This window comes from Micromonospora sp. NPDC002296 (assembly GCF_040296145.1).
Classification (GTDB): Bacteria; Actinomycetota; Actinomycetes; order Mycobacteriales; family Micromonosporaceae; genus Micromonospora.
This window is the reverse complement of sequence record NZ_JBEOWQ010000005.1, coordinates 113,156-170,352: the sequence shown is the minus strand read 5'-3', so window position 1 is coordinate 170,352 and position 57,197 is coordinate 113,156. Positions and strand designations below refer to the sequence as shown.

The window sequence follows — 57,197 nt, the reverse complement described above, 5'->3', positions numbered from 1 at the left end:
ATTGTAGCCACCGGAATCGATCTATATGATCGATGGACTCCGATTCATTTCATCGGCACCCGTGATCCGGAGGCCACCATGAACCCTGTTCGACGCGTCCTGGCCACCCTGGCCGCCGCCACCGTCCTCGTCCCGCTCGGCGCCACCGCCGCCCACGCCGACGCCGGCCCGGCGCCCGCCTCGATGGCCAGTCTCGGCGACTCGATCACCCGCGGCTTCAACGCCTGCGGCTGGTTCGTCGACTGCACCTCCCGCTCGTTCAGCACCGGCGACACGTCCTCGGTGAACAGTCACTACCTGCGCATCCGGGCGGTCAACCCGGCGATCGCCGGGAACAACCACAACGACGCGAAGACCGGCGCGAAGTCCGCCGACATGCCCGGCCAGGCGGCCACCGCGGTCAGCCAGGGCGTCGGGTACGTGACGATGCTGATCGGCGCCAACGACGCGTGCACCAGTTCGGAGTCGACGATGACGCCGGCGGCCACCTACCGGGCCAACGTCGACGCCGCGCTCGGCCGGATCAGGGCGGGCCTGCCCGACGCCCGGGTGCTCCTGGTCAGCGTTCCGGACATCCACCGGCTCTGGTCGGTCGGCAAGGACAGCGGCAGCGCCCGCACAGCCTGGTCGCTGTTCAGCATCTGCCAGTCCATGCTGGCCAACCCCACGTCCACGGCCCAGGCCGACGTGGACCGGCGGGCCCGGGTCCGCCAGCGGGTGGTCGACTACAACACCCAGCTCGCCCAGGCGTGCGCCGCGTACGGCCCGAACTGCGACTTCGACGACAACGCCGTGTTCGGCTATCCGTTCACCCTGGGTCAGCTCTCCGGCTGGGACTACTTCCACCCGAACAGCACCGGCCAACAGGTGCTCGCCGACGTCTCGTACGCCGCCGGCTTCGGCTGGTGACCAGAGGCCCGGTCGCCAGCGGCACCCTGCGCTGCGAGGGAGAGGAGGGCGGGGTGGGGTTAGCGGGCGGCGGCGAGGCGGGCGGCGCGGGCGTCGCGCTTCTCCTCGAAGCGGGACGCGTGGGTCTCGAGAGTGTCCAGGTGGGCGGCGATCTCATCACGAGCCGCCTCGCCGTCGGCGTCCAGGCCGGAGACGTTGAACACGTCCCACTGACGCAGCACCGGGACGACCACCTCGTCGCGGTGCTGGCGCAGGTCGTAGATGCCGGCGAGGGCGATCGCCACCGACTTGCGGGCGAAGCCCTCGATGCCCACGCCGGGCATCTGGAAGTCCGCCAGCACCTCGGCGATCGCCCGCATCGTCTGGCTCGGGTCGAGGTCCAGGGCGGCGGCGAGCAGGTTGCGGTAGAAGACCATGTGCAGGTTCTCGTCGGCCGCGACGCGGGCCAGCAGCGCCTCGCAGGCCGGGTCGCCGGTGACCCGGCCGGTGTTGCGGTGCGAGATCCGGGTGGCCAGCTCCTGGAACGACACGTACGCCAGCGAGCGCAGCATCGAGTCGTCGTGGGAGTTGGAGTACCCGGCCGTCATGTGCACCATCCGGGCCCGCTCCAGGGCCACCGGGTCGACCGCCCGGGTCACGGTCAGGTAGTCCCGGATGGCGGTGCCGTGCCGCCCCTCCTCCGCCGTCCACCGGCCCACCCAGGTCCCCCACGCCCCGTCCGGGCCGAAGAGGGTGGCGATCTGGTGGTGGTACGAGGGGAGGTTGTCCTCGGTGAGCAGGTTCACGATCAGCGCGGTGCGCGCCACCTCGGGGATCGTCGAGTCCGACGCCGACCACGCCTCGCCGCCGAGCGGGCCGTCGAAGGTGCGACCCTCGCTCCACGGCACGTACTCGTGCGGGAACCACTCCTTGGCCATCGAGAGGTGCCGGTCGAGGTTCTTCTCCACGACGGGCTCGAGCTCGACGAGCAGGGCGGTCTGGCTCAGTGCGGTCACGACGATCTCCCTACGGTTCCGTAACTTACGCAACCGTAGGTGCTCGTCGGCGTACGCGCCAGTAACGCCAGCTCGTGGGCGTTGCCGGCGGCCCTCAGCCCTGCCCGATCAGCGGGCGCAGGTCCGCCCGGGGCGGGGTCCACTCCCCCGCCGCCGCGGCCACCTGCTCGCCGGAGCGGATGTCCTTCACCTCGTCCGCCGCGCCCTCGGCCCCCGGGAACCACACGTACGGGATGCCGCGTCGCTCGGCGTAGCGGATCTGCTTGCCGAACTTCGCCGCGCTCGGCGACACCTCGGTGGGCACGCCCCGGCTGCGCAGCGCGTCGGCCACGGCGTTGCTGGCCGCCCGCTGTTCCTCGGCGATGACCGCGACCAGCACGCAGGTCGGCACGCTGCGGGACACCGACAGGGCGTCGGCGCCGAAGAGCAGGCCGAGCAGCCGGGTCACCCCGATCGAGATGCCCACCCCCGGGAACCGGGCGGCCCCCGAGCTGGCCAGGTTGTCGTACCGGCCGCCGGAACAGACCGAGCCGAACCGCTCGTAGCCCACCAACTGCGTCTCGTAGACCGTGCCCGTGTAGTAGTCCAGGCCACGGGCGATGCGCAGGTCTGCCACGCACAGCCCCGGCGAGTGCGCGGCGGCGGTCTCCACCACCGCGACCAGCTCGTCGACGCCCTCGTCGAGCAACGGGTGACTCACCCCGAGGGCCCGCACCGCGTCGGCGAAGGAGGCGTCCGGGGCGGAGATCTCGGCCAGGGACAGGCATGCCTTGGCCTGCGCCTCGCTCGCCCCGGCCGTCTCGGCCAGCAGCTCGACCACCTTCGCCGGGCCGATCTTGTCGAGCTTGTCGACCGCGCGCAGGGCGGACTCCGGGTCGGTCAGCCCGATGCCCCGGTAGAAGCCCTCGCAGATCTTGCGGTTGTTGACCTGGATCCGCACCGGCGGAATCGGCAGCGACCGCAGCGCGTCGCCGATGACCAGCGGCATCTCGGCCTCGAAGTGGGCGGGCAGGGTGTCCCGGTCGACGATGTCGATGTCGGCCTGGAGGAACTCCCGGTAGCGGCCCTCCTGCGGGCGCTCGCCCCGCCACACCTTCTGGATCTGGTAGCGGCGGAACGGGAACTGGAGCTTTCCGGCGTTCTCCAACACGTAGCGGGCGAACGGGACGGTCAGGTCGAAGTGCAGGCCGAGCGCGTCGTCCCCGGCCGGGCCCTCGGCGTCGGCCTGGAGCCGGCGCAGCAGGTAGACCTCCTTCGAGGTCTCCCCCTTGCGCAGGAGCTGGTCCAGCGGCTCCACCGAGCGGGTCTCCAGGGGGGCGAAGCCGTACAGCTCGAAGGTGTCGCGGATCCGGTCGAGGACGAACTGCTCGATCATCCGCTGCGCCGGCGTCCACTCGGGGAAGCCGGAGATGGGCGTGGGCTTGCTCATGGCGTACTCCTTGCAGCTCCGCGCCGCCGGGCGCGGTGAGGTCGTGGCCCGCGCGGCGCGGGCGGAGGATCTAGAGGCCGCGGATGGGTGCGGCGGGGCGCGCGCCGCCGGAGCCCGCCACCTCGACGAGGTACGGGTTGCTCACGCGCTCACGACCGATGGTGGTCGCGGGGCCGTGGCCGGGCAGCACCACGGTGTCGTCGGCCAGTGGGAGGATCTTGTCCCGCAGGCTGGCGAGCATCCGGGGCATGCTGCCGCCCCACAGGTCGGTGCGGCCGATCGAGCCGGCGAAGAGCACGTCGCCGGAGAGGCAGACCTGCTCGGCCTCCCAGGGCGAGCCGGCGCCGGGCAGCCGGAACAGCACCGACCCGCCGGTGTGGCCCGGGGCGTGGTCGACGGTGATCTCCAGGCCGGCCAGGGCGAGGGTGGCCCCGTCGGTCAGCTCGGCGACGTCGTCGGGCTCGGTGTAGGGCAGCCGGCCGCCGAAGAGCTGGGTGAGGTCCATCGACAGCGCCTTGCCCGGGTCGGCCAGCAACTCCCGGTCGTCGGGGTGGACGTACGCGGTGATGCCCCGGGCGCCGCAGACCGGCGCGACGGAGAAGGTGTGGTCGAGGTGGCCGTGGGTGAGCAGCACGGCGGCCGGGTGCAGGCGATGCTCGGCGAGCACGGCGTCGAGCCGGTCGAGCACCCCGATGCCCGGGTCGACCACCACGCACTGCTCCCCCGGCGCGGTCGCCACCACGTAGCAGTTGGTGCCGAAGGCGTCCGCGGGAAAGCCGGCCACGAGCACGTCCGCTCCCCTTCCGTCGAGCTGTCGTCCCTGCACTCGCAGCCTAGCCGCAACGACGGGCGGATTCCGTCGGCCCACCCGCCCCGTGGGCCCCCGGAGGCACAGTGACACCCCCCGATAAACCTGGCGAGGACCTGGTACACCACATTCCCAGTCGGTACCCGTACACTCTGGCGGGCGTGTGGCGTGGCGCACGTGCCGCCAGACAGGGCGCGACGCCCGACCCGCCGGTGACCGTCAGGGTAGAGGAGGGGGAGCACGGGTGGCTTCCAGCAGGGACCGGCAGCGCAAAATGGCGCGGGCCAAGCTCGACCGACAGTTGGCGCGACGGGCCTCCCGGATCAGGCGCCGTCGGCAGATCCAGGCCGGCGTCGGCGCCGCCGTGGTGCTCGTGCTGATCGTGGCCGGCTCGGCGTGGGCGCTGGGCGCCTTCGACGACGGCCCGGAGAAGAACACGGCCGCCGAGGACGTCTGCATCTGGACCCCGCAGGACGCCACAGCGAACACCAACCTCAAGGACGTCGGTACCCCGGCCACCACCGGCCTGCCGACCTCCGGCACCCGGGCGATGACCGTCACCACCAACCAGGGCGCGCCGGTCACCGCGGAGCTGGACCTCGCCTCGGCCCCCTGCGCCGGGGCGAGCATCGCCCACCTGGCCAGCCGGGGCTTCTACGACAACGCCAAGTGCCACGAGATCACCGCCGAGGGCGCGCTGCGCTGCGGTGACCCGAGCGGCACCGGCATCGGCGGCCCGGCCTACTCGTTCTACGACGAGAACGTCCCCGTGCAGCCCGAGGCGAGCCCGTCGGCCAGCCCCGCCCCCGGCCAGCCCCCGGCGTACCCGAAGGGCACGGTCGCGATGATGGCCAACCCGCCGGGCACCAACGGCAGCCAGTTCCTCGTCTTCTTCAAGGACTTCAATCCGACCAAGCCGGTCTACCCGGTGATCGGCAGGGTCACCGGCGGGCTCGACGTGATCACGAAGATCGGTGCCCTCCCGACCGTGGACAATGGGAGCGGGGCAAAGGTCAAGCCGAAGACCGACGTGGTGATCCAGAGTCTCACCGTCGGCGAGCCGACGACGGCGCCGGCCGCGACCGCTCCGGCGTCGGGCGCTCCGGCGGCCAGCCCGAGCGCCGGCTGACCGGGCCCCGCCCCACACACTGCGGCACTGACCGCGCCAGAGACACAGTCCAGGAGGATCGACCGTGACGTCCACGAAAGAGCGGCAGCGCGCGGCGGCGAAGGCCCGACTTCAGCGGAACATGGCCGCGCAGGCAACCAAGGCCCGCAAGCGCCGGCAGACGCAGGCGGTCGTCGGCGCCGGGGCGGCCCTGTTGCTCGTGGTCGCCGGCACCGTGTGGCTGGCCACCACCGTCGTCGGTGACGACGACGACAAGCAGGAAACCAGCGGGGCGAGCGGTCTCGTGCAGTGCGCGTTCACCGAGATCCCCAAGGAGAACCGCACCAAGGAGATCAAGGACGTCGGGCTGCCGCCGGGCCAGCAGGCGAACACCGGCGTCCAGACCCTGACGATGGACACCAACCTGGGCCCGATCACCGCCAAGGTCGACCGGGCCGCCTCGCCGTGCACCGCGGCCAGCTTCACCCACCTCGCGAGCAAGAACTTCTTCGACAACAGCAAGTGCCACCGCCTGGTCACCGAGGGCATCCAGGTGCTCCAGTGCGGTGACCCGAGCGCGACCGGCAAGGGCTGGCGGGACACCGACGGCACCGGTGGCCCGGCGTACAAGCTGACCGAGGAGAACCTGCCCACCGACAAGCGCCCCGCCTACCCGAAGGGGGTCATCGCGATGGCCAACTCGGGGCAGCCCGGCAGCACCGGCAGCCAGTTCTTCATCGTCTACGGCGACTCGCAGCTCGACCCGAACTACACCGTCCTGGGCACGATCACCGGCGGCATGGACATCGTCGAGGCCGTCGCCAAGGCCGGCGACGACAAGGCGTTCGCCAAGCAGGCCGGCGGTGGCCACCCCAAGAAGGAGGTCGTCATCAAGAAGCTGACGATGAGCGAGCCGCAGGGCTGAGCCCTCCGCCACGACGAAGCGCCCGCCGGCTGTGAGCCGGCGGGCGCTGTCGTGTGCGGATCAGGACCCCGAGGTGACCCGGTACGCGTCGAAGACGCCGTCGACCTTGCGGACCGCGGCCAGCAGGTGGCCCAGGTGCTTCGGGTCGGCCATCTCGAAGCTGAACCGGCTGACCGCCACCCTGTCCCGGGTGGTGGTGACCGTGGCGGACAGGATGTTCACCCGCTCCTCGGAGAGCACCCGGGTCACGTCCGCCAGCAGCTTGTGCCGGTCCAGGGCCTCCACCTGGATGGCCACCAGGAACGTCGAGGCGGAGGTGAGCTTCCAGCTGACCTCGACCACCCGCTCGTCCTGGGCCAGCAGGTCCTCGGCGTTGGCGCAGTCGTCGCGGTGCACGCTGACCCCGCCCGAGCGGGTGACGAAACCGAAGACCGCATCCGGTGGTACCGGGGTGCAGCACCGGGCCAGCTTGATCCAGACGTCGCTGACGCCGCGCACCACCACGCCCGGATCGGCGCTGCTCTGCCGGCTGCGCGGCGGCCGGGTGGCGACGGCGGTCTCGGCGATGTCCTCCGCCGCGCCCTCCTCGCCGCCGTACGCGGCCATCAGCTTCTGCACCACCGACTGGGCGGAGACCTGACTGTCGCCGACCGCCGCGTACAGCGAGGCGACGTCGGCCAGGTGCAGGTCCCGGGCGATCGTCATCAACGCGTCGGAGGTGAGCATCCGCTGCAACGGCATGCCCTGCTTGCGCATCGCCTTGACGATCGAGTCCTTGCCGGCCTCGATCGCCTCCTCGCGCCGCTCCTTGTTGAAGTACTGGCGGATCTTCGTGCGCGCCCGGGGGCTCTTCACGAAGCCCAGCCAGTCCTGCGTCGGCCCCGCCGTCTCGGACTTCGACGTGAAGATCTCGATCACGTCGCCGTTGGACAGCGTCGACTCCAGCGGCACCAGCTTGCCGTTGACCCGCGCCCCGATGCACTTGTGCCCCACCTCGGTGTGCACCGCGTACGCGAAGTCCACCGGCGTCGACCCGGTCGGCAGCGGGATGACGTCACCCTTCGGGGTGAAGACGTACACCTCCTGGCTGGACAGGTCGAAGCGCAGCGCGTCCAGGAACTCGCTCGGGTCGGCCGCCTCCCGCTGCCAGTCCAGCAACTGCCGCAGCCAGGTCATCTCGTCGATGTGCGCCGGCGGGCCGACGATCTGGGTGCCCTTGTGCTCCTTGTACTTCCAGTGCGCGGCAATGCCGAACTCGGCGGTGCGGTGCATCGCGTACGTGCGGATCTGCATCTCCACCGGCTTGCCGGTGGGCCCGATGACCGTCGTGTGCAACGACTGGTACATGTTGAACTTGGGCATCGCGATGTAGTCCTTGAAACGGCCCGGCACCGGCTGCCAGTTCGCGTGGATCACACCCAGCGCGGCGTAGCAGTCCCGCACCGTGTCGACCAGGATCCGCACCCCCACCAGGTCGTAGATGTCGTTGAAGTCGCGACCCCGCACGATCATCTTCTGGTAGATCGAGTACAGGTGCTTCGGCCGTCCCGTCGTCTCCGCCTTGATCTTGGCGGCCTTCAGGTCGGTCTGCACCTTCTGGGTGACCTGGCGCAGCAGCACCTCCCGCTGCGGCTGGTGCTCCCCGATCAGCCGGAGGATCTCCTCGTACCGCTTCGGGAACAGCGTGCCGAAGGCCAGGTCCTCCAGCTCCCACTTGATCGTGTTCATGCCCAGCCGGTGGGCCAGGGGCGCCAGGATCTCCAGCGTCTCCTTCGCCTTCTGCTCCTGCTTCGGGCGGGGCAGGAAGGTCAGGGTGCGCATGTTGTGCAGCCGGTCGGCCAGCTTGATCACCAGGACCCGGGGGTCCTTGGCCATCGCCACGACCATCTTGCGGATGGTCTCCGCCTTGGCGGCGTCGCCGAGCTTGACCTTGTCGAGCTTCGTCACCCCGTCGACGAGCAGCGCGACCTCGCCGCCGAAGTCCACCTTCATCTGGTCGAGGGTGTACTCGGTGTCCTCGATCGTGTCGTGCAGCAGCGCGGCGACCAGGGTGGTGGTGTCCATCCCCAGGTTCGCCAGGATGGTGGCCACCGCCAGGGGGTGGGTGATGTACGGGTCACCGGACTTGCGGTACTGGCCCGAGTGCCAGCGGGCCGCCGTGTCGAACGCCCGCTGGAGCAGCCGGGCGTCGGCCTTGGGGTGATTCACCCGATGGGAGGAGATCAGCGGCTCCAGCACCTCGCTGACCTGCGAGGTCTGCCAGGGCGCGTTGAACCGGGCCAGCCGGGCCCGCACCCGCCGGCCGGTGGGCGCGTTGGAGAGGGCGAAGCCGCCGCTCGGCGACGGGTCGTCGGAGTCGTCGGCCGACAGCGCCTCCAGGACGCCGGCCGCCGGGGTGTCGCCGTCGGCGTGGGGGGAACCGGCCTCGTTCCCGAGGGCCGCGTCCCGCGGCTCAGCTCCCTTGTCGGTCACCGAACCGTCAGCGTCGCCTGTCGGGTGCACCGTGCCCTCCACCGGAGGAACGACATCGTGGGACACCGGCCTCCTCACCGCTCGCCGGGGTACGCCGACCGTGCGCCGGCCGGCCTGGTCTCCGCCGCCCGGACGGTCTCCCGGCCGGTCAGCAAAGGGCAATGCTACCCGTACGCACCGTGCCCCGCCGCTCGGCCGGACGGACCGCACCGGGTCCGCCCGGCAGCCATCACGACCAATCGGTCAGCAGGACACGGACCGGACGCCAACCTGCTGCGGGCAGCCTGGGCGGGGTCACCGGCCGGTCCACCGGGCCCGCCCAGGCAGGCCACCGACCGCTGGGGGCGCTCAGACCTCGAGCAGGGCGTGCACCGGGCGCGGGGCGAGCCGCTCGCGGCCACCGAGGAAACCGAGCTCCAGCAGCACGGTGAACCCGGCGACCGTGCCGCCGGCCCGCTCCACCAGATCCAGGGTGGCCTCGGCGGTCCCCCCGGTGGCGAGCACGTCGTCGACCACCAGCACCCGCCGCCCGGCGGTGAACGCGTCCTCGTGCAGCTCCAGCGTCGCCTCGCCGTACTCCAGCGCGTACGAGGCCGAGTAGGCGGGGCGGGGCAGCTTTCCGGCCTTGCGCACCGGCACCACGCCGACCCCGGTGGCGTACGCGACGGCCGCCGCGATCACGAAGCCCCGGGCCTCGATCCCGACCACGGCGTCGAACGAGTCCCGCCCGTGGTAGGCCACGATGCCGTCGATCACCTCGCGGAACACCGCGCCGTCGGCGAAGAGCGGCATCAGGTCCTTGAACATGACGCCCGGCTTCGGGAAGTCCGGCACGTCCAGCACGCGGCTGGCGACCAGCTCGGCGACCTGCGGGCCGCTGTCTCCCCGTACCCCGGCGCTGTGCGTCTCCGTCACGGCGGCCCGTCTCCCTTCGTACGACGACGGCGTCCTCCACGCCGCTCGCACAGCATGAAGGACGCCGTCGTCACCGTCTCCAGCGGGTGTCTCCCCGGTCGCGTCAGCGGCGCTTGGCGCCGCCCGGCCGGTTGCCGCCGGCGCCGGCGGGGCGACCGCCCCGGGCGCCGCTCGGACGCTTGCCGGCGGGGCGGGCGCCCACCTTCGGCGCGGCCCCGGCCAGGGCCCCCTCCTCCTGGTCGACGGGCTCGTCGTCCTCCCCGGCCGGGCGCGGCGCGCCCTTCGGGGTGATCTCGCCCCGGGCCAGGGCGCCCCGCCGGGCCAGCACCCGCTTGTTGTGCGCCTGGATCCGCGGCTCGTAGTTCTTCAGCAGCACCAACAGCGGGGTGGCCAGCAGGATCGAGGTCAGGAACGCGATCGCCATACCGACGAAGAGCACCAGGCCGAGGTCCTTCAGGGTGCCCGCGCCCAGCAGGCCCGCGCCGATGAAGAGCAGACCGCCGACCGGGAGCAGGGCGACCACTGACGTGTTCAGCGACCGCATGAGGCTCTGGTTGATCGCCAGGTTGGCTGCCTCGCCGTACGTCTGGTTGTTGTTCGCGGTGATGCCCCGGGTGTTCTCCTGAACCTTGTCGAAGACCACCACCACGTCGTAGAGCGCGAAGCCCAGGATCGTGAGGAACCCGATGATCGTCGACGGGGTCACCTCGAAACCGACCAACGAGTAGATGCCGGCGGTGAGGATCAGGTTCATGAACAGCGAGGAGACGGCCGCCACCGCCATCCGCCACTCGAAGCGCAGGATCAGGTAGACCATCACCAGCGCGACGAAGATCACCAGGCCCAGCATGGCCCGGGAGGTGACCTGGCTGCCCCACGCCTCGCTGACCTGGTTGCCGCTGATCTGGTCCGGCTGGATGCCGAACTCCCGGGCCATCTCCGCCTTGGCCGCGTTGGCCTGCTCGGCGGTGAGCTGCGAGGTGCGCATCTCGTAGTAGTCGCCGCCGGTGCCGCCGACCTTCTGCGCGGTGACCACCTCGGCGCCGCCCGCGGCGACCCCCAGTGCCGCGTCGACCTTCCCCTCGGCCTGCTCCAGCGTCCCGACGCTGGCCGGCACCTGGAACGAGTTGCCGCCGGCGAACTCGATGCCGAGGCTGAACTTCTGGATCCCGAAGCTGAGCACCGAGATGAGGATCAGCACCCCGGCGACGGCAAACCACAGCTTGCGCCGGCCGATGATGTCAACGCCGGCCTCGCCCCGGTAGAGGCGGCTCGCCAACCCAGTCTTAGCCATCTCAGGCCTCCTTGACGCGCGAGGTGCGGGTGGCCTGCTCGGTCCGCGCGGGAAGGGCGCGGCCAAGACCGCTGACCCGCGGGGAAAGGAACGCCCGGGTCCGGGCGAACATCGTCATGATCGGGTGACGGAAGAGGAAGACCACGACCAGGTCGAGCACCGTGGCCAGGCCGAGCGCGAAGGCGAAGCCCTTCACCGCGCCGACCGAGACGACGTAGAGCACCACGGCCGACATGAGGGTGATCGCGTTGGCCGAGATGATCGTCCGGCGGGCCCGGATCCAGGCCCGCGGCACCGCGCTGCGCGGGCTGCGTCCCTCGCGGATCTCGTCCTTGAGCCGCTCGAAGTAGATGACGAACGAGTCCGCCGCCACACCGAGCGAGACGATCATGCCGGCGATGCCGGCGAGGGTGAGCGTGAAGCCGATCTGCCGGCCGAGCACCACCAGCGCGCCGAAGACCAGCAGCGCCGACAGCACCAGGCTCAGGAAGATGACCGAGCCGAGCAGGCGGTAGTAGAAGAACGAGTAGATGATGACCAGCAGCATGCCGATGCCTGCGGCGAGCAGGCCCGCGCGCAGGTGGCTGGCGCCGAGGGTGGCGGTGACGTTCTGCTGCTCCTGCGCCTCGAAGGTCACCGGCAGGGCGCCGTAGCGCAGCTGGCTGGCCAGGGCGCTGGCCGTTTTGTTGTCGAAGCTGCCCGTGATCTGCGAGTCACCGGTGAGCACGCCCTGGATCTCCGGCGAGGAGACCACCTTGTTGTCGAGGACGACGGCGACCCGGCACTTGCCGTCCTGACCCAGCGCGGTCTGGTCGCACGCCTGGCCCTCGTTGGTGAACGCCTCTCGGGTCAGGCTGGTCCACTTCTCCTGACCCTTGCCCTTGAAGTCGAGGCTGACCACCCAGGAGCTGGTCTGGTCGAGCACCGCGTTGGCGTCGCCGACGTCGGTGCCGAGCACCTTCGCCACGTCGAGGAGGTATTTCTGGGTGCCGTCCTCGCAGGCGATCGCCTTCTGCTTCTCGTCCTTGATCGACGCCGCCGGGCGCTGGTCGAGCTGGGCGCACCCGATCGTCGGGACGTTGAACTGCATCTCCACCGGCAGCACCGCGACCTCGCGCGGGGAGAGCGTGCCGAACGGCTTGAGGGTCTCGCCCAGCGACGGGTCGGTGGTCAGGTCCGCCGGGGCCTGCAGGCCGCTGGCGGCCTGCCAGGCGGCGGCCCCGACCTTCTGCTGGACGGCCTTGCGCTGCTCCTCGACGCCCTGCGGCACCGGCTCGGCGCTGGCGCTCGGCGACGGCGCGGCGGCGCTCGGCGAGGCCGGCGGGGTGGCGCTGGCGCTCGGGGCCGCGGCCCCGCCGCCCTGACCGCCGGCGCTCGGCGACGCGGTCGCCTTCGCGCTGCCCGACGGCTTGGGGCTGGCGCTGCCCGACGGCTTGGGGCTGGCGCTGCCTGACGGGGCCGGGGTCGGCGTGGCCGCCGGGGGGGCCACCGCACCGGTGCCGTCGGCGGCCTTCAGCACCTTGCGGAAGCGCAGCTCAGCGGCGCTTCCGACGTCGGTGAGGTCGCGGTTCTCGCCGGGCAGGGAGATGACGATGTTCCGGTTGCCCTCGGTGACCACCTCGGCCTCGGCCACGCCGTACGCGTTGACCCGGTTCTCGATGATCTGGCGGGCCTCTTCGAGGTTCTCCGTCGTCGGGGGCTTGCCGTCGATGCTGTTCGTCGCCTCGAGCGTCAGCCGGGTGCCGCCGATCAGGTCCAGACCGAGCCGAGGCTCGAGCCGATCCTTCAAGCCACCACTGGCGCCGCCCGAGAAGAACACCATGAGATAGAGGACGACGAAGATGAGGCCGAGCACGGCAAGCTGCCGTCCGGGCCGCATCTGTCCCTGAGGTGGTGCCACGGCTGTCTGTCTCCCTGTTACGGTCGCGCCGCCGACACGGCGGCGCGAATGTCGGGCCGGGGGTCCCGGCGACGGCTGTCCGGGGCCGGCAACCCGACGCCGACACGGCTGACCACGGCCGACGCGGGGGCGTCGACCGGCAACCTTCGGGTGTCGGCGTCAGGTGTCGACCCAACTATCCAGTTTTAACGGCGTCTCCGCTGCCCCGTCGGGGAGGCGGTCACTCCTTGACGGTTTCGGCGTCCTCGCTGACCAGCTCGGTCGACTCCACCCGCTCGGCACGGTTGACCACCCGGGCGATGGCCGGGCGGGCGAACCGGGTCTGCACGCCGGGCGCGACCTCGAGCAGGACGGTGTCGTCGTCCACGTCGGTGACCGTGCCGTAGAGACCGCCGATGGTGACCACCTCGTCGCCGGAGCCGAGGGCGGACTGCATCTGCTCCGCCTCGCGGCGGCGCTTCTGCTGGGGGCGGATCATCATGAAGTACATGACGCCGAAGAGCAGGGCGATCATGAGGATCGGCGTCAGGCCGCCGGCTCCCCCTCCGCCCGCTGCTGCGTAGACCACGGTTACTGACCTTCCGATTGGCCTCCGGCTCGGCGCGAGAGGCACCGGAGCGGAGGCGGAGTCTCACGTCCTGTACAAACCGCGGCGAAGTCTAGTCCCTGCACCTGGGAACGCCGAATGCGGCACAGATCACGTTCGGATCACGGCTGATCCGGCGCGGCCGAGAACAGATCGGGCGCGACAGGAACATCGGTGACAAATATACCATTTGGCGGAGTACGGCCCAGGTGCCGCCAGGCCGCCTCCGTCGCCACCCGGCCCCGCGGCGTGCGGGCGAGCAGCCCCGCCCGGACCAGGAACGGCTCGCAGACCTCCTCGACCGTGTCCGGCTGCTCCCCCACGGCCACCGCCAGGGTGGACAACCCGACGGGCCCGCCCCGGAACGAGTCGATCAGCGCGGTGATCACGGCCCGGTCCAGCCGGTCCAGCCCGAGCGCGTCGACGTCGTACACCGTGAGGGCCGCCCGGGCGGTCTCCAGGGTGACCACGCCGTCGGCGCGGACCTCGGCGAAGTCCCGCACCCGGCGCAGCAGCCGATTGGCGATGCGGGGGGTGCCCCGGGACCGGCCGGCGATCTCGACGGCGCCGTCGTCGGTGATCGGCACACCCAGGATCCGCGCCGAGCGGCGCAGCAGCACCTCCAGGTCGGCCGGGGAGTAGAAGTCCAGGTGCGCGACGAAGCCGAACCGGTCCCGCATCGGCCCGGTCAGCAGGCCGGACCGGGTGGTCGCGCCCACCAGGGTGAACGGCTCCACGTCCAGCGGGATGGCGGTGGCCCCCGGCCCCTTGCCGACCACCACGTCGACCCGGAAGTCCTCCATCGCGCTGTAGAGCAGTTCCTCGGCCGGCTTGGCGATCCGGTGGATCTCGTCGATGAACAGCACGTCGCCCTCGACGAGGCTGGTCAGGATCGCCGCCAGGTCCCCGGAGCGCTCGATCACCGGGCCGCTGGTCACCCGGAGGCCGCCGCCCAACTCGGCCGCCACGATGTTGGCCAGGGTGGTCTTGCCCAAGCCGGGCGGGCCTGACAGGAGGATGTGGTCCGGCGGGGAGCCGCGCCGCATCGCGCCCTGCAGCAGCAGGTCGAGCTGGTCGCGGACCCGGTGCTGGGCGATGAACTCCGCCAGCCGCTTCGGCCGGACACTGGCCTCGGCGTCCAGCTCGGCGTCGTGGACGTACGCCGAGACGAGGTTGCCGTCCGGGCCCGTCATCGGGTCCGGCCGAGGAGGCGGATGGCCTGCTTGAGCAGCACCGGCACGGGCGGGGGCGGCCCGTCGACGGTCTCCGCCACGGCTGCGACCGCCTGGTCGGCCTGGCCGGCCGTCCACCCGAGCCCGACCAGGGCCTGGCGGACCTGCTCGGGCCAGGCGCCCCCGGTCACCCCGGCCGCGCCGTCGGCGCCCACCGGCACCGGGCCGATCCGGTCGCGCAACTCCAGCACCAGGCGCTCGGCGCCCTTCTTGCCGATGCCCGGCACCCGGGTCAGCGCCGCCGTGTCGGCGTTGGCGACCGCTCTGCGGACCGCGTCCGGGGTGTGCACGGCGAGCACCGCCTGGGCCAACCGGGGGCCCACCCCGCTGGCGGTCTGGAGCAGCTCGAACAGCTGCTTCGCGTCGTCGTCGGCGAAGCCGTAGAGGGTGAGCGAATCCTCCCGGACCACCAGGCTGGTGGCCAGCCGGGCGGGCTGGCCGACCCGCAGGTCGGCGAGCGTGCCCGGGGCGCAGTACACCGCCAGGCCCACCCCGCCGACCTCGACCACGGCGTGATCGGGGCTCGTCGCGGTCACCGTGCCGCGCACACTGGCGATCATCGTGCTCCTCCTCGTCGTACCCGGTCGGCCGCCTCGGCCAGCTTCGAGCGGGTGCCGCCGCGCCAGACGTGGCAGATGGCCAGCGCGAGCGCGTCGGCCGCGTCGGCCGGCTTCGGCGGCTCGGACAGCCGCAGCAGCCGGGTCACCATGGCCGTCATCTGCGCCTTGTCCGCCTGGCCGGACCCGGTCACGGCAGCCTTCACCTCGCTCGGGGTGTAGGTCTGCACCGGCAGGCCGGCCCGCGCGCCGGCCAGCACCGCGATCCCGCTGGCCTGGGCGGTGCCCATCACGGTGCGGACATTGTGCTGGCTGAACACCCGCTCCACGGCGACGGCGTCCGGCTGGTGCTCGGCGACCAGGTCGGTGAGCGAGCGGTCCAGGTGCAGCAGGCGCAGCGGCAGGTCGTCACCCGGGTCGGTCTGGACGACGTAGTAGGCGACCAGGTTGCAGGGCCGGCCGGGCACTCCCTCGACCACGCCGACCCCGCACCGGGTCAGCCCCGGGTCGACGCCGAGCACGCGCACGCCGCCTCCTCCCCCAGCCGCCAGCAGTACGTGTGTTCGACACCCTACTGGTCGCCCCGGACACCCTCCGCCGGGGACACGCCGGCAGCCGGCCGCAGCGCGCGGGGCTCCGGCGGTGACCGGGGACCGGGGCCCTGGGGTCGTCAGCGGGCCCGGATGCCGTCCAGGACGCCGTCGACGATCCGGCCGGGCAGGGATTCGTCGTCCAGGTCGGGGTTCCAGCGCAGCATCCGCTGCACCAGCATCGGCCCGGCGAGCAGGGCCATCACCACCTCGATGTCGAGGTCGGCGCGCAGCTCACCGCTGCGCACCCCCCAGCGGAGCACCTCGCGCATGAGCTGGCGGCGGGGCTCGATGATGTTCTGGTAGACCCGGAAGTGGTCCGGGCTGCGGGTCGCCTCCGGTACGAGGCAGGGCATGATCTTCGCGGCCCGGGGGTCGACGTTGTGCCCGACCGCGCCGACCAGCAGCACCAGGTCCTCCCGGACGGAGTGCCCGGTCGGCTGAGGGAGGACGCCCTTGAGGCGGCGCAGCGCGTCGAGCATCAGCGCGTCCTTGCCCGACCAGCGCCGGTAGATGGTGGCCTTGCCCACCCCGGCCCGGGCGGCGATGGCCTCGATGGACAGCGCCTCGATCGTGCTGCCCTCGGCGAGCAGGTCGAGAACGGCCTCCACGATCGCCTCGTCCGCGCGGACGCTCCGCGGTCGGCCGGGCGGTCGCGGAGCGTCGGCGGCAGAAGTCATGTCCGACATTCTTCCCATATTTATGCGGCTTCGGCCAACTCCGGTTTCCCGGCCACCGGCGTCGCGGCCGGCGGCTGCCCCTGGTCCCGGCCAGGCATCCAGCGCAACGCGACCACGATGCCGAGCGCGGCGACCGCCGCCGAAAGGGCCGCCGCCCAGTGCATCGCCGAGACGAAGGCGTGGTTGGCCGACGTGACCAGCGCCGGCCCGGCCGGGCCGAGCTGGCCGGCCGCGGCGTACGCCCCGGAGATCGACTCACCCGCCGCCTCGTGCGCCGCCGCGGGCAGGCCCCGCAGGGCCGGGGCGACGTCCTGACGGTACAGCGCGGACAGGACCGAGCCGAGCACGGCCACGCCGAGTGCGCCGGCGACCTGCCGAACCGTGTTGCTGACCGCCGAGCCGACTCCCGCCTTCTCCCGGGGCAGCGCCGACATGATCGACTCGGTGGCCGGCGGCATGACGTTCGCCATCCCCGTGCCCTGGAGGAAGAAGCACACCAGAACCGCCCAGAGCGGGGTGCCCGCATCAATGAACACGAACGCCCCCAGCGACACCACGGTCAGCGCCAGGCCGACGATCGCGACCGCCCTGCCCCCGTACCTGCGGACCATCGCCGCGCTGCGCGGGGCGAAGATGAGCTGCGCCGCGGCGAAGGGCAGGAAGAGCAGGCCGGTCTCCAGCGGGCTGTAGCCGCGGACCAGCTGGAGATAGAACGAGCTGAAGAACATCACGCCCATGGCGGCGAAGAAGATCAGCCCGACCAGCGCCACCGGCGCGGCGAACCGCGGCACCCGGAACAGCCGGACGTCCAGCGACGGGTGGTCGCTGCGCAGCTCCAACATCACGAACCAGGTCAACACGGCCAGCCCGCCGACGATCGACGCCCAGACCAGCGGCCGGTCGAAGCCGTGCTCGCCGCCGTCGATGATGCCGTAGGTCAGCGCGACCAGGCCCACCACCGACAGCAGCACGCCGGGGACGTCGACCCGGCCCGGGTCGGGGTCGCGCGACTCGGGGACCAGCAGGGCGACCAGGACCACGCCGAGCACGACGACCGGCACATTGATCAGGAAGACCGAGCCCCACCAGAAGTGCTCCAGCAGCGCGCCGCCGAGGATCGGGCCGATCGCCACGGCCAGGCCGACCGCGCCGGCCCAGATGCCGATCGCCCGGCCCCGCTCCCGGGGGTCGAAGACGTTGGAGATGATCGACAGGGTCGCCGGCATGATCGCCGCGCCGCCCAGGCCCATCAGCGCGCGGGCCGCGATCAGCTGGGCCGGGTTCTGCGCGTACGCGGACAGCAGTGAGGCGAGGCCGAAGAACACCAGACCGGCCACCAGGAACCGCTTGCGCCCGGCGCGGTCGCCGAGCACGCCGAAGGTGAACAACAGGCCGGCGAAAACCAGTGTGTAGGAGTTGATGGACCACTCCAGCTCGCCCTGCGTGGCGCCGAGACCGTGCACCGGGTCGGCGAGGGTACGCAGGGCGACGTTGAGGATGGTGTTGTCGAGGACGACGACGAGGAGGCTGATCACCAGCACCCCGAGGATCGCCCACCTCCTCGGGTGTCCGGTGTTCTCGTGAAGCTGCATGGCCGGCTCTCCCCCAGGTCCACCCGCGGTAATTACGAAACGGGTCATACTCGTAACGCGAAACGAGCCTAGGCCAACCCTTTTCGATACGGAACCGTCCCGTATCCCTTGTGCCCCACCTCACACCAACCCCTGCCCCACCCCCGCAGCGGGCACCCAATGGCGGATCAAGAGGTTCGGGTCAGATTCGGGCGCAGCCACTCCGCCAGCCCCACCCGGGCCGCCAACTCACCAAGCCGGCGCAAACCTCTTGATCACCCTGCGCCTAAGGCCGGGGGCGGGCGGGGCCGGAGTGAGGTTTGGGGCGGTTCGGGGGTGTGACCGGGGGCATCCGTCCGGCGGAACATGGGCCGGCCCGGGGTCGTTACACATGGCAGACGATCGAGCAGCGCACCCCGGCTGCCGAGCCGCCCGAACCCCCGTGGAATGCGGGCCGGCCCCCGGTCGTTACACATGGACCCGCCGCCACCAGCACCCCCCCTGCGGGTGCGGTGAGCCGCCGGACGACTTCCCCCCTTGTTCTTGATCTTTGGGCGCCTCGACGTGGTGCTCACACCCCGCCCTTCCCCGGGCGGGCGCGTGTGTCGACCCCCGATTGGAGACACCCCCATGAACACGATCATCCGTAACAGCGTTCTCGGCATCGCCGGTCTCGCCTTCGCCGGCGGCGTGTTCGCCGGCCCCGCCACCGCCCACACCACCACCCCCACCGCATCCACCCCGACCACCGCCGTCGCCGTACAGGCCGACAAGCCGGCAGTCGACAAGGCCAAGCTGATCCCCCACGGCGTGCAGGGCGAACAGTCCCGCATCACGCTCGACGACGAGCAGACCGCCAACGCGAAGGCCATCATCGCCGCCACGAAGAAGGCCGGCATGAACGAGCGGGCCGCCGTCATCTCCATCGGCACCGCACTGCAGGAGTCGAAGCTGGAGAACCTGGGCCACCTCGGCGACCGCAACGACCACGACTCGCAGGGCCTGTTCCAGCAGCGCCCCACCTCCGGCTGGGGCACCCCCGAACAGATCACCGACCCCGAATACTCCACCCTGGCGTTCCTCAAGGGCCTCAAGCAGGTCGACGGCTGGCAGGACATGCCCCTGACCCAGGCCGCACAGACCGTCCAGGTGTCCGCCTACCCCGACGCGTACGCACAGTGGGAACAGCAGGCCGCCGACCTCGTCACCGAACACTGGAACAGCTGACACCAACCGAACAGCCAACCGGCCGGGCCCCCGACACGGGGGCCCGGCCAGCGGCGTGTCCGGCACCCGTCACCCCGAAACCCGGACCACGACCTCGCGCGCCGGCCCCACGCCCAGTCCGACACAGCCCGGCTCTTGGCGGCCCGTCAAAGGGCAGCACGGGACCGCGCCGCCGGGGTGTCCGGCGGCGCGGCGGTGGGCGATCTGGTCAGCCGGTCAGCGCGTCCAGGGCCAGGTCGACGTCGGCCTGCGAGGTGTACAGGTGGAACGAGGCCCGGACCCGACCGGCGCGTACCGCCGCCCGGATGCCGGCGCGTTCCAACCGATCCCGCGCGTCGGGCGCATCGACGGTGACGATCGCACTGTCCCCCGGCGGCTGACCCAGCCCGGCGAGGAACCGGTTGGCCAGCGCCACGTCGTGCTCGCGCACCGCCGGCACTCCGATCTCGGCGAGCAGTTCCAGTGCGGGAGCGGCGCCGACCCAGCTGAACCAGGCCGGGGAGATGTCGAACCGCCGGGCGTCGGCGGCCAGCCGCAGGGGTGGCCCGTAGTGGGACGTTCGCGGGTCACCGGCCGCGTACCAGCCGGCCGCGTCGGGGCGCAGCCGCTCACGCAGGGCCGGGGCCAAATAGGCGAAGGCCGTGCCGCGCGGCCCCATCAGCCACTTGTACCCGCCGACCGCCACCACGTCGGCCCGGCCCGCGTCGAACGGCAGCCAGCCGCACGCCTGGGTGGCGTCGACAGCCACCAGCGCGCCGTGCGCCCGGGCGGCGGCCACGATCCCGTCGTAGTCGGCGATCGTGCCGTCGGCGGACTGCACCAGGCTGAACGCGACCAGATCGGTGCCGGCGTCGATGGCGTCGACCAGACCGGCGGCCGGGACGGTGCGCACCTCGACACCGCGCTCGGCCTGCGCCAGCCAGGGGAAGAGGTTGGAGGTGAACTCGACCTCCGGGACGACCACCGTGGCGCCGGGCGGCAGCGCCGCCGCGACCGGGGCGAGTATCTGGGAAACGGTGCTGCCGACCGCAACGTCGGCGGCCGGCACCCCGACCAGGCCGGCGAAGGCCGCGCGGGCCCGCTCGGTCGACTCGCCCCAGCCCTCCCAGGAGGTCCGCCCCACCCGCCAGTCGGCCAGCGCCTCCTGCAACGCCGCCCAGGCCGGCTCGGGCGGCAGCCCGTAGGTGGCGGTGTTCAGCCAGCCGGGTTCCGGCTGCCACAGCTTCAGTGCCTGCTCCAGCTCCATGTCGCGACGCTAACGGGTGAGCACCGGCCGCTGGCAGCGCCAATCCGCCAGCCGTGGCCGCCGGTGGGCGGATCAGGTCACGTTGGCGGGGCCGAGGACGCTCTTCAGGTCGCCCATCAGCGCGGTGGTGGCGGCGACCCGGAACGGCCCGAGCCGCAGGGTGGTGGTCTTGCCGCCGTTGAGCAGCTTCACGTGCACCTCGGTATCGCCGGGGTGCAGCACCAGCGTCTCCTTGAGCCGCTCCACCAGCGGGGGCGTGCACCGGTGCACCGGGATGGTCAGGGTGACCGGCTTGCTGCCCGGGCTGCTGCTGACGTCGGGCAGCTGCATGTCCATCGCCATCATGCGCGGGGTGTCGTCGCGGCGGTCCACCCGCCCCTTGACCACCACGATGGCGTCCTCGGCGATGTACTGGCCGATCACCTCGTACGTGTTCGGGAAGAACAGCGTCTCGACGCCGCCGGCGAGGTCCTCGAGGGTGGCCGAGGCCCAGGCCCGGCCCTGCTTGGTGACCCGGCGCTGCACGCCGGAGAGGATGCCGGCGAGGGTGACCACCGCGCCGTCGGGAACGGTGCCCTCCTCGGACAGTGAGGCGATGGTGCAGTCGGCCGCGGCGTTGAGCACGTGCTCCAGGCCGAACAGCGGGTGGTCGGAGACGTACAGGCCGAGCATCTCCCGCTCGAAGGCCAGCTTGTCCCGCTTGTCCCACTCGCTGTCGCCGATGGTCGGCATGACCGTGGTGCTGCCGGTCGCCTCCGCGTCGCCGAATCCGGCGCCGAACAGGTCGTACTGGCCGACGGCCTCCTTGCGCTTGACGTCGGCGTACGCGTCGATGGCGTCGGCGTGCACGGCGAGCAGGCCCCGGCGGGGGTGGCCCATCACGTCGAACGCGCCGGCCTTGATCAGCGATTCGATGGTCTTCTTGTTGCAGACCACCGCGTCGACCTTGGACAGGAAGTCGTAGAAGTCGGCGTACTCGCCCTTCTCCTGGCGGCAGCGCATGATCGAGGCGACGACGTTCGCGCCGACGTTGCGGATGGCGGCGAGGCCGAACCGGATGTCCTTGCCGACCGGGGTGAACGGCCCGGCGGAGGTGTTCACGTCGGGCGGCAGGACCTGGATGCCCATCCGCCGGCACTCCGCCAGGTAGAGCGCCATCTTGTCCTTGTCGTCGCCGACGGAGGTGAGCAGCCCGGCCATGTACTCGGCCGGGTAGTGCGCCTTCAGGTACGCCGTCCAGTAGGAGACCAGGCCGTACGCGGCGGAGTGGGCCTTGTTGAAGGCGTACCCGGCGAACGGGACCAGGACGTCCCACACGGCCTGGATGGCCTCGTCGGAGTAGCCGCGCTCGCGGCAGCCGTCCCGGAACGGGCCGAACTCCTTGTCGAGGATCTCCTTCTTCTTCTTGCCCATCGCCCGGCGCAGCAGGTCGGCCTGGCCGAGGGTGTAGCCGGCGAGGATCTGCGCGGCGCGCTGCACCTGCTCCTGGTAGACGATCAGGCCGTGGGTGGGGGCCAGGATCTCCCGCAGCGGCTCCTCCAGCTGCGGGTGGATCGGGGTGATCTCCTGGAGGCCGTTCTTGCGCAGCGCGTAGTTGGTGTGCGAGTCCACGCCCATCGGGCCGGGCCGGTAGAGCGCCAGGACGGCGGAGATGTCCTCGAAGTTGTCCGGCTTCATCAGCCGCAGCAGCGACCGCATCGGCCCGCCGTCGAGCTGGAACACGCCGAGGGTGTCGCCCCGGGCCAGCAGCTCGTACGCGGGCTTGTCGTCCAGCGGCAGCCCCAGCAGGTCGAGTTCCTTGCCGTGGTTGAGCTGGATGTTCTTGACCGCGTCGTCGATGATCGTCAGGTTGCGCAGGCCGAGGAAGTCCATCTTCAACAGCCCGAGCGACTCGCACGTCGGGTAGTCGAACTGGGTGATCATCGCCCCGTCGGCGTCCCGGCGCATCAGCGGGATGTGCTCGATGATCGGCTCGGCGGACATGATGACGCCGGCGGCGTGCACGCCGGTCTGCCGGATCAGCCCCTCGATGCCCTTCGCGGTGTCGATCACCTTGCGCACGTCCGGGTCCGACTCGTACAGGCCGCGGATCTCCCCGGCCTCGGCGTAGCGGGCGTGCTTCGGGTCGAAGATGCCGGTGAGCGGGATGTCCTTGCCCATCACCGCCGGGGGCATCGCCTTGGTGATCCGGTCGCCGACCGCGTACGGGAAGCCCAGCACCCGGGCCGAGTCCTTGATCGCGGCCTTCGCCTTGATCGTGCCGAAGGTGGCGATCTGGGCGACCTTGTCCTCACCCCACTTGTCGGTGACGTACTTGATCACCTCGCCGCGCCGGCGCTCGTCGAAGTCGATGTCGACGTCCGGCATCGAGATGCGCTCGGGATTGAGGAACCGCTCGAAGATCAGCCCGTGCTGGATCGGGTCCAGGTCGGTGATGCCCAGCGCGTACGCGACGAGGGAGCCGGCGGCCGAGCCACGGCCCGGGCCCACCGCGATGCCCTGGTTCTTCGCCCACTGGATGAAGTCGGCGACCACGAGGAAGTACGACGGGAAGCCCATCTGGATGATGACGCCCAGCTCGTACTCGGCCTGGACCACGTGGCCCTCGGGGATTCCGCCGGGATAGCGGCGGGCCAGCCCGGCGAAGGTCTCCTTGCGGAACCAGGACTCCTCGGTCTCCCCCTCCGGGACGGGGAAGCGGGGCATCAGGTTGTGGAACTCGAACATCCCGGTCGGGTCGACCTTCTCGGCGACCAGCAGCGTGTTGCGGCAGCCCTCCAGCCAGGCGTCGGAGTTGTCCACGGCCCGCATCTGGTCGGCGGACTTGATGAAGTAGCCGTTGCCGTCGAAGCGGAACCGGTTGGGGTCGGCGACATTCGCGGCGGTCTGGACACAGAGCAGGACGTCGTGCGCCTCGGCCTGCGCCTCGTGCGTGTAGTGCGAGTCGTTGGTGACCACCGGGGGGATGCCCAGCTTGCCGCCGATCTCCAGCAGCTCCTTGCGGACCCGGTGCTCGATGGAGATGCCGTGGTCCATGATCTCCAGGAAGTAGTTCTCCTTGCCGAAGATGTCCTGGTAACGGGCCGCGGCCTTCAGCGCCTCGTCGAACTGCCCCAGCCGCAGCCGGGTCTGCACCTCCCCGGACGGGCAGCCGGTCGTCGCCATCAGACCCTCCGAGTGCTCGGCGATGGTCTCGGCGTCCATCCGGGGCCACTTGACGAAGAAGCCCTCGGTGTAGGCCCGGCTGGTGAGCTTGAACAGGTTGTGCAGGCCGCTCTTGTTCGCCGCCCAGATCGTCATGTGGGTGTAGCCGCCGCTGCCGGAGACGTCGTCGCTCTTCTGCTCCGGCCGGCCCCACCGCACCCGCTGCTTGTGATACCGCGACTCCGGCGCCACGTACGCCTCGATACCGAGGATGGGCTTGACCCCGGCGGCCATCGCCTGCTTGTAGAAGTCGTTCGCGCCGTGCATGTTGCCGTGGTCGGTCATCGCCACCGCCGGCATTCCGAGCCGGTCCACCTCGGCGAACAGGTCCTTGAGCCGGGCCGCACCGTCGAGCATCGAGTACTCGGTGTGCACGTGTAGATGCGCGAACGAATCGCCCATGCAGAGCGCCCCCCCGGGTCGGATCATGGGTCGGCCGAACTGGCCGGGCACCACCCTACCGAGGCGACCGAGCCGGCTCCACCGTCCGCGCCGGGGGTGGTGGCCCGCGTCTCCGCCGGCCGCTCCGGACGCACCCGACTGGAAACAACGATGTGCCGAATGACAACACTGTGTGGCATACAGTATGGTGTGAGGCATGGTTAGCGACGACATCCTGCGGATCCATCTACAGGAGCTGCGCCGGGGGACGGTGGTGGTGGCGAGCCTGGTCGCGCTGCGCCAGCCGGGCTACGGCTACGCGCTGCTCCAGCGGCTCGCCGACCACGGCTTCCCCGTGGACGCCAACACGCTCTACCCCCTGCTGCGCCGACTGGAGGAGCAGGGGCTGCTTACCAGCGAGTGGAACACCGAGGAGCGCCGGCCGCGGAAGTTCTACCAGACCAGTGACGACGGCGAGACGGTGCTGCGCCTGCTGCTGACCGACCTCTCCGCCGTGCAGAAATCCCTCACCGGCCTGACCGAAGGAGTGGACCGATGACTTCGCTGACCGACCGCTATCTCGCCGCCACCCTGCGCGCGGTGCCCGCCCCCCGGCGGGAGGAGATCGCCACCGAGCTGCGCACCTCGATCGAGGACATGATCGAGGGTCGGACGGACGCCGGGCGCGACGCCGCCACCGCCGAGCGCGAGGTGCTCACCGAGCTCGGCAACCCCGACCGGCTCGCCGCCCGGTACGCCGACCGCCGGTTGCAGCTCATCGGGCCCACCTACTACCTGCACTGGCAGCGACTGCTGCGGCTGCTGCTCACCTTCATCCCGGCGCTGGTGGGCACGATCGTCGGGGTGGTCCAGGCGGCCACCGGGGAGGCCCCGATCCCCGCGATCACCTCCGGGTTCGGCACCGCCTTCGAGGTCGCGATCCAGATCACGTTCTGGGTGACCCTGACCTTCGCGATCATCGAGCGCGCCGACCCGTCGCTGAAGCTGCCGGAGTGGACGGTCGACCAACTGCCCGAGGTACCGGCGAAGCAGGACATGACCCTGACCGACATCGCCGCGTCCGTGGCCCTGTTGCTGTTCACCGCGGCCTTCCTGCCCTGGCAGCACTTCTGGTCGTGGGCGCGGCAGATCGACGGCGAGCGCATCCCGCTGCTCGACCCGGCGCTGTGGCGGTCGTGGCTGCCGGTGCTGCTGGCCGTGCTGCTGGCCGGCGTGGTCTTCGAGCTGGTCAAGTACCGCGTCGGGCGCTGGACCTGGCCGCTGGTCGCGGTGAAGGCCGCGCTGGACCTGGCGTTCACGGTGCCTGTGGTCTGGCTGCTGGCGGACGACCGGCTGCTCAACCCGGACCTGGTCGAGCGCTTCGCCTGGCTCCAGGACGAGGGCAACCGGCAGTCCATCACCGTCATCGCGATCATCACGACGGTGATGGTCCTGGTCTGGGACCTGATCGACTCCGGCGTCAAGGCCCGGCGCGCCGGCTGACCGGCCCCACCGCCCCGGCCCGGCACGTCGTCACGGGCGTGCCGGGCCGCCGCGACGAATTCGGAGCGGGTACGACGGGCGGGCCGTCGCCGCCGGGGCCGGCGACACCCGGTCGAACGGCATCGGGGTGCCGCCGGTCCACCGATGCAGCGTCGCCGTCGCGTCCTGTCGGCGCTGCCCGTCCACCACGATCCACCCGCCGGTCACCAGGTAGAAGCTGCCGTCACCGAGCGACTCCAGGCCCCGGCTTCCGGGGGACATCCAGCCCCGGACCCCGGTTCGCCGGTCGGACAGGCCGTCCGGGGCGAGGGTGGCGAGCCGGCCGGTCTCCCCCGCCGGCTGCCCGCGCACCACTCCCCGCCACGGCGGAATCGCCCCGTCGACGGCATAGAGCGAGTAGTTCGGCCAGCCCTGCTTGCCGCCGGGGTACACGGCCATCAGCCACCGGCCGGTGTGCCGGTCGTACTCCAGGTTCTGCACGCCGTAGGCGGTGTTGCCGGTGCGGACGAAGACCTTGTCGTCGGCCGCCCGGGGCCCGCTGCGGTGCGGATGCCGCTGGTCCAGTGGCCGGGCGAGGCGCTGCCAACCGCGCACGTCGTAGGCGAGCAGCACCTGATGGTCGTTGTCGCGACGACGGGTGTCGGGGTAGACGCCGTACGCCACCATCAGCACGTCCGGGCCGTCCGGGTCGCCCAACGGCGGCCCGAACGAGATGCCGTCCACGCCGCTGGCACCGTAGCGGTGCCGCCGTGGCGCGACGCCGGTCGACCCGCCGTCCCCGTCCGCCCCGGCGGCGAAGTCCCCGGCGACGTCGCGCAGGTGCACGGTGGTGAGCACCCCGCCGGTCTGGGCGTCGATGCCGACCCGGTCGATCCGGGCGCCGTCGAAGATCGCCACGTAGAACGCGCCGGCGTCGCGGTACTCCAGCGAGCCGTACACCCGGCCGTCGCGCCGATCGAGATCGAGGTCGCCCAGGTGCCCGGTGATCCCGGTGACCGTGCCGAGCACCCGGCCGGCGAGGTCCGTCCTGACCAGCGCCTCGGTGAAGGACCAGTAGACCGACTCGCGGCGCTGGTCGACCGCGATGCCCTGCACGTGCGAGGTCGGCCAGGCGCCGCCGTAGATCGCCGTCGGCAGTTCCCCCGGCCCGCGGCGCTGGCGGGCGGCGGCCCGGGACGGCCGGTCCGGCACGGCGTCGGCCAGCGCGCCCACGCCGAGCGGGGCGAGGACGGCGCGGGCCGACTGGGCCAGGGCGTTGACCGGGGCGAGCGCTGCCACGAGGGGCAGCACTACCGCGACGACGACGGCGGCGGTGTTCCTGCGCACTGTTACTCCGAGGTGCTCCGGTGACCGGACGGTCGCAGACCCTATCCGGACACTGGGCACAAAACCCCACGAACAGGTCAAACAAGGATGAAGCGTAGCGGTGGGCCGGTGGGCCGCGCCGCCGGGGTCAGCAGGGGACGGTGTCCCACCCGGCGGGCAGGTCCGGCGAGTCCCGCACGCAGACGGTCGGGGCGGCGAACCACATCTCGCCGCGCAGGATCTCGCGCCGGACGACCACGTCGCCCGGCGCGAACCGCCGCTCCCGCCCGGTCGCCACGGCTCAGCCGACCGCGGCCATCACCTCGTCGGAAACGTCGAAGTTCGCGTAGACGTTCTGCACGTCGTCGCAGTCCTCCAAGACGTCGATCAGCTTGAAGATCTTGCGAGCGCCCTCCTCCTCCAGCGGCACGTTCATGCTGGGGATGAGGGAGGACTCGGCCGACTCGTACTCGATGCCGACGTCCTGCAGGGCGGTGCGTACGGCGATCAGGTCGGTCGGCTCGGAGACCACCTCGTACGCCTCGCCGAGGTCGTTGACCTCCTCCGCCCCGGCATCGAGGACCGCCATCATCACGTCGTCCTCGGTGGTGCCGGCCTTGGGCACGATCACCACGCCCTTGCGGGAGAACATGTAGGACACCGACCCGGCGTCGGCGAGCGATCCGCCGTTGCGGGTCAACGCGGTGCGCACCTCGGTCGCGGCCCGGTTGCGGTTGTCCGTGAGGCACTCGATGAGCATCGCCACGCCGTTCGGGCCGTACCCCTCGTACATGATCGTCTGCCAGTCCGCGCCGCCGGCCTCCAGGCCGGAGCCGCGCTTGACCGCCCGGTCGATGTTGTCGTTGGGTACGGAGTTCTTCTTCGCCTTCTGGATGGCGTCGTAGAGGGTGGGGTTGCCGGCCGGGTCGCCGCCGCCGATGCGGGCCGCGACCTCGACGTTCTTGATCAGCTTGGCGAACATCTTGCCGCGCTTGGCGTCGATCACGGCCTTCTTGTGCTTGGTGGTCGCCCACTTTGAGTGGCCGGACATCTGCTACCTCCGTCTGTTGATCACGCCTGCGTCGACGGCCCGCGCCAACTCCACTTCTCCGCCGGCGTAGGACGGGCCGGTCGGCTCGGCGTGGATGGCCGCGGCGGGCGCTGGGCCCTGCCGAACCGCGGCAATCCTACCGAGGCAGGGCGGGTCGGTGTCACACCCGGCACCGGCAGGCACGCCGACGGGCCCCTCGGTGGTGACTCAGGCGGCGCGGACCAGGTCCACGAAGTAGCGGTGCAGGCGCAGGTCGCCGGTCAGCTCCGGGTGGAAGGAGGTGGCCAGCAGGTTGCCCTGCCGGACCGCGACGATCCGGTCCGCGACGGGACTGTCGGTGACCCGACCCAGCACCTCGACGTCCGGGCCGACCCGCTCGACCCAGGGCGCCCGGATGAAGACCGCGTGGAACGGCCCGCCCCCGACCCCGGCGATCTCCACCGGTGCCTCGAACGAGTCGACCTGCCGGCCGAACGCGTTGCGCCGCACCGTCATCTCGATACCGGCGAAGCCGCGCTGGTCGGGGCGGCCGTCGAGCACCTCCGTGGCCAGCATGATCATGCCGGCGCAGGAGCCGTAGACCGGCATGCCGGCGGCGATCCGCTTGTCGATCGGCTCCCGCATCTCGAAGATGTCGACGAGCTTGCTGATCGTGGTGGACTCGCCCCCGGGGATCACCAGCCCGTCGACCGCGTCCAGCTCGCCGGGGCGGCGGACCGGGCGGGCGTCCGCCCCGACCCCGGCCAGCGCGCCCACGTGCTCGCGGACGTCACCCTGCAGGGCGAGCACACCGATGACCGGTGCCGTCACGTTCACTCCTCTCGGGTGTCAGAAAGAGGGCCCCTGCTCCGCCTGAGCGGCGAGCGGGGGCCCTCTTCCCACGTCACCAGCCGCGCTCGGCCAGGCGGTGCGGCTGCGGGATCTCGTCGACGCTGATGCCGACCATCGCCTCGCCGAGGCCCCGGGAGACCTTGGCCAGCACGTCCGGGTCGTCGTGGAAGGTGGTGGCCTTGACGATCGCGACGGCCCGCTCGGCCGGGTTGCCGGACTTGAAGATGCCGGAGCCGACGAAGACGCCCTCGGCGCCGAGCTGCATCATCATCGCGGCGTCGGCCGGGGTGGCGATGCCGCCGGCGGTGAACAGCACCACCGGGAGCTTGCCGGTCTCGGCGACCTCCTTGACCAGCTCGTACGGGGCCTGGAGCTCCTTGGCCGCGACGAACAGCTCGTCGGCCGGCAGCGAGCTGAGCCGGGCGATCTCCTGACGGATCCTGCGCATGTGCATGGTGGCGTTGGAGACGTCACCGGTGCCGGCCTCGCCCTTGGAGCGGATCATGGCCGCGCCCTCGGTGATCCGGCGCAGCGCCTCGCCCAGGTTGGTCGCCCCGCACACGAAGGGGACGGTGAACGCCCACTTGTCGATGTGGTTGGCGTAGTCGGCCGGGGTGAGCACCTCGGACTCGTCGACGTAGTCCACGCCGAGCGACTGGAGGATCCGGGCCTCGACGAAGTGGCCGATCCGGGCCTTGGCCATCACGGGGATCGAGACGGCGTTGATGATGCTGTCGATCATGTCGGGGTCGCTCATCCGGGACACCCCGCCCTGGGCGCGGATGTCGGCGGGCACCCGCTCCAGGGCCATCACCGCGACGGCTCCGGCGTCCTCGGCGATCTTGGCCTGCTCGGCGGTGACCACGTCCATGATCACACCGCCCTTGAGCATCTCGGCCATGCCGCGCTTGACGCGGGCGGTGCCGACGACGGGGGTGGCGCTGGCGTTCGGGGAGATGGTTTCGGGCACGGGTTATCGCTCCTCGGCGTGCTCGGGGGGTGGCTCAGCTGAATGCTACGACGGGGTCAACGCCGGTCCGACAGCCAATCAGACCCCGGGTGGCCTGCTCTGTGGCCGTCATCACCCCCGGCCCGGCCTGCCGGTCGACGGGCCCGGGTCGCGGCGGACACCGCTCAGGCGGGCACGTCGGCGGGGAGCGCGAGGGTCGGGTCGTCGATGTCGAAGTAGCGCGGCCACGGGTGCCGGCGGCCCATCCGCAACAGCCGCACCACCCGCCGGCCCCGCGCCGCGCGGGCGTCCCGGACCAGGTCGGTGTGCACCTGACGGGCCAGGGCGAGCCGTCGGCTCGCGGCGATCACCGCCTCGCAGTCCGGGTCGGCCGGGTCCAGCCGCACCGCCCGCAACTGCCGGGTGAGGTCGTTCTCCGCGGCCTCCCGCTCCTCCGGCTCGGCGTCCAACGCGATCCGGGCCGCCGCGTACAGCTCCACGCCGTAGCGCTGCTCGGCCAGCACCGCGGCGGCGGCCGCCCGGCGCAGCAGGTGCGCCTCCAGTGCCCGGGCCGCCGACTCCGCGCGCAGGCGCAGCCGCTCGACCCGGCCGACGGTCCAGGTCAGGTACGCCGCGAGCAGCCCCACGACGAGAATTCCGCCCAACCACCACCACATGCCCGGCATCGTAGTGCTGCTCCGTTCGCCTCCGGCCGGGGCGCGTCCCGCCCCGGCACCTGCGTCCCACCGGCACTTCCGGTCACGGCGGTCAGCCCAGCCCCGCCCACTCCTGGTCGATCACCCGCCCGTCGATCGCCTCGATCGCCGCCGCATACACCTCCAGCACCCGGCGGGCGACGACCGGCCAGTCGAAGTGCGTCACCACCTGGTCCCCGCACTCGGTCAACGCGGCCCGCCGCGCCGGGTCGTCCAGCAGCCCGGCCAGGGCCGCCCGCAGCCCCACCGCGTCCCCGGTGGGGAAGAGCAGCCCGGCCCGGCCGCCGTCGAGCACCCGGCGGAACGCGTCCAGGTCGCTGGCCACCACCGTGGTGCCGGCGGCGAGGGCCTCGGTGAGGATCATCCCGAACGACTCCCCGCCGGTGTTCGGGGCCACGTAGAGGTGGACGCTGCGCAGCATGCGCGCCTTGTCCTCCTCGGAGACCAGGCCGAGGAAGGTGACCCGGTCGCGCACCTCGGCTGGGAACTGGTCGAACAGGTCGTCCGGGTCGCCCGGCCCGGCCACCAGCAGCCGCAGGCCCGGGCGGGAGCGGGCCAGCTCGACGAACGCGTCGCGCAGGATCGGGAAGCCCTTGCGGGCCTCGGTGAACCGGCCGAGGAAGCCGAGCGTGCCGCCCTCGGCGAGGCCGCACTCCCCCGGCCAGCCGGGCAGCGCTGTCGCGTGGCTGAACTTGGCCACGGTGACCCCGTTGGGGATCTCCACCGCGCCGCCGTCCATGTGCTCGACCTGCACCTTGCGGGCCAGGGCGCTGACCGCGATCCGGGCGGTGATCCGCTCCAGCACGATCTGCAACAGGCCCTGCGCGGCGGCGAGCACCCGGGACCGGGTCATCGCGGTGTGGAAGGTGGCCACCACCGGCCCCTTCGCGGAGAGCACGGCGAGCATCGACAGGCTCAGCGTCAGCGGCTCGTGCACGTGCAGCACGTCGAAGTCGCCCCGGGCGATCCAGCGCCGGACCCGGGTGGTGGAGACCGGGCCGAACGCGATCCGGGCCACCGACCCGTTGTACGGCAGCGGCACGGCCCGGCCCGCCGACACCACGTACGGCGGGAGCGAGGAGTCCTCGTCGGCGGGGGCGAGGACGCTCACTTCGTGCCCGAGCCCGATCAGCGCCTCGGCCAGGTCCATCACGTGGTTCTGCACCCCGCCGGGCACGTCGAAGGAGTACGGGCACACGATGCCGATCCGCATGTGAGCGCCCTCCGCCTCAGACCGGTCCGGTGACGGCCGGCGGCATGGAGACGGGTCGGGGCCCGCCGTCGCCGGCGCCGCGCTGGTCCAGCCACATCCGTTGCAACATGTGCCAGTCTTCCGGATGCCGGGCGATGCCCGCCGCCAGACCGTCGGCAATCCGCTGGGTCAGCACCCGGACCCGCTGGTCCAGCGGCCCGCTGTCCTCCTCGGGCAGGGGCAACGGGCCCTCGAGCGAGGCGCACGCCGCGTCCGGTTCGTACCACAATGAGGCGACGTAGAGCGGTGCCCCGGTGCGCAGGGCCAGCAGCGCCGGGCCGGCCGGCAGCCGGGTCCGCGCGCCGAAGAAGTCGACCTCGATCCCCCGGGCGGAAAGGTCCCGGTCGGCCAGCAGCGGCACCACCGCGCCGGCGCGCAGCCGGTCCACCAGCACGTCGAACGCGGGCCGCTCGCCGCCGTGGGTGGGCAGGATCTCCATGCCCAGCCCTCGCCGGAAGGCAAGGAAGCGCTGGTAGATGCCCTCGGGCTTGAGCCGCTCGGCGACCGTGGTGATCGGCCAGCCGGTGGCCGCCACCCAGGCACCGGCGGCGTCCCAGTTGCCGGCGTGCGGCAGCGCCACCACCGCGCCCCGGCCGGCGGCCACGTCGGCGGCGAGCCGGTCGACCCCCTCGGGGGCGAGCCGGAACCCGGCGAGGATCTCTTCCCGGCTCAGCGCCGGCAGCCGGAACGCCTCCATCCAGTACCGGGCGTAGGAGCGCAGGCCGCGCCGGAGCAGGTCGTCCAGCTCGGCCTCGGGCAGCTCGGGGCCGACCACCCGGCGCAGGTTCGCGCGCAGTCGGGCCGTACCACCGCCGCCGGAGCGGTGGGCGCGGTCGGCGCCCGCCCGGAAGGCCGCAGCCACCACGGGCCGGGGCAGCGCGCGGACCAGACGCCAGCCGGCGACGTAGCCGAGCTCGGTCAGGTTCACCCCTGCGACCCGTCCGGGGCCGCGTCGCGGGCCTGCCGGTACACGTGGGCGATCCGCTGGCCCACAGTGAAGATCGAGACGGCGGCCAGCAACCAGAGCGCGACCTGCAGGGCGTACGGGATGCCGAAGCCGGTGAGCAGGCCGCCCACGCCGACGATGAGCAGCCGCTCGGTCCGCTCGGCGATGCCCACGTTGCAGGTCATCCCGAGCCCCTCGGCGCGGGCCTTGACGTAGGAGACCAGGCCGCCGGCGGCCAGGCAGAGCAGCGCGGCGGCGACCCCGGCGTGGTCACCCTCGGTGGCCAGCCAGTACGCGACCGCGCCGAAGACGGCGCTGTCGGCGACCCGGTCCATGCTCGAGTCGAGGAACGCCCCGAATCTCGTCGAGCCGCCGCTCATCCGGGCCATCGTCCCGTCGAGCAGGTCGGTCAGCGCGAAGAACGTCACGATGAGGGCGCCGGCGACCAGATGGCCGCGGGCGCCGAAGCCGAGCGCACCGGCCAGCACCCCGAGGGTGCCGGTGACGGTGACAGCATTGGGGGACACGCCCGCGCGGAGCAGGCCGCGCGCGATCGGCTCAACGACGCGGGTCATCCCCGCCCGGACCGACACTTGGAAGATCTTCGCCATGGCGGTCCCACGATAACGGCCGGCCCCGGGGGAGGGCACGCCACGGTCGCCGACCCGCCCGGGGAAGTCTTGTGCCGGCCCTCCGAGGGGTGTGAGATCGAGCCTGAGGGTGAGACGGCTCACCCGACCGACCGTCCCGTACCCTCCGCACGGCAGATCACCGGAGGATGGCGCCGCGGAGCTTCCGCACCGGGCCGCTTCCCCGTCGCGCGCGGCGGTCGCCACCAACCACCGGCTGAGGGAGGTGCGCCCCATGGCGCAGAGGAATCAGGACAAGGGGGTCACCGGCGGCGTGCCGGTGGTGACCGAGCCTGCCAGAATTCGCAACGTGGTGCTCGTCGGGCACTCCGGGGCGGGCAAGACAACCCTGGTCGAGGCGCTGCTCGCGGCGACCGGCACGATCGGGCGGGCCGGCACGGTCACCGACGGCACCACGGTCTGCGACCACGACCCGGCCGCCGTGCGCCAACAGCGCTCGGTGAGCCTGGCCTGCGCCCCGCTGGTGCACGACGGCGTCAAGATCAACCTGCTGGACACCCCGGGGTACGCCGACTTCGTCGGCGAGCTGCGCGCCGGCCTGCGGGCCGCCGACGCCGCGCTGTTCGTGGTCTCCGCCGTCGACGGGATGGACGCCGCCACCGCCGCGCTCTGGGAGGAGTGCGCCGCGGTGGGCATGCCCCGGGCGGTCGCGGTGACCCGGCTGGACCACCCCCGCGCGGACTTCGACGAGGCCGTGGCGCTGTGCCAGCGGGTCTTCGGCGACAACGTGGTCCCGCTGCACCTGACGATGCTCGGCGACGACGGCGAGTCGGTCGTCGGACTGCTCGGCCTGGTCACCCGTCGGGTCTTCGACTACACCGCCGGGCTGCCGGCCCAGGTGCGCGAGCCCGACCCGGAGCACCTGCCGGCGATCGCCGAGTCCCGCAACGAGCTGATCGAGGGGATCATCGCCGAGAGCGAGGACGAGTCCCTCATGGACCGCTACCTCGCCGGCGAGGAGATCGACACACAGGTGCTGGTCGCCGACCTGGAGAAGGCGGTCGCCCGGGGGCACTTCCACCCGGTGGTGCCGGTCTGCGCGGCGACCGGCGTCGGGCTGGACGTACTGCTCGACGGCCTCGTATCGGCGTTCCCGCCGCCGCTGGAGCACGAGTTGCCCGCCGTCACCGGCGTGGACGGCTCCCCCCGGCCGCCGCTGACCTGCGACCCGGACGGCCCGCTCGTCGCCGAGGTGGTCCGCACGACGGTGGACCGGCACGTCGGCCGGGTCTCCCTGGTCCGGGTCTTCTCCGGCACCCTGCGCCCCGACCGGACGATGCACGTCGCCGGCCACGGCCTGGCCGAACGGGGGCACCCCGACCACGACGCGGACGAGCGGGTCGGGCACCTCCACACGCCACTGGGGGCGACCCTGCGCGAGGTGCCGGTCTGCGTGGCCGGCGACATCTGCGCGATCACCAAGTCGGGCAGCGCGGAGACCGGCGACACGATCTCCGCCAAGGACGACCCGCTGCTGGTGGCCCCGTGGGAGATGCCCGAGCCGCTGCTGCCGGTGGCGGTCGCCGCGCGCAGCCGGGCCGACGAGGACACCCTGTCCCGCAACCTGGCCCGGCTGGTCGCCGGGGACCCGACGCTGCGCCTCGAACGCAACCCGGAGACGCACCAGCTCGTCCTGTGGTGCATGGGCGAGGCACACGCCGACGTGGTGCTCGACCGGCTGCGCGGTGGCGGCGTCGAACTGGACACCGAGCCGGTGCGGGTGGCGCTGCGGGAAACCCTCGCCGCCCCGGCCACCGGGCACGGCCGGCACGTCAAGCAGTCCGGCGGCCACGGCCAGTACGCCGTCTGCGACATCGAGGTGGAGCCGCTGCCCCGGGGGACCGGCTTCGAGTTCGTCGACCGGGTGGTCGGCGGGGCGGTGCCGCACAGCTACGTCCCGTCGGTGGAGAAGGGCGTACGGGCCCAGCTGGAGCGCGGCCTGGTCGCCGGGTACCCGGTGGTGGACCTGCGGGTGACCCTCGTCGACGGCAAGGCGCACAGCGTCGACTCCTCCGACGCGGCGTTCCAGACCGCCGGGGCGCTGGCGCTGCGCCACGCCGCCGAGAAGGGCCAGCCGACCCTGCTGGAGCCGGTGGACGAGGTGGCCGTCCGGGTGCCGGACCACACCGTCGGGGCGGTGCTGGGCGACCTCTCCGGCCGGCGAGGCCGGGTGCTCGGCACCGAGCCGGACCCGGACGCCGACGGCCGCACCGTGGTCCGGGCCGAGGTCCCGGCCGTCGAGCTGCTCCGGTACGCGATCGAGCTGCGCGCCCTGACCTCCGGAACCGGCACCTTCCGCCGCCATTTCACCCGCCACGACCCGATGCCCGCCCACCTGTCCGACCAGACCCGCAACGAACACCCCCCCACCCCCTGACCCCACCCCCCACCCCATCCCGCACCCCATCCCGCACACCGCACACCACACCCCGCGATCTTGCAGTTACGGCCCCGGCAAATGACACAAAAGCCTCGTCCCGGGGGCCGCAACTGCAAGATCGACGGGGATGGGTGGGGCACGCGCGGGAGGGCGAGGGTGGGGGGGAGCCGGGGAAGCGGGGGGTCAGGGGCGGACGGAGGGGGTGGGGGGCATGGGCCAGCGGGGGCGGTCGGCGGAACGGAGGGCGGCTGCGCGGAGGGCCGCCAGTTGGCGTTCCACCTCGGCGAAGTGGTCGGCGGCGAGCGGGCCCAGGGCCAGAGCGGCGGCGTTCTCCTCGACCTGGGCGACGGTGCGGCAGCCGGGAATCGGAACCGTTCGGTCGCTGCGCGCCCAGATCCAGCCCAACGCGCCCTGGGCCAGGGTGCGCCCGTCGGCGGTGAGCGCCGCCCGGACCGCGCCGACCCGGCGCAGCCACTCCGGGGCGGGTCGGCCGCTGCGGAACCACTCCAGCCAGTTCGCCGTGGGCCCCCGCACGTCGTCGCGGGGCAGCGTGGAGCCGGCACCGTACTTGCCGGTGAGCAGGCCCATCCCCAGCGGACTGCGGTTGACGCTGGCCAGGTCGTACTTCTCGCAGACGGCGAGCAGCTCGGGGGCGTCACGCAGCACCGACAGGGTGTGCTGCACGGCGGTGGCGTGCCGGGCGCCCTGCCCGAGCCAGGTGGCCCGGTCGACCCGGTCGGTGCTCCACCCGTACGCCCGGACCAGGCCGTCGGCGACGAGGTCCTCGCAGACGCCGAGCAGCGCCTCGGCCCTCGGCACCGGCAGGTCGCCCAGGTGCAGCTGGTACAGGTCGATGCGGTCGGTGTCCAGCCGGCGCAGGGAGTCGACGACCGCCCGGCGCAGGTACTCCGGCGAGGGGTCCTCCCCGGTGGCCTGGCGGGCGTCCTCGTCGAACGTGTAGCCCCACTTCGTGGCGAGCACGGCCTCGTCGCGCCGGCCGGCGAGGGCCCGGCCGAGGACCCGCTCGCTGTGCCCGGCCCCGTACGTGTCGGCGGTGTCGAAGAGGGTGACCCCGAGATCGAGCGCGCGGCGCACCGCACGGACGGACTCGTCGTCGTCGACCGCGCCCCAGCCCAGCGGCTGGACGCCCTCGGCCCAGGGGCCACCGATCGCCCAGCACCCCATGCCGAGGGCGCTGACCTCGATGCCGCTGCGACCCAATGTCCGTGTCGTCACTGCCATCGCCAGATCGTGCCACCCCGGGCCCGGCCGAGGGCAGCGGGTTGACCAAACGGAGGCGAACGACTACACAGGGTCAGCTCGGCCAGGCGCGGGTGAACAGCTCGCGGGTGTCGGTGAGCAACTGCGGCAGGACCTTGGTCCGCCCGATCACCGGCATGAAGTTGGCGTCGCCGCCCCAGCGGGGCACCACGTGCTGGTGCAGGTGCGCGGCGATCCCGGCGCCGGCCACCCCGCCCTGGTTCATGCCCAGGTTGAACCCGTGCGCGTTGCTGACCGCGCGCACCACCCGCATCGCGGTCTGGGTGAACGCCGCCAGCTCGGCGGTCTCCGGCAGCGTCAGGTCGGTGTAGTCGGCCACGTGCCGGTAGGGGCAGACCAGCAGGTGCCCCGGGTTGTAGGGGTAGAGGTTGAGCACCGCGAACACGTGCTCGCCCCGGGCCACCACCAGGCTCTCCTCCGGCGGCAGCCCCGGCGCCCGGCAGAACGGGCAGCCGGCGGGCTTCTCGTACCCACCCTCGGGCCGGTCCCCACCGGAGACGTAGGCCATCCGGTGCGGGGTCCAGAGCCGCTCCAACCCGTCGGCCATGCCGCTGTCCCTGTGCCGTTCCTCCCCTGTCACGCCACCGATCCTACGTTCCCGCCCGGCGCCGCCCCAGCGCCGGAGTGGGGGATCCGCTCGGGGCCGCCTGGGGGTGCGATGGGGCCCCACCGGGGCGAATAGGGGTGTGAAAGTTCTTGACGTAGAGATGACGGTGAATGAAACTTCCATTCCGATCTAAACTGATATTCGTCGATGGGAGTCACCCTGTGAAGACCGCATTCCGCCGGGTCGGCAGAGTTCTTGCCGCCTGCGCGCTCGCCGCCGCCACCACCCTGGTGGGCCTGACCGTGACCACCGGTGCCGCGCAGGCCGACGGCTGCTACAACTGGGGCCGGACGCTCGTCCAGGGCTCGACCGGCGAGGACGTCCGCCAGCTCCAGATCCGGATCGCCGGCTACCCCGGCTACAACTCGCAGATCGGCCTCGACGGCGTGTTCGGCCCGGCGACACGCGCGGCGCTGATCCGCTTCCAGCAGGCGTACGGCCTGTCGGCCGACGGCGCCGCCGGCCCGCAGACCTTCAGCAAGCTGTACGCGCTCCAGGACGACGACTGCACGCCGATCAACTTCACCTACGCCGAACTGAACCGGTGCAACAGCACCTGGGCCGGCGGGGCGGTCGCGGCGAGCACCGCCAGGTTCAACGCGCTCGTCTCGATGTGGAAGCTCCAGGCCATGCGGCACGCCCTCGGGGACGTGTCCATCCAAATCAGCAGCGGCTTCCGCAGCGTCGCCTGCAACAACGCGGTCGGCGGGACGTCCAACAGCCGGCACCTGTACGGCGACGGGGTGGACATGGTCGGTTCGCCGTCGTTCTGCCGGATGGCCCAGCAGGCCCGCTACCACGGCTTCGGGAACATCCTCGGCCCCGGCTACCCGGGCCACAGCGACCACACGCACGTCGGGGCGACCGGGGGCTGGTACGCGTCCAGCTGCGGCATCTGAGTCCACCACACGCCGTCCCGGCCTCCCGCGCCCGAACAGAGGCCGGGACGGCCGGGACGGCCGGCGGCTGGCGGGGACGGGCGGCGAGGGTCGCGCGGCCGGCCGGTCAGAGTTCCTTCAGCCATGCCTGCAACTGCGGCACGGCCGGGTGATCGGTCTTCTGCCCGAGGGCCAGGGCACGCTGCCAGGTGTCGATCGCGGCACCCGGATCACCCGCCGCCTGCCGGGTCCGCCCCAGGTGCCCGAGGATGTCCACCTCGTTGTAGCGGTCGCCGAACCCACGGACCAGGGCCAGCGCCCGGTCGAAGCAGTCGGCCGCCAGGTCGTACCGGCCCAGTTCGTGATGGACGCAGCCGAGACTGTCCCAGGCGCCCGCCTCAGCGTGCCGGTCTCCGACCTCCCGGTTGAGGTCCACCGCGCGTTGACAGTGCAGCAACGCCGCCTCGTGGTCGCCGAGTTGCCCGTACAACCACCCGATGTTGTTCAGCGCCATCGCCTGCCCGGCCCGGTGGTCGACCTCGCGGTACAGCGCCAGCGCCCGCCGGTTGTGCCGCAACGACTCACGTACCCGACCCTGCTGGATCAGCACCCACCCGTGTCCACGGTGGGTGTGCGCCTCGCTCACCCGGTCCCCGAGCTCCCGGTAGAGGGCCGACGCCCGCCGGTAATGGATGCGGGCGTCGTCGAGGCGTCCGGCCTGCGTGTAGGCGTTACCCAGGCGGCGGTGCGCCTGGGCCTGCCGGGGCCGGTCCGCTGAGCGGACCGCGGCGCACAGCGCGACCTGCTGGGTACCGACCCAGTCGCACCAGTGCCCCCGGTAGTCGAAGTACGTCTCCAGCGCCGAGGCCAGCTCGCCGGTCGCCACGTCGAGCCCGGCGTCGAAGGCACGCTCGACCGTCGCCACCAGTGCGCTGTGCTCGACGCCGAACCAGACCAGCGCCCCCTGCCGGTCCGCCGGCTCGACCGGGGTGACCCCCTCCTCCAGGTCGCTCGGCGCCACCTCACGGTTCTCGTCCAGCCGGCGGCAGGCGACGTACGCGCTGTGCAGATAGTGCCCGACGACCCGACGCACGGCCGCCTGGCGGCCGTCGAGCGAGTCCAGGGCACTGGCCAGCTCCACCGAGTAGGCCCGGAGCAGGTCGTGGAAGGTGAAGCGGCCCGGCCGGTGCTCGGTGACCAGATGGGCGTTGGTCAGCTCGGCCAGCAGCGGACGCGCCTCGCGCACCGGCAGCCCGGCCAGGCTAGCCGCCGCAGCCATCCCGAAACCCGCGCCCGGGGCGTGCCCGAGCTGCCGGAACAGTCGCGCCGCCGACTCGCTGAGCAGGTCGTACGACCAGGACAGCACGGCTCGGACGTCGGCACCGGCGTCCCCGCCGTCGAACGCGTCCAGGCTGCCCCGGCTCTCCCGCAACTCGGTGGCGAGCACCTCCAGGGAGAATCCCGGACGGGTCACGGCGCGAGCCGCGACGATGGCCAGAGCCAGCGGCAGCCGGGCGCACCGATCCACGATGTCCCCCACGGCCCCCGGCTCGGCGGCCAGCCGCTCGCTGCCGAGCCGACGGGCCAGCAGCTCGGTGGACTCCGCCACGCTGAGCAGGTCAAGAAGCAGTGGCTGGGCGCCGTCGGCGATCAGCAGCCCGGAGAGCTGGCGGCGACTGGTCACCAGTACGCCGCAGCCGGCCCCGCCGGGCAGCAGCGGACGGACCTGCTCGGCGTCGAGGGCATTGTCCAGGACCACGAGCATCCGTCGGTCGGCCAGCAGTCCGCGGTAGAGCCCGACCCGCGCCCCCAGGGAGTCCGGCAGCCGCTGGGGGGCCACGCCCAGCGCGTCCAGGAACTCCCGCAGAACCTCCGATGCCGCCACCGCGGCCCCGGCCGGGTCGAAGCCCCGCAGGTCGACGTGGAGCTGGCCGTCCGGGAACTCCGCCGCCAGGTCGTGACCCAGCCGGATCGCGAAGCTGGTCTTGCCCACCGCCGCCGGACCGGTCACCACCAGGATCGGGGCCGGCGCGGGGCCGGCCCCGCGCAGCAGCAGCCGCCGGGCCTCGGCGAGTTCGGCGCGGCGGCCGACGAACCACGGTGGGTCGGGCGGCAGCAGGGCCGGAGACGCCAACGCCGCCGCGGCCGGGCCCGACGGGAGCGCCGGCACCGACCGGCGCAGCACCGACAGGTGCAGGTCCTCCAGCTCCGGGGCCTCCAGCCCTCGCTCGCGCAGCAACGCCACCCCGGACCGGCACACCTCGGCCGCCTCGTCCACCCGCCGCTCGGCGTAGAGCGCCAACGCCAGCAGCCGACGCAGCCCCTCGTCGTACGGTTCCTCGACGACCGCAGCGTCGAGGTCGGCGAGTGCCTCCTCCTGCCGTCCCAGCACGAGCAGCGCCTCGGCGTGGCTGCGCCGGGCGGCCCGGCGCAGCGAATACAGCCGGGCCGTCTCCGCCCGGGCGAAGGGACGGTCCGCCACGTCCGCGTACGCCGGCCCACGCCACAGCGCCAGCGCCGCCCCGATCAGCCGCGCCGCCTCCTCGACGTCCCGCCCCCCGGCGGCCAGCAGGGACCGGCCGGTCGCGTACCCGCGCTCGAAGCGTCGCACGTCGACGTGTTCGTCGGGCAGGTCGAGCCGGTAGCCGACCCGCACGCCGGCGCCGACGGTACGCACCACGCCGTCGGGGTCGCCGGCCGACCGCAGGGCCCGGCGCAGGTTTGACAGGTGACTGCGCAGCGTGGCTGCGGCGCCGGGCGAGACCGGCGGATCCCACAGCACATCCACCAAACGATCGGCCGGCACGGCGTTGCCCGCCTCGATGAGCAGCACCGACAGCAGCACCGACAACCGTGGGCCCAGCGGCACCGGCTCCCCGGCGCGCTCGACCCGTAACGGGCCGAGCGCGGCGACCCGCAGTTCCGCCACGACCACACCCTCTCGGCGCACGCCCCCGTGCCGTCGATCATATCGGCGTCCTTCCACGCCGCTTGCACACCGCTTGCACGCCGCTTGCACCGTGTCCGGCCACCGTGGACGACGGAGGCCGCAAGGTGCGCCTCGGTCCGAGAAGGGACGGCGACATGTACAAGGCGATCGAAGCGATGGGCGGCAGGCTGCTCGGCCTGTTCGTCCCCAAGGTGGACGCGGCGGCCGGCTGTGGCAGCTGGCCGTCCTGCTGGCAGTGCATCTCCCGGTGCGGACGGGCGCTGCCCTGCCGGGGGTGCACCGTCGGCGAGGTGGACCAGCCGGGCGAGTGGATCTACTGCGAGGGCTGCTGACCACCGCCGTTCGGGGCCGGCGCGTCGGCCCCGAACGGCGCCACCGGCCGCACCGCGAGAAGGAGGGACATGTCGTACTTCACAATCGGTGTCCGCTGTCTGATCGGCGCCGTGTTCCTGGCCTCCGCCCTGAGCAAGGTGTCGGGGCGGAGGGCGCTGCCCGCCTTCGTCGCCTCGCTACGGGCGCTACGCCTGCTGCCGGCCCGGGCGGTCCGTCCGGTGGCGGTGCTCGTGGTGGTCGCCGAGTTCACCCTGTGCGGGCTGCTCGCCGTACCGCATCCGGCGGGGGCGGCGGCGGGCCTCGCCGGGTCGGCGGGGCTACTGCTGATCTTCGCGGCCGGCATCGGCACGGCCGTCCGACGCGGCACGCGTACCCCCTGCCGGTGCTTCGGCGCCTCCACCGTGCCGCTCAGCAGCCGACACGTGGTCCGCAACGTGCTGCTCGCCGGCCTCGCCGGTCTCGCCGCGCCGGCCGCCGCAATGGGGGCGGCGGGCGGAGCGCCCCCGGGGGGTCTGCTGCTGGCGGCCTCGGCCGGCCTGGTCCTGGCCGTGCTGGTCGTCGCGCTCGACGACCTCGCGGTCCTGTTCACCGCCGTACCCCGGCAACCGGCCGGCAACGCGCCGCGCCGGCACTGACTACAAGGAGACCCTCATGCCGCTACTCGTCACCGCCGTCGTCGTCGTCGGGCTGCTGGGTGCGCTGAACCTGATCCTGACGCTCGGCGTGGTGAAGCGACTGCGCGAGCACAACACGTTGCTGTCCAGCGGGGCCGGGGTGGCCGGCTCCGGTGGCCTGGAGGTCGGCGAGGAGGTAGGCGTCTTCACCGCCGTCGACGTGACCGGGCGACCGCTGGACCGGCGGGCCCTCGCCGAGGACACCTTCGTCGCGTTCGTCTCCCCCAGCTGCGCGTCCTGCGCCGAGAAGCTGCCCGAACTCGTCGCGCACGCCACCGCCGCACCCGGCGGCCGGGACCGGGTGCTGGCGGTCGTGGTGGGCGACCGGGTCGAGGCGGAGGCGTTCGTCGCCGAACTGGCCCCGGTGTCCCGGGTGGTGGTCGAGGCACCGGGCGGCGAGCTCAGCCGGGCCTTCCGAGCGACCAACTATCCGACCATGCTCTGGGTCGCCGCCGACGGGCAGGGGCGGATCGCCCGGGTGAAGAAGCGGTCGGAGGTTCCGGCGTGACCCGGTCCGGCCCGCCCGGGGTCGAAGCCGGCGCACCGGTGGCCGGTCCCGACCCGGCGGAGGTCACGCCGGGCCCCCGCGTCCTGGCCCGGCGGGCCGTTTCGGCGGTCGGGCTGGCCGTCCGGGCGGCGCCGGGACACCTGACGACGTACGTGCTGGTCACCGTGGCCGCCGGCGCGCTGCCGGTGCTGGTGGCCTGGCTGACCAAACTGGTGCTGGACCAGCTCGCCCAGGGCGGCGCACCGGGTGAGCTGGTCCGGCTGGGGCTCGGCCTGGCCGCCGTCGCGCTGGCCACCGGCCTGGTCCCACAGGTGAGCACCTACCTGCGCGGCGAACTGGACCGGGCGGTCGGGTTGCTGGCGCAGGAGCGGCTGTTCATCGCCGTCGACGGCTTCATCGGGCTCGGCCGCTTCGAGGAACCGGCCTTCCTCGACCGGCTCAGGCTCGCCCGGCAGGCCGGGGAGGTCATGCCGAACCAGGTGTCGGCCGGACTGCTCGCCGTCGCCCGCGTCGCCCTGACGGTAGGCGGGTTCCTCACCACCCTGTTCGTGCTCAGCCCGGCGCTGGCGGCGCTGGTTCTGGCCGCCGCCGTGCCGGTCCTGGCCGCGGAGATCGTCCTGGCCCGGCAGCGCGCGAGGATGTCCTGGGAGATCGGGCCGGCCGAGCGTCGGGAGTTCTTCCACAGTCAACTCCTCACGTCTGTGCAGGCGGTCCAGGAGGTGCGGCTGTTCGGGATCGGCGCGTTCCTGCGCGAGCGGATGCTGGCCGACCGCCGCAGCAGCAACGCCGCGAAACGGGCCGTGGACCGTCGGCAGGTCCGCGTCCAGGCCGGACTCGGCGTGCTGGCCGCCGTCGTCTCGGGGGCCGGACTGCTGTGGGCGGTGCAGGCAGCCCGGTCGGGCCGGCTGTCGATCGGCGACGTGACCCTGTTCGTCGCGGCCGTGGCCGGGGTGCAGGCGGCACTGGCCGCGCTGGCCGGGGAGGTCGCCCGGGCGCACCACGCGTTGCTGATGTTCGGGCACTACGTCGCGGTCACCACCGCCGGACCGGACCTGCCGACGCCCGGTGAGCCCCGCCCGCTGCCGGCGCTCCGCCGGGGCATCGAGTTCCACGACGTCTGGTTCCGCTACTCCGATCGGCACCCCTGGGTGCTGCGCGGCGTCGACCTGCACATTCCGTACGGAGAGACGCTCGCGCTGGTCGGGGTGAACGGGGCCGGCAAGTCGACGGTCGTGAAGTTGCTCTGCCGGTTCTACGACCCCACCCGGGGGCGGATCCTCTGGGACGGGGTGGATCTGCGCTCCGTTGATGTCGCCGAGTTGCGCCGACGCATCGGAGCGGTCTTCCAGGACTACATGCACTACGAGATGACGGCGGCGGAGAACATCGGCCTCGGGGACCTCGACGCCCTGGACGACCGGCGGCGGATCCGGACCGCTGCTGTCCGGGCCGACATCGACCAGCAGCTCAACGCGCTCCCCCGCGGGTACGACACCCTGCTGTCCCGGATGTTCCTCACCGAGTCGGGCCAGGACGACCCGGAGACCGGCGTGGCGCTCTCCGGCGGGCAGTGGCAGCGGCTGGCGCTGGCCCGGGCCTTCCTGCGGGACCAGCGTGACCTGATGATCCTTGACGAGCCCTCCGCCGGCCTGGACGCCCGGGCCGAGCACGAGGTCCACACCTCGCTGCGGCGGCACCGCGAAGGCCGCACCAGCGTGCTGATCTCCCATCGGCTCGGCGCGCTGCGCGACGCCGACCGGATCGTGGTGCTCCGCGACGGCAGGATCAGCGAGCAGGGCGACCACCGGTCGCTGGTCGCGGCCGACGGGGAGTACGCGCGGATGTTCGCGCTCCAGGCGTCGGGCTACCAGGACCGGCCCGAGGGACTACCCACCCCGGCGGGGCTGTCGTGACCGGCCGGCCGCTCTGGTTCGTCGCGTGCGCCGCCGTCGTCCTCGGCCTGGGCCTGGCGCTGTTCGTTCGGGCGGTGTTGAGCCGCCGCCTGGTCAGCGTGACCGTGCACGGGGTCAGCATGGAGCCGACCTACCGGCAGGGCGACCAGGTGCTGGTCCGGCGCCGGCCGGCCGGGGCGGGCGAGGTGGTCGTGGTGGAACAACCGGACGCCGACGGCCGGTGGCGCAGCCCGGAGATGTCGGCCCGGCCGGGCGACCTGACCCGGCGCCGATGGTTGATCAAACGGGTCGCCGCCGCCCCGGGCGACGAGGTCCCGCGTGACCGGGTGCCCGCCCTGGCCGACACCGCCGAGGACCGGGTACCCGCCGGCCACCTGGTCCTGCTCGGCGACAATCCCCGGGCAAGCCTGGACTCTCGCTCGGTCGGCTACTTCCCCGCGGCCCGGGTGCTGGGCACGGTGGTCGGGCACCCCCGACGGTGACGGGCGCGGACGTGCCGCCGCTGCCGGCCGGATGACGGTGGCCGGCAGCGGCGGCACTCAGGCTTCGACGGCGGCAGAGGGGCCGGTGTTGCTGCGGGAGGTGACCACGTCGAGCACGTGGGCCACCGCGTCGGCGACCGGCACCCCGTTGCGCTGCGAGCCGTCCCGGTAGCGGAAAGACACGGTCCCGGCGGCCACGTCGTCGTCGCCGGCGATCACCATGAACGGGATCTTCTGCTGCTGGGCGGTGCGGATCTTCTTCTGCATCCGGTCGTCGCCCGCGTCCACCTGGGCCCGGATGCCCTCGGCGCGCAGCGCCGCGACGAACCCGTGCAGGTAGTCGGTGTGGTCCTCACGGATCGGGATGCCCACCACCTGCACCGGGGCCAGCCAGGCCGGGAACGCCCCCGCGTAGTGCTCGGTGAGCACCCCGAAGAACCGCTCGATCGAGCCGAACAACGCCCGGTGGATCATCACCGGCTGCTTGCGGGTGCCGTCGGCCGCCTGGTACTCCAGCCCGAACCGGGCCGGCTGGTTGAAGTCGACCTGGATCGTCGACATCTGCCAGGTCCGGCCGATCGCGTCCCGGGCCTGCACCGAGATCTTCGGGCCGTAGAAGGCCGCGCCGCCCGGGTCGGGCACCAGGTCCAGCCCGGACGCCTCGGCGGCGGTGCGCAACGCCTCCGTCGCCTCCGCCCAGTCGGCGTCGTCGCCGATGAACTTCGGCGAGTCGTCCCGGGTGGACAGCTCCAGGTAGAAGTCGTCCAGGCCGTAGTCGCGCAGCAGGTCCAGCACGAAGGTGAGCAGGGTCGACAGCTCGCCGGGCATCTGCTCCCGGGTGCAGTAGATGTGCGAGTCGTCCTGGGTGAGCCCGCGCACCCGGGTCAGGCCGTGCACCACGCCGGACTTCTCGTACCGGTACACCGTGCCGAACTCGAACAGCCGCAGCGGCAGCTCCCGGTAGGACCGCCCGCGCGACCTGAAGATCAGGTTGTGCATCGGGCAGTTCATCGCCTTGAGGTAGTAGTCCGCGCCCTCGAGCTGCATCGGCGGGAACATGGTGTCGGCGTAGTAGGGCAGGTGGCCGGAGGTCTCGAAGAGCTGTGCCTTCGTGATGTGCGGGGTGTTGACGAACTCGTACCCCGCCGCCTCGTGCCGGCGGCGCGAGTAGTTCTCCATCTCCCGGCGGATGATGCCGCCCTTGGGGTGGAAGACCGCCAGGCCGGAGCCGATCTCGTCGGGGAAGCTGAACAGGTCCAGGTCCGCGCCGAGCTTGCGGTGGTCGCGCCGGGCCGCCTCCTCCAGCAGCTTCAGGTACGCCTTGAGCTCGTCCCGGGTCGGCCACGCGGTGCCGTACACCCGCTGGAGCTGCGGGTTCTTCTCGCTGCCCCGCCAGTACGCGGCGGCCGAGCGCATCAGCTTGAACGCCCCGATCAGCCGGGTGTTCGGCAGGTGCGGGCCCCGGCACAGGTCCGACCAGCAGACCTTGTCCTCCTTGGCGGCGAGGTTGTCGTAGATGGTCAGCTCGCCGCCGCCCACCTCCATCACCTCGGACGAGTCCAGCCCCTCGCCCTTCACGTCGATCAGCTCCAGCTTGAACGGCTCGGCGGCCAGCTCGGCCTTCGCCTCGTCCAGGCTGTCGAAGCGCCGCCGCCGGAACCGCTGACCGGACTTGACGATCTCCTGCATCCGCTTCTCGAGCTTGGCCAGGTCGTCGGGCTGGAACGGCTTGTCCACGGCGAAGTCGTAGTAGAAGCCGTTCTCGATCGGCGGGCCGATGCCGAGCTTCGCCTCCGGGAACACGTCCTGCACGGCCTGCGCGAGCACGTGCGCGGTCGAGTGGCGCAGCACGTTCAGCCCGTCCGGGGTGTCGAGGCCGACCGGCTCGACGGTGACGTCCTCGGCCGGCGTCCAGTCCAGGTCGCGGAGCTGGCCCTGCGGGTCGCGGACCACGACGACCGCCTTGGGGCCGCTGGCCGGCAGGCCGGCCGCGGCCACCGCGTCGGCCGCCGTCGTCCCGGCGGCGACGACGACGGGGTCGGCCACGACGGGGGTACGGGGTGCGGACACGGTGACTCCTTCAGCTGACGACGAACGCGGCCGAGCGACCGCCCCCGCTGATGCTAGCGGGCAGCATGGGACCCCTTCTTGTCGCGTTCGGTGAAGGTGACGCTCCGTCCCGACGCCTTCCTCCCGGTCCGTCGGCGGCCACCGCGCCGGCCCGGACACGAGGTGTGGGCGTTCCGCCGCCGGGCCGGGCGGGTGGGCGTCCCGCGACCGGGCCGGGCTGGGTGGTCAGCCCGCCCAGTCGGGCTGCGGCTCGCGGGCGGCGAGCCAGTCGGCGGGCACCCCGCCCGGCGAGCCGACGCCGGTGTGGGCGGCCACCACCGCGCCGGCGATCGCCGCCGTGGTGTCCACGTCCCCGCCCGCTTCGACGCACGCCCGGACCGCGGCCGGGTAGTCGTCGAGGCGCGTGGCGGCGACCCAGAGCGTGAACGGGACGGTGTCCTGCGCCGTCACCCGGGAGCCGTTGCCGAGCGCGTCGGCGGCGACGGCCACCGGCCGGTCCAGCAGGCCGGCGGCCCGGCGTACCCCCTGGTGCACCTGGCTGCCCGGGTCGAGGGCGGCGGCGACCGCGGCGAGCAGCCGCGACGGCGGGGGGCGGTCCCCGTCGAGGCGGGCCCGCGCGGCTAGGGCGGCGGCCACCGCCACCGCCACCGCGCCGGCGATCCCCTCCGGGTGGGCGTGGGTGACCTCGGCGGACGCCCGGGCCTGGGCGGCGGCCCGCCGGGTCGAGTCGGCGAACCACGCCCCGAGCGGCCCGACCCGCATCGCCGCGCCGTTGCCGCACGAGCCCTGCCCGTCGAAGGCGGAGGCCGCGGCGACGGGCCACGGCGTGCCGGTGCGGATCAGGCGCAGGATGGTCACCGCCCCGGGGCCGTAACCGCGGTACGGCTCGCACCGGTGCGCGAACGCCAGCGCCAGCCGGTCCCGGTCGACCTCCCCGGCGCCGGCCAGCTCGGCCACCACGGAGCACGCCATCTCGGTGTCGTCGGTCCACTGCCAGGGCGGCGCGGGGAGCCGGCCGGCGGCGAGGTCCCCGGGCCGGTGCCCCGGCACGAAGAACTGGGAGCCGAGGGCGTCGCCGACGGAGAGCCCGGCGAGGCTGTCCCGGGCGAGCGCCAGGCGGGTGTCCGCGAAGAGCGTGAAGGACATGGTCGTACCAGCTTGCCCGGTCCGCGGGTGCGCCGCAACGCGCCAGCTTGCCCTGCCGAGTACGGTGCTGACGTGGCCACGGTGCTCCTGGTCGAAGACGACCACGTCGTACGCGGCGCGATGCTGCGGTCCCTCGCCGACCGGGGACACGCTGTGCACGCCGTCGGCACGGCGCTGGACGCGCTGCGCCGGGTGGCCGCGGAGACCCCCGACCTGGTGGTGCTCGACCTCGGCCTGCCGGACCTGGACGGCTCGGACGCGCTGCGGATGCTGCGCGGCATCACCGACGTGCCGATCATCATCGCCACCGCCCGCGACGACGAGCAGTCGGTGGTGCGCCTGCTGCGGGCGGGCGCGGACGACTACATGGTCAAGCCGTTCACCGGCGCGCACCTGGACGCCCGGATCACCACGGTGCTGCGCCGGGCCGGCCGGGCAAGCCGGACGGTGCAGCCGGCCGTGCACACCGTCGGCGGCCTGCGGGTGGACGTCGGCGAGCGCAGCGCCCAGCTCGACGGGACGGCGCTCGCGCTGACCCGCAAGGAATTCGACCTGCTGGCGTATCTCGCCGCCCGACCGGGGCGGGTGGTCTCCCGCCGGGAACTCTTGGAGGAGGTATGGCGCCAGCCATCGGTCGGCGAGGACCAGACCATCGACGTTCACCTGTACTGGCTGCGTCGCAAAATGGGCGAGTCCGCGGCGAAGCCGCGCTACCTGCGCACCGTGCGGGGGGTCGGCTTCCGGTTGGTGGCCCCGGACTGAGGGTCGCGCTGGCCTGGCTGACGGCCGGCATGTGCGCGCTCGTCGCGCTGGCGTTCCTGATCCCCCTCGGCATCAGCCTGGGCGAGCAGACCCGTCAGGAGGCCCTCGCCGACGCCGCCCGGCGCGGCGCGCTGGTCACCGGCGCGCTCGCGGTCAGCACCGAGCCGGCGGCGGTGCGGCGCGCGGTGGAGGCCAGCGGCACGGACCTGACGACCCGGCCGGTCGTGCACGGGCTGGGCGGCGCCGCGCCGGCCGGCCGGGCCGACACGGCGGCGCTGGCCAGGGCCACCACGGACCGACGCTCGGTGATCGTCGACGTGCCCGGCGGGGCGCTCCGGCTGGATCCGGTGGTGCTCGGCGACACGGTGGTCGTGGTCGAGGTGTTCGTGCCGGACTCCGCGCTCGATGAGGGCTCCGGGGGCCGCTGGCTGCTGCTGACGGCGGTGGCGGTGGCCCTGGTGGGGGCCGCCGTGCTGGTGGTGGACCGGGTCGCCGCCCGCGCGGTCGACTCGACCCGGGGGCTGGTGAAGGCCGCTCTCGCGGTGGGCGACGGCGACCTCGGGGTGCACGTCGAGCCGAGCGGCCCGCGCGAGCTGGCCGAGGCCGGCTACGCGTTCAACCGGATGGCGGACCGGATGGCGGCGGCGCGTACCGACGAGCGGGAACTGGTGGCGGACCTGTCGCACCGGCTGCGCACGCCCCTGACGGTGCTGCGGCTGGACGCCGAAGGGCTGGACTCCGACGACACCAGCGTGGGCTCGTTCACGGAGGCGGAGCTGGACCGGCGACGCACCATCCGGCGGATCCGGCAGGCCATCGTGACCCTCGAGGGCGAGATCGACATGCTGATCAAGACGACCCGCAAGACGGTCGCCCACGAGGCCGGCCCGGCGATGTGCGACGTCAGCGAGGTGGTCCGGGACCGGATGGTGTTCTGGTCGGCCCTCGCGGGGGACCAGAACCGGCCGCACCGGGTCAGCGGGGCGCAGCTGCGCATCCCGGCGCCCGTGCCCCGGGCCGAGCTGGCCGCCGCCCTCGACGCGGTGATCGGCAACGTGTTCCGCTACACCCCGCAGGGCACCGCGTTCGAGCTCGCGGTCTCCCGCCGGGACGGATACGTGGCGATCCGCATCGACGACGCCGGCCCGGGCATCGCCGACCCGGACCGGGCGCTGCGGCGGGGAACCAGCGACCAGGGCTCCACGGGGCTCGGCCTGGACATCGCCAAGCGGGTGGCCTTGCAGGCCAACGGGTCGGTGAGCATCGACCGGGCCCGGCTCGGCGGGGCCAGCGTGGTGATGCTGCTGGCCGACCCGGAGGCCACCCCACGGCAGGTCAGCCGCTTCGGCCTGGTCGGTCGGATGGCCCGGGAGGCGCGGGAGCAGAAGGGCGGGGGCCGCCGCTGGCCCCGGCAGCGCCCCACGGATGGCTGACCGCCCCGCCGCCTGTGGGCAGACACAAGTCTTTCTTAGATTCGGATTAACGGCGCCGGCGGGCCGGGCGCGACCTGACAGGATCGGGGGGCGAACCCACCAGTTCCACCGGCCGCCCCCGGATCCACCCACCTGGCCGGTGGAGTCCGTGCACGCGGCGGGAGTCCGGTCCCCCCACAACCGGCTCCCGCCGCGCGCGCTGGCCCCGCGACCCGGGCGCCGACCGGCCGTCGGCGGCCCGGCGGGTCAGCGGGTCGCCGCGGCCAGGTAGCCGTCGATCTCGGCGGTGAGCCGCGACTTCTCCCCCGGTTCGAGGAACGCGGCGGTAACCGCGTCGGTGGCCAGCGCGGCCACTCCCTCGGGGCCGAGCCCGAGCAGCCGGGCGGCCACCGCGTACTCGTCGTCGAGGGTGGTGCCGAACATCGGCGGGTCGTCGGAGTTGATGGTGACCAGCACACCCGCCTCGACGAGTCGGGGCAGCGGGTGCTCGTCGAGGGAGGCGACCGCCCGGGTGCGCAGGTTGGAGGTCGGGCAGACCTCCAGGGCGATCCGCCGCTCCGCGAGGTGGGCGAGCAGCTTCGGGTCCTGGGCGGCGGAGATGCCGTGGCCGATCCGCTCCGCGCCGAGGTCGCGCAGCGCGTCCCAGACGGTCTGCGGGCCGGTGGTCTCCCCGGCGTGCGGCGCCGAGTGCAGCCCGGCCGCCCGGGCCCGGTCGAAGTACGGCTTGAACTGCGGTCGGGGCACCCCGATCTCGGGGCCACCCAGGCCGAAGCTGATCAACCCGTCGGGGCGTTCCTCCAGGCAGATCCGCAGGGTCTCCTCGGCGGCCGGCAGCCCCGCCTCGCCCGGGATGTCGAAGCACCAGCGCAGCGCGATGCCGAAGTCGGCCTCGGCCCGCTTCCGGGCGTCCTCGATCGCCTCGCAGAACGCGGGCGCGGGGATGCCCCGCCGCACGTGCGAGTACGGGGTGACGGTCAGCTCGGCGTACCGGACCTGCTGGCGGGCCAGCTCGCGGGCGACCTCGTGGGTGAGGGTCCAGACGTCCTCGGGGTCCCGGATCAGGTCCACGACGCTGAGGTAGACCTCGATGAAGTGGGCGAAGTCCCGGAAGGCGAAGTAGTCGGCGAGGGCGTCCGGGTCCGCCGGCACCGGGCTGCGTCCGGCGTGCCGGGCGGCCAGCTCGGCCACGATCCGCGGCGACGCCGAGCCGACGTGGTGCACGTGCAGCTCCACCTTGGGCAGTCCGGCGATGAAGGTGGACAGATCAATCACAATTTCTCCCTTGCGCTGGCGTCGGTCCGGGCGACGACGAAGAGCCGGCGGAAGGGGAAGTACACCAGATTCCGCCGGGCCGGGTAGGCCGCCGCAAGGCGCGCCCGCAGCTCGGCGCGGAAGTCGGCCCACCCCGCGTCGTCGAGCGCCGCCCGGACCGGGCGCAGCGCGGTGCCTTCCATCCAGGTCAGCACCGGGTGCTCGGCGTGCGTCGGCGCCGGGAGCTGATGCACGTACGTGGTCTCCCAGGCGTCGACCGCGCAGCCGGCGTCGGTCAGCAGCCTGGCGTAGCCGACCGGCTCGTCGACCGGGGCCTCGCGCAGCAGCGGGGTCAGCTCGGCGGCCCACGGCCCCGCCCCGGCCACCTCCCGCAGCGCCCGGTGCGACGGGGCCTCGAAGTTTCCCGGCACCTGCACGGCGAGCCAGGCCCCGGCGGGCAGCTCGCCCGCCCAGCGGGTCAGCAGCTCCCGGTGCCCGGGCACCCACTGGAGCACGGCGTTACTGACCAGCACGTCGACGTCCGGGCCGGGCCGCCAGTCGCGCACGTCGCCGACCGCGAAGTCGACCGGCGCGCCCAGGGCGGCGGCCCGGTCGATCATCTCCGGCGACGAGTCGAGGCCGGTGATCCGGGCATCCGGCCAGCGGGCGGACAGGGTGGCGGTGAGCGTGCCGGGACCGCAGCCGAGGTCGACGACGGCCCGGGGCCGCCCGGCCGGGACCCGGGCGACCAGGTCGTGGAAGGGCCGCCCCCGCTCGTCGTCGTAGCGCAGGTACGTCGCCGGGTCCCACATCGCCGCCTCCCAAACCGTACGTTCGTCTTGTTGAACCGTACGGCCCGCCGCACGACCGGGCAAGCCGATCACTAGGCTCGGGGCATGCAGCAGCGCGCCCGCCCCCGGCTCGGGCGGTCCGTCGGCGTGGTCGGCCTCGGCACCCGGCAGCTCGGCGCGGACTGGGGTCGGGTCGACGAGGCTGGCCGGGACGGGCCGCACCCTGGCCCAGTTCGCGCTGCGCGGGTTGGCCGCCCGGGGCCGACGGTGCTCGCCCACCTCGGCGACGACGCGCATGCTGGACGGGCCCGTGCGGCCGGCGAAGGAGGAACGCGATGAAGGGGTGGCTTCCGCTCACCCTCGGCCTGCTCGGCATGGTCGTGGGCGCCGTCTGGACGGTGCAGGGCCTCGGCTACGTCGGCGGCAGCGTCATGACCGACCAGCGGATCTGGGCGCTGCTCGGCCCGCTGCTGGTCCTGATCGGACTCGTGACGATCTGGCTCGGCCTGCGCAGCCGCCGCCGGCCCTGACCGCGCCCCTCAACGAGGGCAGGTGTCCGGGGCAACGGAAAACCCCGCATCCCGGACAGGACGCGGGGTTTCGCTGTGATCCGGGGGGATCACCCGGCCTCGGCCGGCACGCCGGCCACGGCTGCTCAGATCGGGCGGACCTGCTCAGCCTGCGGGCCCTTCTGACCCTGGGCGATCTCGAACTCCACCCGCTGGTTCTCCTCCAGCGAACGGTAGCCGCTGGACTGGATGGCCGAGAAGTGGACGAACACGTCAGCACCCCCGCCGTCGACGGTGATGAAGCCGAAGCCCTTGTCTGCGTTGAACCACTTCACGGTTCCCTGCGCCATGTGAATCTCCTTCTAAAACTGGCGGCCGAGCACGCCGTGCGGCCGTTTGGCCGTTTTCGAGCAGCGGCGCCTGAGGCGGCCCCCTGTGCAGGAGACTTCTCTCAACCCACGCCATCTCGCAACAGCGTGGGACAGCAAACCACGTAGCGAAAACTTTGCACAGCGTACCCGACGAGATCCTCCGAGAGGTGGCCCGAGGGACGCCCGAATTCCGGCCCGGACGGGTCGCGCCCCCGAGCGAAAGGGCCCTTTCCCGCGTACCGGAAAGGGCCCTTTCGCATGGTGCCTACGGGTCAGTCGGGCCAGCGGCCGGTCAGCCGGCGCACGCCGGCCGCCCCGCCCCGGTCCACAGCGGCCCGGACCACCGCGAAGATCGCGCCCTGGAGGGCGGCGGCGGCCAGGATCTCGCCCCAGCCACGGTCCTCGTCGGTGGCGCTCGGGGCCTCGCCGTCGCCCGCGGTCGCCTTCCAGACCTGCCGGAAGATCGCGCCCGCGACCGTGCCGGCGGCCACGCCGAGCAGCACCCCGACCGGCTTGTACGCGGCCTTGCCGATGCCTCTGCTCACCTGCGCCTCCCCCGAACCATCAACAACACGATCATCGTAGCCACCGCACCGGCGGCGACGGCCGCCCACGGCACCGGGCCGCGCAGCCCCGCACCGGCGGTGGACGCCCCCTCCCGGGCCACTCCGGCGCCCTGCGCGGCCTGCTCCCGCACCCGGGCCACCGTCTGCGCGGCCTGCTCCCGCATCCGGCCCTTCGCCTGCTCGGCGGAGGACCTCAGGCGGGCCTTGACGTCGGCCTTGGCGGCCAGCGCCTCCATCGTCTCGCCCAGCTCCACCCTGGTCCGCCGGATCTCCTCGCGGAGCGCCTCGGTGTCGCCGGTCCCGTTGCCCGTCATGCCCGTCCCCTGTCCCGCACCGCGGCGGTGACGGTGTCCACATCCGCCCGGACGCTGCGTACCGTCGCCGCCGGAACCGGCGGAACCGCCTGGCTGACCTGCTTCTTGCCGACCAGGGCGAGGATCCCGGCCAGCAGGAAGAGCACCACCGCCACGATCAGCGCGCCCAGCCACGCGGGCATGACCAGCGCCAGCAGCAGGATCACGGCGGCGACCAGTGCGCCGAGCCCGTAGAGCGCCAGGGCCCCGCCGCCGCCGAACAGGCCGATCCCGATGCCGGCGTGCTTGCCCTTCTGCGTCAGTTCCGCCCGGGCCAGCGCGAGCTCGTCCCGGACGAGGCGCGAGACCTGCTCCGTGGCGCGCTGCACCAGTTCCGCGGTGGACGGCTCGCTCCCGGTCCGAGACGTGCGGTGATTCGCGACGTCAGCCATGCTGTCCTCCTTTCATCATCACCGCGCTGTATGCCCGGAGCCGCCGCCCGTCAATCCTGCGCGGTGCAGCCAGTAACACCGACCACCCCGCGCACCAGTCCCCAAAACCCGCCCCCACAAACCCAACCCGGCGCACGCCCGGCCCACGGTGATCAAGCGGCTTGCGCGGGGATCTGCGGTCCGGCCGACCAGACCTCTTGATCACCGCGTTCAGCGGGTGGGGGTCGGGGCGGGGGTTTCGTCGGGGCCGACGAAGGCTTCGCTGCGGGCCGCGCCGTCGTCGCTCCCACCGAAGACCCGGGCGTCGTCGGGGGCGTCGGTGTCGGCCGATCGGCGGACCGGGCGCCGGGGCTGCACCGACTGCCAGGGCAGGGTGCCGGCGGAGTCGCCGACCTCGGTGCGCATCCGGGGCAGGGCGGTCGGGCGGTGGTCGCGGACCCAGCCGACCAGGTGCTCGCGCACCAGGCAGCGCAGGTCCCACAGGCTGCCGGCGTCCGCCGCGCTGACCAGGGCGCGGACCTTGACCAGGCCGCCGGTGGCGTCGGTCACCTGGAGTACGCACACCCGGCCGTCCCACAGGTCGCTGCTCTCCGCCAGCCGGCGCAGCTCCTCGCGCATCGCCTGCACGTTGACCGACCAGTCGACGTCGAACTCGGCGGTGCCCAGCACCGCCGCCTCGGTCCGGGTCCAGTTCTGGAAGGGCTTGCTGGTGAAGTACGAGGTGGGCAGGATCAGCCGGCGGTCGTCCCAGATCTGCACGACCACGTAGCTGAGGGTCAGCTCCTCGATCCGGCCCCACTCCCCCTCGACCACCACCACGTCGTCCAGGCGCACCGCGTCGCTGAAGGCGAGCTGGAGCCCGGCGAAGACGTTGCTGAGCAGACTCTGCGCGGCCAACGCGGCGACCACGCCGGCCACGCCGGCGGAGGTCAGCACGCCGGCCCCGACGCCCCGGACGCTGGGGAAGGTCATCAGCATCACGCCGATGGTCAGAATCACGATCACCGCAATGGTCAGCCGGCGCAGCATCACCACCTGGGTACGCACCCGGCGGGCGTGCCGGTTGTTCGGGACGTCGACCCGGAACCGGGCCAGCGCCACGTCCTCGACCGCCACCAGCAGCGAGGCGACCAGCCAGGCCGCGGCGGCGATGACGGCGAGCACCAGCATGTGCAGCACCACCTGCCGCCACTGCGCGCCGACGGCGTAGCCGGTGGAGAACCGGACGGCGAACTGCACGGCGAGGACGGTCGCGGCGACCTGGAGCGAGCGGTGCGTGTGGTCGGTCAGCTCGGTCATCAGCAGCGAACGCCGGCCGAATCGCCGGGTCGCGCGGTGCACCACCTCGACCAGGAAAAGGGCGATCGCCGCCGCGGCCAGCGCGGCGACGACCGTCGTGAGGTAGCTCTGCACAGGTATCTCTCTCCCTCCAGCGGGCACCCTGGATCCGGGCAAAGGCCCAATGGTGCCCGCTGTTTCCCGATCCGACCAGGTCAGACCTTGCGGTACCGGGACTGGAGGAAGCAGTACACGCCGAAGCAGGCGATCCCGAGGGCGACCAGGACCAGCAGCACGGGGCCGTAGGACTGGTCGCGCAGCGTGCGCAGCGCGGCGTCGAGGCCGCGAGCCTTCTCCGGGTCGTAGTTGACGGCGGCCACCACGACCAGCAGGCCGGCGATGCCGTACGCGACGCCCTTGGCGATGTAGCCGGCCATGCCGAGCCGACGGGCCAGGGTCCGGGTGTGTGCGTTCATCTCACCGGTCTTGAGGTGCTTCTCGAACTTCTTCTTCCACCCGTAGATCACCAGGCCGATGCCGATGGCGGCGAGCACCACGCCGGCCAGTCCGACCAGCCAGCGGCCGCCGGAGGAGGTCATCAGCTTGCCGGTCAGCGCCTCGGACTGGTCGGCGTTGCTGGCGCCGGCGTTGGAGAAGACCTTCCAGGCGGTCCAGGCGAAGTAGAGGTAGACCAGGGTGCGGGCGGCCGAGGCGATCCGCTCGAAGAGCCGCTCCTTGTCCCGCTCGGCGCGGTGGCCGACGGCCGCCTCCAGGGCCTGCCAGATCGCCATGGCGAGCATGCCGACGGCGATCGCGACGCAGAGGAACTTGCCCATCGGCTTCTCGGCCAGGGAGCCCAGCGCACCGGACTGGTCACCGCTCTTGCCGCCCGAGCTGCCGAAGGCAATCTGCAGGGCGAGCCAGGCGATCAGCAGGTGCACGACGCCGTAGCCGATGAAACCGGCCCGGGCGAGTAGTTCGAGCCACCGGCTGTTCGCGGCCTGCGAGGCGGTGGCTTCAGCGTTCCGGGTGAGTGA

Annotated in this window: 53 protein-coding genes (1 of these 53 cut by a window edge); 16 read left to right on the top strand and 37 right to left on the bottom strand. The window is 72.8% G+C overall.

The window, feature by feature from the left end; translation table 11 throughout:
* The first annotated feature begins 78 nt into the window (after positions 1–78).
* Complete coding sequence (locus tag ABT023_RS06655; RefSeq protein WP_350882415.1) at positions 79–909, top strand: GDSL-type esterase/lipase family protein; 831 nt, start codon at positions 79–81, stop codon at positions 907–909.
* A gap of 59 nt (positions 910–968) precedes the next feature.
* Here the strand turns inward: ABT023_RS06655 and ABT023_RS06650 are convergent, their stop codons facing one another.
* From ABT023_RS06650 to ABT023_RS06640, 3 genes are all read right to left on the bottom strand, one after another.
* Positions 969–1,904 carry an acyl-ACP desaturase gene (locus ABT023_RS06650; protein ID WP_350882413.1) on the bottom strand — a complete coding sequence of 312 codons (936 nt, stop codon included), beginning with the start codon at positions 1,902–1,904 and terminating at the stop codon, positions 969–971.
* Between the two features lie 94 nt (positions 1,905–1,998).
* Positions 1,999–3,333 (bottom strand): histidine--tRNA ligase, encoded by a 1,335-nt coding sequence (gene hisS, locus ABT023_RS06645; protein ID WP_350882411.1) that lies wholly within the window; start codon positions 3,331–3,333, stop codon positions 1,999–2,001.
* A gap of 70 nt (positions 3,334–3,403) precedes the next feature.
* Positions 3,404–4,123: an MBL fold metallo-hydrolase gene (locus ABT023_RS06640; RefSeq protein WP_350882544.1), complete on the bottom strand. Its 720-nt coding sequence runs from the start codon at positions 4,121–4,123 to the stop codon at positions 3,404–3,406.
* A 262-nt stretch (positions 4,124–4,385) separates the two neighbouring features.
* Here ABT023_RS06640 and ABT023_RS06635 point away from each other — a divergent pair, with 262 nt between their 5' ends.
* Both ABT023_RS06635 and ABT023_RS06630 read left to right on the top strand, forming a co-directional pair.
* Entirely contained in the window at positions 4,386–5,270 is an 885-nt protein-coding gene (locus tag ABT023_RS06635) for a peptidylprolyl isomerase (RefSeq protein ID WP_350882409.1), read from the top strand.
* A 64-nt stretch (positions 5,271–5,334) separates the two neighbouring features.
* Entirely contained in the window at positions 5,335–6,174 is an 840-nt protein-coding gene (locus ABT023_RS06630; protein WP_350882407.1) for a peptidylprolyl isomerase, read from the top strand.
* Between the two features lie 60 nt (positions 6,175–6,234).
* Here the strand turns inward: ABT023_RS06630 and ABT023_RS06625 are convergent, their stop codons facing one another.
* The 10 genes from ABT023_RS06625 to ABT023_RS06580 form a co-directional block, all read right to left on the bottom strand.
* Entirely contained in the window at positions 6,235–8,724 is a 2,490-nt protein-coding gene (locus ABT023_RS06625; protein WP_502890604.1) for a RelA/SpoT family protein, read from the bottom strand.
* Positions 8,725–8,994: 270 nt separating this feature from the next.
* Positions 8,995–9,561 carry an adenine phosphoribosyltransferase gene (locus ABT023_RS06620; protein WP_350882405.1) on the bottom strand — a complete coding sequence of 189 codons (567 nt, stop codon included), beginning with the start codon at positions 9,559–9,561 and terminating at the stop codon, positions 8,995–8,997.
* 103 nt (positions 9,562–9,664) lie between these two features.
* Positions 9,665–10,855: a protein translocase subunit SecF gene (secF, locus tag ABT023_RS06615; protein ID WP_350882403.1), complete on the bottom strand. Its 1,191-nt coding sequence runs from the start codon at positions 10,853–10,855 to the stop codon at positions 9,665–9,667.
* Position 10,856: 1 nt separating this feature from the next.
* Complete coding sequence (gene secD, locus ABT023_RS06610; protein ID WP_350882401.1) at positions 10,857–12,755, bottom strand: protein translocase subunit SecD; 1,899 nt, start codon at positions 12,753–12,755, stop codon at positions 10,857–10,859.
* Positions 12,756–12,975: 220 nt separating this feature from the next.
* Entirely contained in the window at positions 12,976–13,269 is a 294-nt protein-coding gene (yajC, locus tag ABT023_RS06605; RefSeq protein WP_502890608.1) for a preprotein translocase subunit YajC, read from the bottom strand.
* Between the two features lie 194 nt (positions 13,270–13,463).
* The gene (gene ruvB, locus ABT023_RS06600) at positions 13,464–14,534 is read right to left on the bottom strand and encodes a Holliday junction branch migration DNA helicase RuvB (protein ID WP_350882397.1); all 1,071 of its coding nucleotides are present in this window, start codon (positions 14,532–14,534) and stop codon (positions 13,464–13,466) included.
* Positions 14,531–15,133 carry a Holliday junction branch migration protein RuvA gene (gene ruvA / locus ABT023_RS06595; protein ID WP_350882395.1) on the bottom strand — a complete coding sequence of 201 codons (603 nt, stop codon included), beginning with the start codon at positions 15,131–15,133 and terminating at the stop codon, positions 14,531–14,533. Before ruvA ends, ruvB begins: the two co-directional genes overlap by 4 nt.
* Positions 15,130–15,657, bottom strand: coding sequence for a crossover junction endodeoxyribonuclease RuvC (gene ruvC, locus ABT023_RS06590; protein ID WP_350882393.1), 528 nt, complete (start codon positions 15,655–15,657; stop codon positions 15,130–15,132). Before ruvC ends, ruvA begins: the two co-directional genes overlap by 4 nt.
* Before the next feature lie 143 nt (positions 15,658–15,800).
* Positions 15,801–16,409, bottom strand: coding sequence for a TetR/AcrR family transcriptional regulator (locus ABT023_RS06585; RefSeq protein ID WP_350882390.1), 609 nt, complete (start codon positions 16,407–16,409; stop codon positions 15,801–15,803).
* 11 nt (positions 16,410–16,420) lie between these two features.
* Positions 16,421–17,992, bottom strand: a complete 1,572-nt coding sequence (locus tag ABT023_RS06580; protein WP_350882388.1) for an MFS transporter — start codon at positions 17,990–17,992, stop codon at positions 16,421–16,423.
* A 609-nt stretch (positions 17,993–18,601) separates the two neighbouring features.
* Here ABT023_RS06580 and ABT023_RS06575 point away from each other — a divergent pair.
* A complete protein-coding gene (locus ABT023_RS06575) occupies positions 18,602–19,198 on the top strand; it encodes a hypothetical protein (protein WP_350882386.1) in 597 nt (198 codons plus the stop codon).
* Between the two features lie 208 nt (positions 19,199–19,406).
* Here the strand turns inward: ABT023_RS06575 and ABT023_RS06570 are convergent, their stop codons facing one another.
* Positions 19,407–20,444, bottom strand: a complete 1,038-nt coding sequence (locus ABT023_RS06570; RefSeq protein ID WP_350882384.1) for an aminotransferase class V-fold PLP-dependent enzyme — start codon at positions 20,442–20,444, stop codon at positions 19,407–19,409.
* Positions 20,445–20,516: 72 nt separating this feature from the next.
* On the bottom strand, positions 20,517–24,050 hold the full coding sequence (gene dnaE, locus ABT023_RS06565) for a DNA polymerase III subunit alpha (protein WP_350882382.1): 3,534 nt from the start codon (positions 24,048–24,050) through the stop codon (positions 20,517–20,519).
* A gap of 196 nt (positions 24,051–24,246) precedes the next feature.
* Here dnaE and ABT023_RS06560 point away from each other — a divergent pair, with 196 nt between their 5' ends.
* Positions 24,247–24,588, top strand: coding sequence for a PadR family transcriptional regulator (locus tag ABT023_RS06560; RefSeq protein WP_350882380.1), 342 nt, complete (start codon positions 24,247–24,249; stop codon positions 24,586–24,588).
* Positions 24,585–25,532, top strand: a complete 948-nt coding sequence (locus ABT023_RS06555; protein ID WP_350882378.1) for a permease prefix domain 1-containing protein — start codon at positions 24,585–24,587, stop codon at positions 25,530–25,532. Before ABT023_RS06560 ends, ABT023_RS06555 begins: the two co-directional genes overlap by 4 nt.
* A gap of 30 nt (positions 25,533–25,562) precedes the next feature.
* Here ABT023_RS06555 and ABT023_RS06550 read toward each other — a convergent pair whose 3' ends face one another.
* The 9 genes from ABT023_RS06550 to pgsA form a co-directional block, all read right to left on the bottom strand.
* The gene (locus ABT023_RS06550) at positions 25,563–26,858 is read right to left on the bottom strand and encodes a hypothetical protein (RefSeq protein ID WP_350882376.1); all 1,296 of its coding nucleotides are present in this window, start codon (positions 26,856–26,858) and stop codon (positions 25,563–25,565) included.
* Positions 26,859–26,985: 127 nt separating this feature from the next.
* Complete coding sequence (locus ABT023_RS06545) at positions 26,986–27,135, bottom strand: hypothetical protein (protein WP_350882374.1); 150 nt, start codon at positions 27,133–27,135, stop codon at positions 26,986–26,988.
* 3 nt (positions 27,136–27,138) lie between these two features.
* A complete protein-coding gene (locus ABT023_RS06540; protein WP_350882372.1) occupies positions 27,139–27,888 on the bottom strand; it encodes a YebC/PmpR family DNA-binding transcriptional regulator in 750 nt (249 codons plus the stop codon).
* A 207-nt stretch (positions 27,889–28,095) separates the two neighbouring features.
* A complete protein-coding gene (gene pdxT / locus ABT023_RS06535) occupies positions 28,096–28,698 on the bottom strand; it encodes a pyridoxal 5'-phosphate synthase glutaminase subunit PdxT (protein ID WP_350882370.1) in 603 nt (200 codons plus the stop codon).
* Between the two features lie 73 nt (positions 28,699–28,771).
* Complete coding sequence (pdxS, locus tag ABT023_RS06530) at positions 28,772–29,689, bottom strand: pyridoxal 5'-phosphate synthase lyase subunit PdxS (RefSeq protein ID WP_350882368.1); 918 nt, start codon at positions 29,687–29,689, stop codon at positions 28,772–28,774.
* Positions 29,690–29,853: 164 nt separating this feature from the next.
* A complete protein-coding gene (locus ABT023_RS06525) occupies positions 29,854–30,354 on the bottom strand; it encodes a hypothetical protein (RefSeq protein WP_350882366.1) in 501 nt (166 codons plus the stop codon).
* A gap of 82 nt (positions 30,355–30,436) precedes the next feature.
* On the bottom strand, positions 30,437–31,597 hold the full coding sequence (locus ABT023_RS06520; protein ID WP_350882364.1) for a glycosyltransferase family 4 protein: 1,161 nt from the start codon (positions 31,595–31,597) through the stop codon (positions 30,437–30,439).
* A gap of 16 nt (positions 31,598–31,613) precedes the next feature.
* Positions 31,614–32,564: a phosphatidylinositol mannoside acyltransferase gene (locus ABT023_RS06515; RefSeq protein ID WP_350882361.1), complete on the bottom strand. Its 951-nt coding sequence runs from the start codon at positions 32,562–32,564 to the stop codon at positions 31,614–31,616.
* Positions 32,561–33,193 (bottom strand): phosphatidylinositol phosphate synthase, encoded by a 633-nt coding sequence (gene pgsA / locus ABT023_RS06510; RefSeq protein WP_350882359.1) that lies wholly within the window; start codon positions 33,191–33,193, stop codon positions 32,561–32,563. Before pgsA ends, ABT023_RS06515 begins: the two co-directional genes overlap by 4 nt.
* A gap of 253 nt (positions 33,194–33,446) precedes the next feature.
* Here pgsA and ABT023_RS06505 point away from each other — a divergent pair, with 253 nt between their 5' ends.
* A complete protein-coding gene (locus tag ABT023_RS06505; RefSeq protein WP_350882357.1) occupies positions 33,447–35,609 on the top strand; it encodes an elongation factor G-like protein EF-G2 in 2,163 nt (720 codons plus the stop codon).
* A 186-nt stretch (positions 35,610–35,795) separates the two neighbouring features.
* Here ABT023_RS06505 and ABT023_RS06500 read toward each other — a convergent pair whose 3' ends face one another.
* Positions 35,796–36,854 (bottom strand): aldo/keto reductase, encoded by a 1,059-nt coding sequence (locus tag ABT023_RS06500; RefSeq protein WP_350882355.1) that lies wholly within the window; start codon positions 36,852–36,854, stop codon positions 35,796–35,798.
* Between the two features lie 73 nt (positions 36,855–36,927).
* Positions 36,928–37,440, bottom strand: a complete 513-nt coding sequence (locus tag ABT023_RS06495) for an HIT family protein (protein ID WP_350882540.1) — start codon at positions 37,438–37,440, stop codon at positions 36,928–36,930.
* A 221-nt stretch (positions 37,441–37,661) separates the two neighbouring features.
* Here ABT023_RS06495 and ABT023_RS06490 point away from each other — a divergent pair, with 221 nt between their 5' ends.
* Positions 37,662–38,399 carry a D-Ala-D-Ala carboxypeptidase family metallohydrolase gene (locus tag ABT023_RS06490; protein WP_350882353.1) on the top strand — a complete coding sequence of 246 codons (738 nt, stop codon included), beginning with the start codon at positions 37,662–37,664 and terminating at the stop codon, positions 38,397–38,399.
* A 106-nt stretch (positions 38,400–38,505) separates the two neighbouring features.
* Here the strand turns inward: ABT023_RS06490 and ABT023_RS06485 are convergent, their stop codons facing one another.
* Positions 38,506–41,307 (bottom strand): ATP-binding protein, encoded by a 2,802-nt coding sequence (locus ABT023_RS06485; RefSeq protein WP_350882350.1) that lies wholly within the window; start codon positions 41,305–41,307, stop codon positions 38,506–38,508.
* A gap of 155 nt (positions 41,308–41,462) precedes the next feature.
* Here ABT023_RS06485 and ABT023_RS06480 point away from each other — a divergent pair, with 155 nt between their 5' ends.
* The 5 genes from ABT023_RS06480 (at position 41,463) to ABT023_RS06460 (ending at position 45,238) form a co-directional block, all read left to right on the top strand.
* Entirely contained in the window at positions 41,463–41,660 is a 198-nt protein-coding gene (locus ABT023_RS06480) for a hypothetical protein (protein ID WP_350882348.1), read from the top strand.
* Positions 41,661–41,729: 69 nt separating this feature from the next.
* On the top strand, positions 41,730–42,296 hold the full coding sequence (locus ABT023_RS06475) for a MauE/DoxX family redox-associated membrane protein (protein ID WP_350882346.1): 567 nt from the start codon (positions 41,730–41,732) through the stop codon (positions 42,294–42,296).
* Positions 42,297–42,312: 16 nt separating this feature from the next.
* On the top strand, positions 42,313–42,843 hold the full coding sequence (locus ABT023_RS06470) for a thioredoxin domain-containing protein (RefSeq protein WP_350882344.1): 531 nt from the start codon (positions 42,313–42,315) through the stop codon (positions 42,841–42,843).
* Positions 42,840–44,756, top strand: a complete 1,917-nt coding sequence (locus ABT023_RS06465; protein ID WP_350882342.1) for an ABC transporter ATP-binding protein — start codon at positions 42,840–42,842, stop codon at positions 44,754–44,756. Before ABT023_RS06470 ends, ABT023_RS06465 begins: the two co-directional genes overlap by 4 nt.
* Positions 44,753–45,238, top strand: coding sequence for a S26 family signal peptidase (locus tag ABT023_RS06460; RefSeq protein WP_350882339.1), 486 nt, complete (start codon positions 44,753–44,755; stop codon positions 45,236–45,238). Before ABT023_RS06465 ends, ABT023_RS06460 begins: the two co-directional genes overlap by 4 nt.
* 57 nt (positions 45,239–45,295) lie before the next feature.
* Here the strand turns inward: ABT023_RS06460 and thrS are convergent, their stop codons facing one another.
* Positions 45,296–47,308, bottom strand: coding sequence for a threonine--tRNA ligase (gene thrS, locus ABT023_RS06455; RefSeq protein ID WP_350882337.1), 2,013 nt, complete (start codon positions 47,306–47,308; stop codon positions 45,296–45,298).
* Between the two features lie 225 nt (positions 47,309–47,533).
* Positions 47,534–48,454: an ADP-ribosylglycohydrolase family protein gene (locus ABT023_RS06450; protein WP_350882335.1), complete on the bottom strand. Its 921-nt coding sequence runs from the start codon at positions 48,452–48,454 to the stop codon at positions 47,534–47,536.
* A 72-nt stretch (positions 48,455–48,526) separates the two neighbouring features.
* Between ABT023_RS06450 and ABT023_RS06445 the strand changes: the two genes are divergently transcribed.
* Both ABT023_RS06445 and ABT023_RS06440 read left to right on the top strand, forming a co-directional pair.
* A complete protein-coding gene (locus ABT023_RS06445; protein WP_350882333.1) occupies positions 48,527–49,216 on the top strand; it encodes a response regulator transcription factor in 690 nt (229 codons plus the stop codon).
* 29 nt (positions 49,217–49,245) lie between these two features.
* Complete coding sequence (locus ABT023_RS06440; RefSeq protein ID WP_350882331.1) at positions 49,246–50,649, top strand: HAMP domain-containing sensor histidine kinase; 1,404 nt, start codon at positions 49,246–49,248, stop codon at positions 50,647–50,649.
* A 246-nt stretch (positions 50,650–50,895) separates the two neighbouring features.
* Here ABT023_RS06440 and ABT023_RS06435 read toward each other — a convergent pair whose 3' ends face one another.
* Both ABT023_RS06435 and ABT023_RS06430 read right to left on the bottom strand, forming a co-directional pair.
* The gene (locus ABT023_RS06435) at positions 50,896–51,921 is read right to left on the bottom strand and encodes an adenosine deaminase (protein ID WP_350882330.1); all 1,026 of its coding nucleotides are present in this window, start codon (positions 51,919–51,921) and stop codon (positions 50,896–50,898) included.
* Positions 51,918–52,712 carry a trans-aconitate 2-methyltransferase gene (locus ABT023_RS06430; RefSeq protein WP_350882328.1) on the bottom strand — a complete coding sequence of 265 codons (795 nt, stop codon included), beginning with the start codon at positions 52,710–52,712 and terminating at the stop codon, positions 51,918–51,920. The genes ABT023_RS06435 and ABT023_RS06430 overlap by 4 nt, the downstream gene beginning before the upstream one ends.
* Positions 52,713–53,026: 314 nt before the next feature.
* On the opposite strand from ABT023_RS06430, the gene ABT023_RS06425 reads away from it, so the two are divergent.
* Positions 53,027–53,221 (top strand): hypothetical protein, encoded by a 195-nt coding sequence (locus ABT023_RS06425; RefSeq protein ID WP_350882326.1) that lies wholly within the window; start codon positions 53,027–53,029, stop codon positions 53,219–53,221.
* 125 nt (positions 53,222–53,346) lie between these two features.
* On the opposite strand, the gene ABT023_RS06420 is transcribed toward ABT023_RS06425, so the two are convergent.
* The 6 genes from ABT023_RS06420 to ABT023_RS06395 form a co-directional block, all read right to left on the bottom strand.
* Positions 53,347–53,550, bottom strand: a complete 204-nt coding sequence (locus ABT023_RS06420) for a cold-shock protein (protein WP_088962828.1) — start codon at positions 53,548–53,550, stop codon at positions 53,347–53,349.
* A gap of 293 nt (positions 53,551–53,843) precedes the next feature.
* Entirely contained in the window at positions 53,844–54,116 is a 273-nt protein-coding gene (locus ABT023_RS06415) for a DUF4235 domain-containing protein (RefSeq protein WP_161691336.1), read from the bottom strand.
* Positions 54,113–54,451 carry a DUF3618 domain-containing protein gene (locus ABT023_RS06410; protein WP_350882323.1) on the bottom strand — a complete coding sequence of 113 codons (339 nt, stop codon included), beginning with the start codon at positions 54,449–54,451 and terminating at the stop codon, positions 54,113–54,115. Before ABT023_RS06410 ends, ABT023_RS06415 begins: the two co-directional genes overlap by 4 nt.
* The gene (locus ABT023_RS06405; RefSeq protein WP_350882321.1) at positions 54,448–54,882 is read right to left on the bottom strand and encodes a phage holin family protein; all 435 of its coding nucleotides are present in this window, start codon (positions 54,880–54,882) and stop codon (positions 54,448–54,450) included. Before ABT023_RS06405 ends, ABT023_RS06410 begins: the two co-directional genes overlap by 4 nt.
* A gap of 210 nt (positions 54,883–55,092) precedes the next feature.
* Entirely contained in the window at positions 55,093–56,295 is a 1,203-nt protein-coding gene (locus ABT023_RS06400; protein ID WP_350882319.1) for a mechanosensitive ion channel family protein, read from the bottom strand.
* 80 nt (positions 56,296–56,375) lie between these two features.
* On the bottom strand, positions 56,376–57,197 hold the 3' portion of the coding sequence (locus ABT023_RS06395; protein WP_350882317.1) for a DUF1206 domain-containing protein. 3 nt of this gene lie beyond the right edge of the window; 822 of the gene's 825 nt are visible here — the last part of the coding sequence; the start codon falls outside the window, past its right edge; the stop codon is at positions 56,376–56,378.

What these genes read in the sequence shown, in the direction of transcription:
- ABT023_RS06450 (WP_350882335.1), bottom strand. Translation starts at nt 48,454, where the DNA reads ATGTCCTTCACGCTCTTCGCGGACACCCGCCTGGCGCTCGCCCGGGAC.
- ABT023_RS06430 (WP_350882328.1), bottom strand. Translation starts at nt 52,712, where the DNA reads ATGTGGGACCCGGCGACGTACCTGCGCTACGACGACGAGCGGGGGCGG.
- ruvB (WP_350882397.1), bottom strand. Translation starts at nt 14,534, where the DNA reads ATGACGGGCCCGGACGGCAACCTCGTCTCGGCGTACGTCCACGACGCC.
- ABT023_RS06505 (WP_350882357.1), top strand. Translation starts at nt 33,447, where the DNA reads ATGGCGCAGAGGAATCAGGACAAGGGGGTCACCGGCGGCGTGCCGGTG.
- yajC (WP_502890608.1), bottom strand. Translation starts at nt 13,269, where the DNA reads ATGATCGCCCTGCTCTTCGGCGTCATGTACTTCATGATGATCCGCCCC.
- ABT023_RS06410 (WP_350882323.1), bottom strand. Translation starts at nt 54,451, where the DNA reads ATGACGGGCAACGGGACCGGCGACACCGAGGCGCTCCGCGAGGAGATC.
- ABT023_RS06440 (WP_350882331.1), top strand. Translation starts at nt 49,246, where the DNA reads ATGTGCGCGCTCGTCGCGCTGGCGTTCCTGATCCCCCTCGGCATCAGC.
- ABT023_RS06470 (WP_350882344.1), top strand. Translation starts at nt 42,313, where the DNA reads ATGCCGCTACTCGTCACCGCCGTCGTCGTCGTCGGGCTGCTGGGTGCG.
- ABT023_RS06570 (WP_350882384.1), bottom strand. Translation starts at nt 20,444, where the DNA reads ATGGAGCTGGAGCAGGCACTGAAGCTGTGGCAGCCGGAACCCGGCTGG.
- ABT023_RS06655 (WP_350882415.1), top strand. Translation starts at nt 79, where the DNA reads ATGAACCCTGTTCGACGCGTCCTGGCCACCCTGGCCGCCGCCACCGTC.
- ABT023_RS06585 (WP_350882390.1), bottom strand. Translation starts at nt 16,409, where the DNA reads ATGTCGGACATGACTTCTGCCGCCGACGCTCCGCGACCGCCCGGCCGA.
- ABT023_RS06495 (WP_350882540.1), bottom strand. Translation starts at nt 37,440, where the DNA reads ATGGCCGACGGGTTGGAGCGGCTCTGGACCCCGCACCGGATGGCCTAC.
- ABT023_RS06425 (WP_350882326.1), top strand. Translation starts at nt 53,027, where the DNA reads ATGAAGGGGTGGCTTCCGCTCACCCTCGGCCTGCTCGGCATGGTCGTG.
- ABT023_RS06575 (WP_350882386.1), top strand. Translation starts at nt 18,602, where the DNA reads ATGAACACGATCATCCGTAACAGCGTTCTCGGCATCGCCGGTCTCGCC.
- secF (WP_350882403.1), bottom strand. Translation starts at nt 10,855, where the DNA reads ATGGCTAAGACTGGGTTGGCGAGCCGCCTCTACCGGGGCGAGGCCGGC.
- ABT023_RS06420 (WP_088962828.1), bottom strand. Translation starts at nt 53,550, where the DNA reads ATGGCGCAGGGAACCGTGAAGTGGTTCAACGCAGACAAGGGCTTCGGC.
- ABT023_RS06405 (WP_350882321.1), bottom strand. Translation starts at nt 54,882, where the DNA reads ATGGCTGACGTCGCGAATCACCGCACGTCTCGGACCGGGAGCGAGCCG.
- pgsA (WP_350882359.1), bottom strand. Translation starts at nt 33,193, where the DNA reads ATGGCGAAGATCTTCCAAGTGTCGGTCCGGGCGGGGATGACCCGCGTC.
- ABT023_RS06580 (WP_350882388.1), bottom strand. Translation starts at nt 17,992, where the DNA reads ATGCAGCTTCACGAGAACACCGGACACCCGAGGAGGTGGGCGATCCTC.
- ABT023_RS06475 (WP_350882346.1), top strand. Translation starts at nt 41,730, where the DNA reads ATGTCGTACTTCACAATCGGTGTCCGCTGTCTGATCGGCGCCGTGTTC.
- ABT023_RS06555 (WP_350882378.1), top strand. Translation starts at nt 24,585, where the DNA reads ATGACTTCGCTGACCGACCGCTATCTCGCCGCCACCCTGCGCGCGGTG.
- ABT023_RS06525 (WP_350882366.1), bottom strand. Translation starts at nt 30,354, where the DNA reads ATGCCGGGCATGTGGTGGTGGTTGGGCGGAATTCTCGTCGTGGGGCTG.
- ABT023_RS06540 (WP_350882372.1), bottom strand. Translation starts at nt 27,888, where the DNA reads ATGTCCGGCCACTCAAAGTGGGCGACCACCAAGCACAAGAAGGCCGTG.
- hisS (WP_350882411.1), bottom strand. Translation starts at nt 3,333, where the DNA reads ATGAGCAAGCCCACGCCCATCTCCGGCTTCCCCGAGTGGACGCCGGCG.
- ABT023_RS06480 (WP_350882348.1), top strand. Translation starts at nt 41,463, where the DNA reads ATGTACAAGGCGATCGAAGCGATGGGCGGCAGGCTGCTCGGCCTGTTC.
- ruvA (WP_350882395.1), bottom strand. Translation starts at nt 15,133, where the DNA reads ATGATCGCCAGTGTGCGCGGCACGGTGACCGCGACGAGCCCCGATCAC.
- ABT023_RS06500 (WP_350882355.1), bottom strand. Translation starts at nt 36,854, where the DNA reads ATGGCAGTGACGACACGGACATTGGGTCGCAGCGGCATCGAGGTCAGC.
- ABT023_RS06520 (WP_350882364.1), bottom strand. Translation starts at nt 31,597, where the DNA reads ATGCGGATCGGCATCGTGTGCCCGTACTCCTTCGACGTGCCCGGCGGG.
- dnaE (WP_350882382.1), bottom strand. Translation starts at nt 24,050, where the DNA reads ATGGGCGATTCGTTCGCGCATCTACACGTGCACACCGAGTACTCGATG.
- ABT023_RS06560 (WP_350882380.1), top strand. Translation starts at nt 24,247, where the DNA reads ATGGTTAGCGACGACATCCTGCGGATCCATCTACAGGAGCTGCGCCGG.